Source organism: Chryseobacterium sp. DT-167, from assembly GCF_058310155.1.
This window is the reverse complement of record NZ_JBZEEQ010000005.1, coordinates 1-57,671: the sequence shown is the minus strand read 5'-3', so window position 1 is coordinate 57,671 and position 57,671 is coordinate 1. Positions and strand designations below refer to the sequence as shown.

Sequence of the window (57,671 nt, the reverse complement as noted above, 5' to 3'; positions counted from 1 at the left end):
GGTTCTTTCCAGCAAAGGATTTCCAAGGCGATATAAACCCTTCCGCCTGCAGAGAAAAATTTTTATTTAAAGCTTTCTCCACTCCGAGATTGATCATTCCTAAGGGCAGAAAAGGGGCGTTTACTTTTATCTCTGTCTGAGCATTTACTTTCAGGAAGAAAGAGGTGGCTATAAAAAGCGTCATTTTAGAAAACAACTTCATGGTATACTTCATATATTTCGGACGGTCTTATTTTCTTAAAACCGAAAAGGTCTTAAGCAAAATTCGTGCATCTTTTTTGAAAGAAAGCTTATGATAATAATCCAGATTCATTTTAACCTTTTCTGGAAAGAGAATTTCATCATTATATTGTAGAGCATTTTCCTGATTATTTAAAAGTTCTTCCTCATTTCGAAATTTAATTCCTGCTTCGCTTGTTAATCCCGGTTTTAAAAGTAAAACTAAACGATCTTCCCCTTTCAGTTGATCATAGTATCCCGGAATATCTGGTCTCGGTCCGACTAATGACATGTCGCCTTTCAAAACGTTAAAAAGCTGTGGAAGCTCATCTAACTTCGTTTTCCTGAGCCATTTTCCAATGTGAGACTTTGAGGCATTGACAGGGTGGTAAGTCCTCAATTTATAAATGGTAAAGGCTTTACCTTGTCTTCCGATTCGCTTTTGCCTGAAAATGCCCGGAAAACCTGTATCGAAGGATGTAATTATGATCGAAATAATAAAGAAGGGCAGTAAAACAATTATTGCTACGAAACTTATTCCGTAGTCCATCAAAGCTTTCCACCATGGGTATTTTTTCACTTGTCCTTTATTGATTTGCAAAGATAAGGAAAGAATACTGACTGTAAATTTGAAGTTTTAGTTTAAAACATTTCAGTTTAAAATTACAATTGCTTACTTAATGAAAAGCAAGCAGTTGTAATATATATTAAATTTTATTTAACCAAGTTTTCATTTTGAAAATACCTGATTGATTTTTATTTTAATTCTTGTCCTGTCATCATCTGAAAGATTAGATCCTGAAGGTAAACATAAGCCATCATCAAACAATTTTTCAGCGACATTTGTTCCGTAGTATGGAGCCTGTGAAAATACGGGCTGTAAATGCATCGGTTTCCATAAAGGACGTGATTCTATATTATCTTCAAGCAAAGCCAACCTTAATTCTTCACGGTTTCTACCTGCTTTATTTTCATCAATAACAATGGCAGACAACCAATGGTTAGAATAATAATCTTCATTTGGTTCAGAAAACACTTCAACTCCATCAATATCTTTAAATATTTCAACATAAAAATCGTGCATTTTTCTGCGTGCTTTTACCCGGTCATTTAAAACTTCCATCTGTCCACGACCAATTCCTGCAACGATGTTGCTCATCCTGTAGTTATAACCAATATGAGAATGCTGATAATGAGGAGCATTATCTCTTGCTTGTGTTGAAAGAAAAACTGCTTTATTTTTATCTTCCTGATTGTGACACACCAAAGCGCCGCCACCGGAAGTTGTTATAATTTTATTACCGTTGAATGACAGAATACCGAAACGCCCAAAAGTTCCGCAAGCTTTACCTTTGTAAGTAGAACCTAATGCTTCTGCTGCATCTTCAATTAAAGGAATTTCATGTTTTTCAGCAATTACTGTGATCTCATCCATTTTGGCGGGCATTCCATACAAATGAACAACAATAATTGCTTTTGGCTTTTTACCTTTCGAGATTCTATCTTCGATAGCTTCTTCCAAAGCAATCGGACACATATTCCAGGTTTCTTTTTCTGAGTCTATAAAAATGGGAGTTGCACCGCAGTAAGTAATTGGGTTTGCTGAAGCACAAAAACTGAATGAAGAGGTTATAACTTCATCAGTTGAAGATATACCCAACATTATCAAGGACAAATGAATTGCAGACGTAGCAGAGTTTAGAACACAAACCTGTAAATCATTCGATAAAAACCCTGAAAGTGATTTTTCAAATTCATCAACATTCTCTCCCTGAGATGTTACCCAATTCTTTTTTAAAGCGTCTTCAATGTAGTATAACTCATTCCCTGACATATGGGGAGGTGACAGCCAAATTTTTTTTTTCATCAGTAGTGCAAATTGAAAATCAAAAGTAGGAATAAATAGTTTTCACAACTGAAAAAATGACTATTTTTTTATTCTGTCACCCTGACCTTTACCTCCTACCGTTGAAAATATATAGCTGAAATAGTCTGATATTGTTAAACTTTTAAGCATTTCGGCATCTTTTTCTGCAAGTTTAACAGGAGTCGACATATCAATTTCGTTGATTTGAGCCAGACCAGTAATTCCGGGAACAGCATTGTATACTCCCCTCTTATCTCTTTCTTCTATTAATTCAGTCTGATTAAATAGATTAGGTCTTGGTCCCACCAAACTCATATCTCCCATTAAAACATTAATCAGCTGCGGTAGCTCATCCAGCTTAGATTTTCTCAGAAAACTTCCAAACTTTGTTATTGAAACATTTTGAGAAAGATGCGTTGCCACAGATTTTGTATTCACCGGCATTGTACGAAATTTTATCAGCTTAAATGGTTTTTTAAAACGTCCTACTCTTTCCTGAATAAATATTGGTGAGCCTGTATCAAATAATCCGATAACGTAAACTACCAAACCAATAGGCCACAAAAAAAGAAGCCCGAAAAATGAAAATAGGAAATCGAATATCCGGATCATAGCTTTAAATTTTAAATGAAGTATTGTTTGTTATTGTAATAGATTTAAATTATTTAGTTGCTTTAAAACTTTTAACTGTTTTAATAAGCCCCTCTTCAGCTGATAAAGGAAGATTTTCTATTCCTAATGCAGATTTTATTTTTTGATTGGAAACAACATAAGATTCAGTAAGTTTTCTTAATCTTTCAGAATTAAGAGGCAGCTTTAACTTATCTCCTAACCGGGCTGTTTTTTTTATCAAATCCCTCGAAATATTCCAAAGCTTAGCTTTTTTATCTAAAGCTCTATTGACTGTTTGAATTAATTCATTCGTTGAAAGAGCTCTATCATCTGCGAAATTATAAATTCCAGATTGCATATCTTCTTTTAAGAGCATTTGATGGATAAGATAATTTAAATTGTCAATTCCCAAAAAAGATCTTTGATTATGAAATGCTGCAAGCGGCCAAGGTAGACCTTTTTCTACTATTTTGTACAAAAGATTCAAATTTCCTTTATTACCAGGACCATGAATCATACAAGGGCGAATGATGTAAACTTTTTTTCCTTCAGGTAAATTTTGGCTCAAAATATATTCTTCAGCTTCAATTTTTGATTTCCCATAATGGGTTATCGGATTAGCTTCTTCATTTTCAGTTAGAATATCATTAACAGAATCTGCAGCGGCTTTAACTGAACTGAAATAAAAGAACGTTTTTATATCTGAATTTAAAAATTCATCAAAAAGTTCTTTAGTCAAATTCCGATTTATTTTATAATATTCATCCGGATTTGAGACATTTTTTGTATCGTGTGCTTTACCGGCAAGATGAATAATTGCATATGCAGATTTTTGAAAATCAGTTTTCCAATTTTTGTCTCTTAAAGAAACAGAATTGATTACATAATCTTTTTTCTGTAAGAAAACTGAAAGATTTTTTCCTACGAAACCTGATGCTCCTGTAATAATTATTTTCATGATTTATTATCCAAAATAGTAATTAATTTATCTAATAGCATATTTCTTTCAAACTCTTCATTAAAGTAAGATAATCCGTTTCCTCCCATTATCTTTCTATCTTCTTCTGAACTATTAAAAAGCTTTATTGCATTTTCAGCAAGGCGAATTTCATCCTCCGCAGGAGAAGCATATCCTGCTTTTGCGTTATCTATTATATCTGCGCCTTCGCCATCCAGAGAAGCTAATATAGGTTTTCCGCAAGCTAAGTAAGACTGTATTTTTGAAGGGATCGTCAGAGAAAATATTTTATCTTTTTTTAAAGTTGATATGAGTGCACTACTGCAAGCAAAAAATTTTGGCATATCGGTTCCGGGGTAAGAACCTAAGAAATGTATTTCGTTATTTAAATTATTTAGCTCAACATATTTTTCCAATTGTTCTCTTTGTCTCCCATCTCCCAAAAAAACCCATTTTATTTCATTATATCCTTTCTGTTTGACTATTATAGCGGCTTTGAGAATTGTAAAGAGACTTTGAGCTTCGCCTAAATTTCCTGCAAATGTAATACAGAATCCATCGGGCATTTTATCTAGAAATGATTTTTCCGGTGATAAAGGCTGATAAAAATTCTCTGTACTATTAGGATAGAAAATGATTTTTTCGGCATCTATATCCTGATTGATTATGTAGTTTTTAAAACCCTGAGACTGTACTAAAACTTTTTCCGCTTTTTTATAGATTAACTTGGTTATTTTATCAAAAAAATTTAAAATAAACTTATTTTGAATTCCTCCTGCAGCAGTAAGGCTTTCCGGCCATAAATCCTGAACCCAAAAATAATAAGGTATACAGAATTTTTTACCTGCAAATATTGCCGGTATCCCAACCGTAATAGGTGAAGGCTCATAAACCAAAATACAATCAAATAAATTTGACAGTGATCTGGATTTTAAACTCGCAAAAAAAGCAAATGAAAAATAATTCATCATCAATTTTAAACCTCCTTTTCCGCGGGGAAACAATTTACTTCTGTGTATATTTATTCCATTCCATACCTCATCATTATTCTTTGAAAATGAGTAGCCTTCAAAAAACTCACCTTTAGGATAATTTGGGATTCCAGTCAGCACTTCAATGTGATGTCCCTTTTCCTTAAGCCCTAAACACAAGTCATTAATTTTAAAATTTTCCGGCCAGAAATATTGAGAGATAATTAGTATTCTCATTTAATAATTATATAAACTTGAAAATTCTTTCATCCATTCAAACTGTTCTGTAAGCATGTCTCTATAGCCGGATACCTCATATGTTAGTTTATTTGATTTTTGAAGTGATTTATCAACAACTTTTCCGTCATAGGGATTGATTGTAATATTGTCTTTTTTCCAGATATCTTTAAATAAATTTGTTAAATCAAATTTGTTAATTGGTATGCCATTGGTTAAATGTACCAATCCTTCAACAGGATTGGTTATGACAAAATCTATGGCTTTCGCAAGCTCTAATGTAGTTACACCACTCCAAATTGCGGATGAATACCCATTGATCTGACCGTTTTGTGCCATAAACCAATTAAAGAGGCCAATACCATTCCGATTTAAGTCTGGCCCTATAATAGATGTTCGGATGGTTAAATCTTTAGAATTATTTAATTCACCTAATGCTTTCGATTGGGCATAAAAACCTTCGCCATCTTTAACATCATTCTCTGAATAATTTCCCTTCTTGCCATTGAAAACACAATCTGTACTAATGTGTATCACTTTAGAGTTTGAATTTTTTGTAATCTCTTCTAAAAAGTGAGGAAAATAGCTATTGAACCAAACTGCTTTAGAAGGATGATCTTCAGCATCCTTATTAAGAATACCAATACAATTTATTACATAATCAAATTGGCCGTCATGCAGGATTTTCTTTAATTTTTCTGTCTCAGAAACATCCAGATTAAATGTACGATCAGATTCTTCGATATTTCTGGCAATGCCAAACACTACATAGCTTTCTTGATTTTTTAAATATCTGAAAATGACATGTCCTGCCATTCCCTTTATGCCAATGACCAATATTTTCTTCATTATTTATCCCAAATTACTCTATTAACAATCGATGTATAGCTTTGAATTACTTTTATCACCCTGTCAGAAGTATTATGCACTTCATATTCGAATGGAAGCTTAACATTAGAATCAAACAGACCTTTTGCTATTTCAATAGAGTTCAGCATCTGATCTTTTGAGATGCCTCCTAAAACTATTGTACCCGCGTCAATTGCTTCTGGTCTTTCGGTACTTGTTCTGATGCTTACAGCAGGAAATGCTATCATTGCAGATTCTTCACTTATGGTACCGCTGTCTGACAAAACTATAAACGATTTGTTCTGAAGTTTTACATAATCAAAAAATCCTAATGGTGCTACATTTTGTACAAGATGATGAAATGTAATATTATTATTTTTAATTCTATTTTTGGTTCTTGGATGAGTAGAAAAAATAACAGGCATTTGATATTTCTCGGCTACTGCATTCAGAGATTCTACCAATATTTCAAAATTATTATTAAGATCAATATTTTCCTCTCTGTGTGCACTCACCACGATATATTTGTTTTCTTGAAGAGAGAGCCTTTCTACAACATCACTTTTTTCAATCTTAGAGCTGTATTTTTCTAAAACTTCTTTTAAGGGGGAACCGGTAACAAATACATGATCCTTTCGGAATCCTTCGCTTAATAAATATCTTCTGCTGTTTTCTGTATATGTAAGATTAATATCACTTATATGGTCAGAAATCTTTCTGTTAATTTCTTCCGGTACATTTTGATCAAAACATCTATTCCCAGCTTCCATGTGAAAAATAGGAATTTTCAGCCTTTTAGCAGCAATAGTACTTAATACGCTGTTTGTATCTCCCAATACTAACAATGCGTCAGGTTTTTCTTTAGATAAAATTTCATAAGACTTTGAAATCACATTGCCTATGGTTTCTCCAAGATGTTCCCCAGCTACATTTAAGAAATAATTTGGTTTACGAAGTTCCAGATCTTCGAAAAATATTTCATTTAACTCATAATCATAATTTTGACCTGTATGAATCAAAATATGATCAAAATACTGATCACACTTTTTTATACATTCTGCTAACCTGATTATTTCAGGTCTTGTTCCTAGTATAGTTGCAACTTTTATTTTTTTCATATTATTTCCACTTATTGGGATCGAATTTATAATTATCATTTATTTCGTCTTTCTGAAAATCAGAAAAAACAAGTAATTTTGAATTATCTTCAAGTGCCTGGATTGAAGATGCAAAACCCGGCTCAATGATAAGTGAGTCTAAAGATTCTGAATTTAAAAAATAAATCTCAGCAATCAAATTTTCTGAAGGAAATTCAAAATCATCTATTTTAATTAACTTAATCTGAAAAGATCCACTTATCGCAGTAAACCATCTTGATTCTACTTTGTGCCCTTGCCAAGCTCTCTCAATTTCAGTACTTTTATTTTCAATAACGTACATTCTTTTTACCGCAGACAGATCAAGATGATTACTGAAGAGCAGTTTACCTCTATCATCGCTGTGAGAATTACCTGTTATTTTTCTTATCATTATAAAATTAGTCTTTAAACAAATCTAATTTTTTTAGTAAAACTTTTATTCCTTCAACATCCTCTCGTTGTGTGTTATGAGAATTGTAGTCTTCGATTTCATGCAACACTTCATTACCTTCAGAAAAATATTTCGCATAGTTTAAATCACGATTATCTGCAGGAATACGATAAAAATCACCCATATCTTCAGCCTTAATCATTTCTTCTCTTGTACAAAGTGTCTCATACAATTTTTCGCCGTGGCGGGTGCCGATAATCTTGATAGAATTACTTTTGTTTTTCATCTCCAAAATCGCTTTTGCTAAATCACCAATAGTAGCAGCGGGAGCTTTATTAACAAATAAATCTCCGGGATTACCATGCTCAAATGCGAATAGTACTAGTTCTACTGCTTCTTCTAGCGACATCAAAAACCTTGTCATTGTAGGATCTGTAATCGTAAGTTCTTCCCCATTATTAATTTGATTTAAAAATAAAGGAATTACTGAACCTCTTGAAGCCATTACATTACCATAACGCGTAAGACATACTACAGTTTCGGTAAGATTTCTAGCCTCTGCCACAGCAACTTTTTCCATCATTGCTTTAGAAATTCCCATTGCATTGATAGGATAAGCTGCTTTATCGGTAGATAAACAAATTACTTTTTTTACTTTGTTTGCAGCAGCGGCACGTATCACATTTTGAGTTCCTTCTACATTCGTTTTTACCGCCTGCATAGGAAAAAACTCGCATGAAGGAACTTGTTTAAGAGCTGCTGCATGAAAAATATAATCAACGTTACGCATTGCATATTCAACACTGTTGTAATCCCTCACATCACCTATAAAGTATTTTATTTTATCATTCTTATAAAAGTTTCGCATATCGTCCTGTTTTTTTTCATCACGAGAAAAAATCCGGATTTCTTTGAAATGGTCTGTGTGTAAAAATCTGTTTAGTACTGCCGTTCCGAAAGAACCTGTACCGCCTGTAATCAGAAGTGTTTTATTTTGAATTTTCATATTATTTAAAAAAATGATATTATTTCTTGTATATTATTTGATACCTTGGTCGATGAGGTATCAGTATTTTCGCCCAAAGATAATGATAAAGAATCGCATATTGATTTTTCATCGAGAGGATTAAATGTTAAACTAGGTTTACAAACTGCATAAGTATATGGTAAGTCGGTGCCTATTACCTTACAACCATTTTCAATAGCTTCTACTATACCCAACCCAAAACTTTCTGCTAAAGAAGGATATATAAGGTACTCAGATTCTTTATAAATCTTAGCTAAACCCTCTCTTTCTACAAATCCAATATTATAAATTGGATAGTTTAATTGTACTTTTTCTTCTATTATGCTCAAAAGATCAGTAAATTCGTTGCTTACCGTCAATGTGAGTTTACCTATCTTATACCTGTCATAAAATGAGCAAAACGCATTGATTAATCTTAGATGATTTTTGTGAGGAGGGGCATTGCTTACATAGACATACGAATGTCTGCTCCTTTCTACATTTGAAGTTTCAAGAAACTGAGGATAAAAAGGAGAAATAATTATTTTATTAGGATCAGTGTTGAATTTTTTTGCAAAATTTGCTTTTATAAGATCTGTTTGCAACAACCAGTAATCAGTATTGGCAAGAAGATATTTAAAGATTTGTCTTTTTAAAAAAAATGATAATTTGAGCATCAAAGAAGCATCCTTAGGAAGATATATATATAATTGCTGATGAAAATATGTATACACTTTTGCCTTTAAACGGATATTTGGTGGTAGATTTCCGAAGCAGAGTACCTTATCAAATTTATCTTTATTTTTAAGATAAAACCTATGCCTATTTAAAAGTGAAGCGTGCATTAATAAAACTTCATTTTTAGAAGCCTGTAAATAGGGGATTTTTCCTGTAACTCTTTGATCCAATAAATAAAATACCTTTTTACCAGATTTTTCTAATTCCTGTATTAGATAGTCTAGCAGTATTTTACCCCCGCTGTTGTTTATATATAGAGCGTCTACAAGGAGTAATTTATCCATTTAAAATTTCTTTGTACAAGTTTAAATATTCTTGAGTTATTCTCTCAGGTAAAAATCTTTCAACATTTTCGTAACCTTTTTTGACCAGGTCAGATCTTTCTTCAAAATTATTCCTAATAAACAATATCTTTTTTATGATATCTTGTGTATCATATGGGTCTACGAAAAGCGCAGAATTACCAGCAACTGATTTCATCGGCTCCAAACTAGATGTTATTACAGCACAACCTGCCGCCTGCGCTTCTATTATAGGCATTCCAAATCCTTCATAGAGAGATGGAAAACATAGAACATCACTTGTTCTGTAAAGAATTTCCAATTCATTATCAGAAACAAAACTATGCAGAATAACTTTAGCTTTTATTCTTGTAATTTTCTCTTTTTGCAAATCACTTATTTCGCCTACTATATTAACGGAACAAATAATATTTTCTAATGCGTCTAGAATTCTATCAACATTCTTATTTTCTCTAGTTCCCACGACTAGTATTTTAAAATCTAAAGAAGAAGTCTGCAATACTGCTTCTCTTTTGAAAATAGAGAAAGTCAGAGGATTATGTATAACCCTTATTTTTCCTTTTGCAACCGGATAGAACTCAAGCAATTCATCTTTTGTTTTTTGAGAAATAACGGTAATATATTTAAGTTTTTTTAAAGGCAGATAGAGCCACAGTAAAAGATAAAGTTTTCTCTTTATCCCAGAACTGTAATTCACAAAACCAACATTGTCATGTATGGTTAAGACCGTTTTATCCGCATTTAAAAGTAAACATGCCCAATGAATATCTCCGGTAATATGATTGATATCTCCCTGATGCTTTTTAAAGTACCACATTGCTTTCAGCATTTGTGATAATGAAGCATACGGGTTTTCGAAAGTCTTTACATGAACTGATTTCTCAGATAATTTGACTTTTATTACAGAAAAAACTTTTTCTATACTTATGCGAGTGGGAACTAAATTTCGTTCAAAAAAATGGATATTCATTTAAAACATATTTCTCTGATAATCAGCATTAATAAAAATACCTTTATAAGGATCAAATAATTCTGGATAGGTAACTATTGCTTGATTAACGCTCAAAAAGCAATAAATAAGCAGAGCAACAGATATCCAGAATGATATTTTTCTGTCGTATGATAAATAAAATATGTAAGAAACCAATATAGGCTCTAGCATATTAAAATAAAGACTCCCTCTACTTATCATTACTGGTAGTGTTTGTGCAAATAGAAAATAAAAGCATAAACTGAATATATATCCATTAAATATAAAATTAAATTTCGGCGCTTCTTTTGAAATTTTGTCTTTGTAAATGAAAAACAATATAAAAATACCCAGACGTTTTATTAATCCTATGATTGAAATAGCTACATCATTTCCTTTAGCTTGCTCAATATAAGCGGTTGTCTTAGATGCTGTCAACTCATTAACACCACCAAAAAGTGAAAATATTGTATAAGGTAGAGTTGAAAATCCTATTGCAACACAAAAAAGAAGTGCGATGATAATTGAATTCTTAGTAAATGTTCGCTTAAAAAAAACAAAGATTATTATTAATAATGATGTGCTATGGAATGAAAATGCTAAAAGTACGCATATTGTGTAAGCCCACCATTTTTTTTCGTACAAATACGTTAAGCTTAAAACCCCTAAACCAGCAGCAATAAGCTGCCTGCTGGAACCCCATATTCCTAAAAATGAAACATAAAATAAAAGCAACGTGACTATAGAATAAGGAGAAAAATATTCATAGCCTTTTTTTAATAACAGGAAAAATATTACAGCATGCAAAAACAATAAAAAAGAATATTCTGGACTAATTAGTTTCGAAAAAGAAACTAAGAAATTGTAACCAGATTCAAATGTATAATCATCATTTTTAAAAGGTGTACTTATATTTTGAGAATAGAAATGCTCAAGATAGGGTATCCAATCTGTTCCTGTTTCCCAGCGCAATCCCATTTGAAGTATACAAACAAAAGTTACACCCCATATAAAAAATTTCTTTTTTGGAATTTTCCCTCTTAATCTTGGATACGAAGTTTCAAAAATCGAAGGTAAAAATAGTAACAGTATAGTGAAGTAATAAAAATACATTATAGTGTGTTTAGTACCTGCTGAATTCTATGTTCATACGTATGATTTTGATGAAAATGCTCATGCTGTTTGTCCGCAATGCTGTATCTTTCTTCTGGATGATGCAAATAATATTTAATTTTTTCCACTGCTTCTCCAATGGTTTTATAAGTAAACATCTCAACATCGACTGCAGAATATTCCTCTAATGTCGGTTTATAATCACAAATCTGAAAACCTCCGATCCCATAAATTTCAAAAAACTTTACGTTTGCTGATGTAATTTCGGCATAATGAAAATTATTAAAAATCACTTTCGATCCATACAAAACTTCAGCCTTTCTTTTACCTGTAATAAATTCGTTTCTGAAATTATCTTCAATTTCTTTTCGTGGAAAGCGTTTGTCTGGAACACCAAATAAGTTTACATCTAATCCGCTTTTGATTAATTCAGCGACCATCTTAGCACGATACGGATACATTGTGCCGAAGCCTACAACATCAATATTAATTTTGTTTTCCAAAGATTTCCGATCCATATCAGAAGGGGATATGTGCAGTCTTGCATTTAAGGCTTCTGGCAAATAAAAAGTATTAAGATCCATTTTATTTTTCATAAAATCTACCATAAAAGGATCTTTTGTAAAATAAGCATCATAAGGCGATGCAAAAATCTGCTGATGTTCAAAGGTTGTAATCGCATCAGGATTTATATGTATGATAGGAACATTTGGAAGTGCGCTTTTAATCTTTTTAATGCATTCTGGATGTATAAACCTATAAGTACCAATAACCAAATCTGGATTTTGCTCTATTATTTTATCGGCTATCCTTAGAAAAATTGATAAGTCATATTTCGGAAAAAATTTTTGTCCCCAATAGTTGAAACGATAAGGAATATTTACAACATCTTTAATATCAATATGGAAGATATTGTGCCCCAAAAAAGTTAACGAATCATTTAAATGATATTCTAAGCTGTCGAAATCTTTACTTCCTAATAATGCTACCTTCATATTATTTTATTGGTCTTAACTGACTTAATTTTTCGAAAATAAAAGGACTAAAATTGGCGATTTTTGCTAATATTTTCCTTTCTAATGGCTGTCTAATTTTAAAAGGATATAGATTGTAAATTCCCATTTGCCTTTTAAAATCCTTTAGAAGTTGAATATTATTCATGGAAATTAATAATCTGTAATTGTAGAGTAAAATTGCCCCAGTAAAAGTATCAATATAATTGTTCAGTTTAGCATCGCTATGTTTGAGTGTGAAATCGTTTAAAGATTTTACTACAATTAAACTATCCATGATCCTTTTTCTTGTATTTTTATCATCTCGCATAATTGAATTATCACGTATCAGATAATTATATACTTTCACTGCGGAGAATTTTATTCTTTGAGAATTATAAATCATCTGCGGAGAAAATACAATATCTTCAAAGTAGATACCTTCAACAAAATATAAGTTATTTTTCAATAATAAATCTTTTTTGATCAGAAATGCCCAAACCATACAAGAATTTTTAAAGTTCTCTGTAAGGAAAACTCTCCCACTCATAATTTCTTCACTTAGTTCTTTCTTTTCATCTTCTTTAGGAAGTGGAAGCACATTACCTTTCATATCAACAAGTTGATGGTCAAACCATAATGCGTCTAAATTATTATCAAGTGCTTGATCTAATAATTTTTTAATCACATTAGGAAACAGATAATCGTCGCTATCTACAAACATAATATACTTACCCTGCGCTTTTGATATACCAACATTACGAGAAGCGCTGAGACCACTATTTTGCTGTATAACGTATTGAATATTATATGAGGGATTATTTACCATCCATTTCTCAACCACAGCAGAGGAATTATCAGTGCTCCCGTCGTTTATCAAGATAATTTCGTACTCATTGACAGGAATATTTTGCGAAACAACACTAAAAAGACATTTCTCCACAAAATTCTCAACATTATATATAGGAATGATAAAACTTAATAGCATTTAAAAGCATTTTTTATATAATTAACATTTTCTTTGAAAGTGTAATTTTTACTCAGAAACAGAAAAGGTAAAATTAACACATCGACGATCATATACAGCAAATATTTTTGTTTAAAATTTTTTTTAACATAATATATTTCGCTTTTATGAATAATATTTCTCAATTTATCCGATGTTACCGTTTTAGGTTTAGTCTCACCTACAGTTAAAATATCAGAATGAATGATTTTAGTACCGTTATATATATAATTTTTATAACCATTTTCGAAAAGCTTCATTGACAAATCAGTTTCTTCAAAATACATAAAATAATAAGGATCAAAACCACCCGTTTTCAGAAACAAATCTTTTTCAATAAAAAAATCTGCACCCATTACATAATCTACTTCAAAGTACTCCTGATCAAATTTCCAATAATTTTCTTCTTTTTCTCTTGGAAAAACAACATTGAAAAACGGTAAAAATCTCAGTTTATTTTTAATTATATACTTAACCGTGGGAAATTTACATCCAGCACCATTTACTTTATGTTTTATATCTAATAATATACAGCCTATGCTCCCAATTTTTAGTTTCTGGAAATTGTCCTGATAAAAATTCAGAATCTTTTTGGTTGCATTTTCTATAAAAGTTATATCTGAATTTACAAAAAACAAAAACTTACCTTTTGCCTCTTTCACAGCTAGATTATTAGCGTTCCCAAAGCCTATATTTTCTGCCAACTTAATTACTTTGACATCCGGATAGTTGCTTTCAACATGCTCTACTGAATCATCTTTTGAAGCATTGTCTACCACAATAATTTCATAAGAAATACCCTTAGTAAAATGAATAATTGTTTGCAGACAATTGGCTAACAATGCTCTAGTATTATAATTGATTATGATGATTGAAACATCCATCTTAAAAAATATTTTTTATTTTATTTGAAATTTCATGGTCAAAAGATTTGTAGAAGAGTTCTAATGTTTCTGAAGACAACTGTTCCACATTTATTTTTGATAATAACAACTGCATTCTTTCTGAAATCAATTCCTCGTTTATTCTAAATTTTATGAACTTGGCAGGATTACCACCAACTATAGAAAAAGGTTTTACACTCTTAGTAACTACACTTCCTGCTGCTATTACACACCCTTTTCCTAACGTCACTCCAGACATAATAGTTGCATTACTTCCTATCCAAACCTCATCCTCTACAACCACAGGACCTTTCGTCTGAGCATCTTCAACTGCGTATTTCGTATAAAATTGTGCTTTTATTGGGTAAGTTGTAAATGTATTTATTTGATGATTTCCTCCAAGTATAAAAACTACATTACTTGCTATAGATACAAAATCACCAATTATTAATTTCTCTTCAGGATTTTCAAAAGATTCTACATTCAGTAATCCGTATGAATAATTCCCAACGCTTATTAGCGACGGATTTTTCACCTTTGGTGAAAGAGTAGTCATATTGTGGCTATTGTCTAATCGCCACTGTACTTCTTTCGAAGTATTATTGTAATGGGTAATTATTTTATACCTGTAAGAATTTATAATTTTTAAAAACTTTAACATATCAAAATTATTTAAGTAATGATTTCATATCGATGTTAGGTGTTTTTACAAGTGTTCCGATAACACGTTTTATAAGTTTTAATTTTCTCAAAAAACCTGGGATTTTAAAAAATAATCTTTTATATGTTTTTAACACAGCGATTAAAAGTTCAGGGTTTTCACCCGATGTATTATTTTCATGAATCCTATATCTTGAAACAACTTTATCATAAAATAACAATTGCCTTTTTGCAGCTGTACTTAAATAGAAGTATAGGTCTTCAGCTTTTAAATCCTCGGGATATTTTCCTACTAATTTAAAAATATTAGCATCCATCATTACTACAGCTCCGGAAATAGAAAATTTAAATATGATTTCATTCAAAAGATCTTCTTCATTGATATATTTTGTTTTATCGGCTTTATGAAGATCTGACAACATACTTGTATAAATTATCTCGCCATCATTATCAATAACTTCAGCATCACAAAGAAGTACCATTTTTTCGCTATTCCTTAAAATATTCACTCTTTCCGAAATCGTATTGTTTACTAACAAATCATCACTTGCTAAAACAATAATATAATCTCCTTTAGCATTTTCTACTAGCTCATTTAAGGTTTTACATAAACCTTTATTATTTCTATTTATAAAATTAACCTTTTGCTCAGGATTATTTTTAACCCAATAATTGATAATTTCCACAGATTCATCTCTAGAACCATCATCTATAATTACAATTTCTTTATTTGGGTAAGTATCGTTTATAACTGAATCTAATGTTTCTTTTATAAATTCTGAATGATTATAAGATGGTATTATAATACTAACTAATGGTTTCATTTTTAATGATTTAGTATTAAATTTATTATTTAACTATAAATTTAAAATATTCTTACTTATTTTTTAATTTTAAAATTAATTCTTTTATATTAATAATTTTATTTATAAAATAAAATGAAAAAATACTTGCGATAATAATCATCATGCTACCCAAAGTATAAGATAAAATAATATTATTAATTAATTTAACGATACACAAAGCTAAAATGGCAATACTAATTTGTATAATAAATATTTTATAAAAAGAAGTATCAAAAGAAAAACTATAAAATTTTTTTGACACATAAAACATTTGTAAAGAATGTATGATGTAACCTATTAAAAAACTAATACCTAGCCCTTCTATTCCCCAATAATAAAAACCTACACAGTTTAAACATGTTAAGTAAAAATTCGCTATCAGCTCGCACCAAAAGAATAATTTAGTAGAACCTTTGGCCAAAACAATGAATCCCATTAGCCAAGAAGCTGTCTTGAAGAAAATTCCGATTACAGCATACTGCATCATTGTATTGATCGTTAAAAATTCTTTACTATACAAAATTATAAGCGCAACATTTATAAAGACTATAAACACAGTAAGTATAGGTCCTAATATCAACAATGCTACATTTCCCTGCTGATTAACAACTGAAATGTATTTAGAGTTGTCATTTATTGCTCCTGATAATCTTGGATAATAATCTGTAGCCATTGCAGTAAAAATGATTCCTACATACGAATTTATAATGCCAAAACCTGCATTATAAAAACCTACATCTTCCAAGCCTCCCACTTGACTTATAAATATTCTCACCAAATATGCACAACCAGTTGTAATTAATCCGCCTAAACTTAAAAAGAAACCTAATTTTAGCATTGACTTACCTTTGTCAAAAGCTTCTCTATTGGTAATAGCAACCAGCTTGATATCAATTTTACGATAAAAAAACTGTGTTATTATCAAGGTAGCACATGACATTATGATAATTGCCGGAACAATCCCTTTTGCTCCATACAAAAAATACAATGGTAATGTAATAATTAATGAAACAACAGAGCTAATCATATTAGCATAGGCAAGCCATTTTAATTGTCGTGTTCCTTGTAAAACTGCGTCTTTACCTAATGTCAACTGACTTATAAACAATGTAACTGATAGAAAAATAAATGACCAAGTGTATTGATAATTACCAAAAGTTAATTTAGATAGTAGAGGAGACAAAATTAAAGTTAATATCATCCCCAATATCCCGGTGAACCACACAAGTCTATTAACAATACTGGCTATTTCAACTAATTTATTATCATCCTTATTTTCATTAGCTGAAGCAATATCTTTAATACTGCTTGTCCCCAATCCAAAATTAGTCATAGATGACAAAAGGCTTATCGTAGAGGTGAAAAGACCAAAAACACCCATTCCTAAAGGACCTAGAAGTACAGCTATAAATTTAGCTCGTATTATAGAAATTAGAATATTAAATACCTGAACTCCTCCGAAAATAGATGTCGCTTTAAATATTTGACGATAAGAAGAGTTTTCTTTGCTCATATTTGCTTAATAATTTTTGCGGGGATACCGCCAATAATAACATTTTCCGGAAACTCTCCTATTACTAATGCTCCTGCAGCAATTATAGTATTTTTGCCAATAATAGTATCTTTTAAAATAGTAACATTATTTCCTATCCACACATTTTCACCTATTATAACCTTACCTATTTTGCCAATAACTCTTCTGGAATCCGGACTAATACCGTGAGCTTCATAATCCATAATAGAAACATTCTGCCCTATCAAGGTATGAGATCCTATCACGATTCTATTTAATGAACTTATAAAAACATTATTATTTGTATTTACATTATCTCCTATGATAATTTGGGAATTTACCAATCTTGGCTGCAATTCTACACTACCTCCATAGTGAAAGCCTCCCAATTTAAACCCGAATGAACATTTTTCCCCAACTTTAATACTTCCTAATCCTCTTATAAATGTTATTTGGTCAAAATGAGGAGTCATTTTAAAATCAATTTTAACCTTCGATCTTAGATTATGCAGTTTATAATATCTATAAAATCTGTAATGATTAATAATACCTAAATATGTTTTTATAAGAAATTTTTTAAACATATTTATTTAATGTATTATATATTAATTCCACCTCATTATCACTCATAACAGGACTTATTGGCAAACTCAAAACTTCGTTGTGGATTTGTTCTGTAATTTTAAAACTAAGATTATAATATTTCTTATATGCCTCTTGCTTGTGTGGCGGTATTGGATAATGAATTAGTGTTTGAATACTATTTTCTGTAAGATAATTTTGCAATTTTTCTCTAGACTGAGTTCTGATCACAAATAGATGCCAAACATGCTCATTTTCATTTTCTGGAATTAATGGGAGTGTAATATTTTCATTGTTTATTTCAGAGATATACTTTCCCGCTATTTCTCGTCTTCTGGCATTCTCCTTATCAATATATTTTAGTTTTACGTCCAAAACAGAAGCTTGTATTTCATCTAATCGAGAGTTTAAACCTTGATAAACATTAACATATTTTTGATTTGAACCATAATTTGCTAATATTCTTATTGTTTTTGCAAGCTCTTCATCATTTGTAGTAACTGCACCAGCATCACCTAAAGCTCCTAAATTTTTACCCGGATAAAAACTAAATCCTGCTGCATCGCCTAAATTCCCTGTTTTCAACCCATTCCATTCAGCTCCTATTGACTGAGCATTATCTTCAATAATTTTTAAATCATGTGTTTCTGCAATCGTCTTTAATTTCTCGGAAAAAACAGTTCTTCCATATAAATGGACGATCATAATTCCTTTAGTTTTTTCTGTAATCTTTTCTTCTATTTTTGAGATATCAATATTAAAGTCATTAATATTAGGTTCTACAAAAACTGGAACTAATCCGTTATCGGAAATAGCCAAAATAGAAGCTATATATGTATTGGCAGGAACAATAATTTCGTCACCTTTCTTCATAATATCTAACTCAATGTATGCTCTAAGAATTAATCTTAATGCATCTAAACCATTAGCTACGCCGATCGCATATTTTGCACCGATATATTTTGATAGATTTTCTTCAAAAATTTTCACTTCATTCCCTAAAAGATACCACCCTGAACGAAAAGTATTCAGAATTCTCTCTTCTATTTCCTGCTGATATGCAAGATTAATTTTTTGTAAATCAAGAAATTTTATCATATTATTTCTTTGTAAGTAATTTTTCCATTCTCATCAATAAATCCTTTTTGTTTTGCCGGATTTCCGAACCAAACAGTATTGGGAGGAACATCTTTTGTAATAACGCTTCCTGCACCGATTAATGCATTTTCTCCAATTATATTTCCTGCAACTATTGTTGCATTGGCTCCAATTGAAGCGCCTTTTTTTACCAGTGTTTTTGCAAATGCCGCCGGATATACTTTGGACCTTGGAATTAAATCATTTGTAAAAGTAACGTTCGGACCTATGAAAACGTTATCTTCTAGAGTGATACCATCCCAAATTTGAACCCCTGGTTTTATGGTTACATTATCTCCAATAACTACGTCATTTTCTATAAACACATGACAATTAATATTACAGTTATCACCAATAACCGCATCTTTCAATATTATACAAAATTGCCATATCATAGTGCTGTTGCCAATCTGTTCAGATTGAACATCAGCTAAAGGGTGAATTTTAGCCATTTTTTATTATATTTAAATACTCATCGTAATTTCTTATATAATCGGTTTCGTTATAAGTATGTGATGCCAGAACCAAACAAATTGCTCCAGAAGAAAAATTAATTTCTGAAGCCCATACTCCAGGAGGAATATGCAATCCTATATTAGGTCTGTTGAGAAATACCTGTCTTTTATAGTTTCCATCATCTAAACTTACTTCAAAACTACCACTTGCAGCGATGAGAAATTGATGGCATTCTTTATGCGCATGAGCTCCACGGCTTTCTCCTCCTGCTATATCATATAGATAAAATACTCTTTTAACATTAAATGGAAAATTTGAATTGTTTTCAACAACGGTTAAATTTCCTTCATCAAAATTAATTTTTCCTAAATCAATTACTGAACATTCAAAGACTGAAACTTTATCCATTTTTTAGAATTTTAAATTGTTCATAATCTCTGATATAGTCTGAATCATCATATGATCTGTCAGATACAATTAAAGCAAGTGAATTAGTAGAGAAATTCTCTAAACTTCTCCAATACATCTTTGGAATATACAATCCATCATATGAACGATTTAAAGAAAATCTTTGTTCTTTTACACCATCATTCAAAATTACATCAAAACTTCCGGAGAGTGCGATAATAAACTCCTGTTGTTCTTTAAAAGCATGACTTCCTCTTACTTCACCTCCCGGAACATCATAAATCCAGTAAGTTCTTGCAATTTCGAAGGGCAACTGATTTGGATATTCAAAAAAAGACAAGTTTCCACGTTTGTCTAAAATCTTTGGCAGATTGATTATTTGTGGTTCGGTCATATTTTTAACTCAATAATTAATTATCTTAATGTCGACTGATATTTTTCCAGTTGATTATATATTTTTTTTACATCCTGAGATTTTTCTTTTTGAAGAATAAGAATGGCATCGGAAGTATATATTAAAATACAATCTTTCATTCCTACAAAAGCTGTAAAAATATCCGTTCCGATGATCATGTTACCGTTTTCATCAACAAAATGTCCGTTTGATCTGAGATAATCATACAATGATTCAAAAGATCCCAAGTCATTCCATCTGAAATGGGCAGGTATCACTTTTATTTTTTTTGACCGTTCCATTACCGCATAATCTATGCTAATTGAAGGAACTCTCAATGATGAATCAGCATCTATTACATTATTGCTAGAAAGTTTCCAAGTTTCCAGACATCTGTCATAAACTTCAGGTTGATGATTTTTTAGCTCATCAAGTAAAACTCCTGCTTTAAAACAAAACATTCCAGAATTCCACAAAAAAGTTCCACGATCTAAAAATTCCTGTGCTGTTTCTGTATTCGGCTTTTCTCTAAACGACAAAACATCTTTTCCTTCATATTCAATATATCCATAGCCTGTTTCAGGTTTTGTAGGTACCACTCCAAAGGTGACCAAAAAATCTTTTTTAGCTAACTCAACAGCTTCTTTTATAGCTTTATCATAATTTCCCTGATTCTGTATGAGGTGATCTGAAGGGGTAATAATTAAAATATCTTCTGAATCAACCGCTAAAGCAGCAAATGCGATTGCTGCTGCAGTGTTTCGTGCCTGCGTTTCAGTAATAAATTTTTGTGGTAAATCTAGATCTCGTAAGAGCTTTTTACTAAGCTCAATATGCTCAGTATTTCCTACAACCATTATTTCGTTTACTTCTGAAGCATTACGCTCCGCTGTTAGCTCAAATAATGATTTACCTGAAAACAATTTGAGAAACTGTTTCGGATGTTGTTTCCGAGACAAAGGCCACAATCTGCTACCTATACCCCCTGATAAAATAACGTTATAAATTTTCATACGCGATTATAATCATCTTCAATTCTCACAATATCGTCTTCACCAAAATAAGTGCCGTATTGAACTTCAATGAATACAACAGGATCATTGGTCTTGTTTTCCATTCTGTGGTGTGCTCCCAAAGGAATCTGCGCTACCTCACCGGCTTTATATTCTTTAATAATGTTTCCTATTGTTATTGTTCCTACACCTGAAACTAATGTCCAAACTTCTGCTCGATGCTGATGGTATTGTAATGACAATCTCTGTCCCGGATAAACTAGAATCCTTTTTACTTTATGAGATTCAGCATCCTCTAACACCCAATATTCACCCCATGGTCTAACATCATGCTCTAACATAATTTTTATATTTTTTGGTTCGCAAAGATACTTACATTTTTGACAGGATTGATATTAAAAAAAATTCCTTAAAGTCTCTTATCAACCAAATTTCTTGATAAAACGCCTTTCACATCATAGATTACACCGTTCTTTTTTAAATAAGTAGTAAGGTCTAAATTTAAAAATTCCTTGTGTGATACCGTAAGAATAATCGCATCATATTTTTGATGCGCTTCGCTACCATCTGCAATGACATCAGCAAATTCAGAATAACTCTTAATATCAAATTCTTTCCTGACTTCAAGAGGATTAGCCAATGGGTCATACGTTGTCACATCACATCCATAATCTTCTAAATTTTGAACTACCTCTATTGCCTTTGAATTTCTAATATCAGGACAATTTTCTTTGAAAGTAATACCCAAATTCAAAATCTTTGCCCCCTTTACTTTAATGTCATTATTAATCATTAATTTAACAACCTGAGAAGCTACAAACGCTCCCATAGAGTCATTCAATCGTCTTGCAGCTAAAATAAGTTCTGAATAGTATCCGATCTCTTGAGCTTTCTGAGCCAAATAAAATGGATCTACACCAATACAGTGACCACCCACCAAACCTGGCTTAAAATTTAAAAAGTTCCACTTTGTGCCGGCAGCTTCTAATACATCATGGGTATCAATACCCATTAATGAAAATATCTTTGCCAACTCGTTCATAAATGCAATATTAAGATCTCGCTGAGAGTTCTCAATAACTTTTGAAGCTTCTGCAACTTTAATGGTTGGAGCCAGATGCGTTCCGGCAGCTATAACAGATTTATACAAATCATTTACAGCTTTTCCTATTTCAGGAGTAGATCCTGAAGTTACTTTTAATATCTTTTCTACAGTATGTTCTTTATCACCAGGATTGATACGTTCAGGAGAGTATCCTACAAAAAAATCTACATTAAATTTTAATCCTGATATTTTTTCCAAAACAGGAACACATTCTTCCTCAGTTACACCAGGATAAACTGTAGATTCATAAATAACAATATCATTCTTCTTCAGAACTCTGCCTACGGTTTCACTAGATAGGTATAAAGGGGTTAGATCAGGGCGTTTATGCTTGTCTATGGGTGTAGGAACAGTTACTATATAAACATTGGCATTTCGAATATTTTCAATATCAGTAGTGCAGAATAACTTCGTGGCACTTTCAGCTTCAGTTGCTGTATTATTAAAAACGTTATCAAATGGATTATAGTTAACTATCACTGATCGTAATAATTCTTCAGAAATTTCACAGGTGAAATCTTTGTAACTATTGAGTTCGTCAATACGTTTTTGACTAATATCAAAACCAACCACGGGATACTTAGTTGCAAAAAGTCTGGCAAGAGGTAAACCTACATAGCCCAAACCAATTACAGCAATTTTATATTGTATGTTCATTTTATTTCACAACCTATTCATTTCCGAAATTTTGACTATTTATTTTCTAAATATTCTTTGTAAAAGTGATTGATTTTGATCTGCGGTATATCCGTATCCGTATTTGTATCCATAGCCATAGCCACTGTTCATCTTGCTTACATCATTAAGAACCATACCTACATTTTTAATTTTTTTATCTTTTATCTGTTTGTTGATAAATTGCAAAAGTTCTTTTTCTGTATATCCAGATCTAGTAACATATACAGTTGCATCAGCTACATCTGCAATTAAGAATGAATCTGTTACCAACATCAAGGGTGCTGTATCCAAAATAATATAGTCGTAAACTGCTTTTAAGTCTTTTATTAACTCTTGATACCTTCCATTTGAAAGCAACTCAGTTGGGTTAGGTGTAATAGTACCAGAATAAATAACGTCACAATAAGGATTAAATGTAGTCTGATGAATAATTTCAGAGGCTTTCATCTCATCATCATACATAAATTCTGATAAACCTACCAATCCTCTTCTGCTTTCATTGTATCTTTGAAGTTGCGGATTACGAATATCCGAACCAATAATAACCACTTTTTTACGCGGTGTTGCCAGTGTCAATGCTAAATTTACAGATGTAAAAGTTTTACCTTCACCTTTTACTGTGGATGTTACAAAAATTACATGACCCTTTTTATTTTTAGGAAGCATGAAATTAATATTGGTGATTAAAATTCTAAATGCTTCAGCTAATGGTGAAAGATCATTTAATTGCACAATTTCAGGATCTCCCTTTTCTAAAGATGGTAGCTCACCTATCACAGTTGCGCCTTCAACTAATTTCTCTAAATCTTGTTTGGATTTTATTTTATTATTAAACAATTCAATTAAATAGATTATAGCAAAAGGAATTAATAATCCTACTACCAAGGCTCCCAAGTATATAATTTGAGTTTTTGGGGAAACAATACTTATAGTGAGAGCGTCATCAACAACTCTCGCCTTTGGAGCAGCAATAGCCAATGAAATGGCGGCCTCTTCCCTTTTCTGCAATAGCAGAAGATATAATTGCTCTTTAATATTCTGCTGTCTTTCTATGCTTCTAAAGAGTTTCTCTTGTATAGGAATCTTCGCAATTCGACCTGACAATCTATTTTGTTCCGACTGAATATTATTGATCGAAATCTGAAGGGCTGATCTGCTTTTTTGCAAACTCTGCAGCACCGAACTTTTTATACTGCTGATCTGTTTTGTTAAATCCTGCACCAAAGGATTTGAGTTTGTTGCATTTTGTAACAACCGCGCTCTCTCTAAAACAAGCTGATTGTACATCGCAATATTTGTATTAGAGTCTGAATCTGTAAGACCAACATTTAATGGCAAAACATCATAATTCCCTTGTCTACTATTAATATTACCTATTAAACCATTAATCAATTCAAGCTGTGATTCTGTTGCAATTTGTTGTTGACGTATTGTTGCAGAAGTTTCTAAAGATAATCCAGCCTCAGTCTCAATATCTGCAATATTATTCTGTACTTTAAAATCTTGTTTTTGAGATTCAACCTGTCCTAATTCTTTACCTATCAGATTAATTCTCTCGTCAATAAACGATGCTGTTTTTTGCGCCTCGGAATTTTTATCTATTATAGCTTCTCTATTGTAATTTACAGCTAACCTATCTAAGATGTGTTCTGCTTTTTCCGGCGATTTATGATTCAAACTTAATTTGATAACCGTAGAATTTTTCTCCACCAAACTTACTTTAAGATTAGCAAGTAATGATCTTGCCCTGTCCATAGAAGACATAAATTGAAGTCGGTAAGTTGATGATTTACCAGAATTTTTAAAACTTGGATTTCTCTGAAACATTACTATGCCAAATGGCATTGAGAATGATTTGTTGAATACCGTTTTGATGGGTCTATCAAAACTTTCAGATTCTAAAGTAATTTGATTTCCTTCTACTGTTGCAGAAACCTGTTTTACAGGATAGTTACCTTTAGGTCTTTCACTTATTACTCGTACAATAAATGGAGCTGTTTCTTTATAAAGTTCAGTGTCTTTAAGCTTACCTTTGGACAAAATATCTGTCTCTAAGCCAAGCTCTTTTACAACAGAAATCATTAATTTTTTCGACTTAAAGATTTCAATTTCATTATCTACTGAGTTGGTTCCCATTCCTGCTACACCACCAATTTCGGAAATCACTGACATATCGGGTTGACCCGAAGTTGATTTCTTCACTTCTTTAATCAATAATGTAGATTCTGTATTAAAGACAGGAACAGTATATCTCAGAAAAAACCAAGACGCTACTAAAGCTAAAAATGCTCCTAAAACAAAAAAATACCACCTGTGGAGATAAGGTTTTATAATTTCTCTTATATTGAGAGATTCTTCTTGAGTCTCATCTCGTTTCTGATTATAATCCACTATAAAATTGATTATGTAAAATTAATTTCTTGTTAATGCCAGAACACCTAATGCTATGGAAGCAATTATTGACGCTACAGAAATATAAAGGCCTGTATTTGGATCTACCCTTACAGACTTCTCTTTCACTGTATTTGGTTGCACATAAATCATATCATTCTGCTTTAAATAATAATATGGAGAATTAATAAATTGGGCACTTGTAATATCTATTCTTTGTTGAGTAAATTTTCCATCTACATTTCTAACAATTAAAATATTATTTCGCACACCAAAAGCCGTTAGATCTCCAGCTAAACCCAATGTCTGTAACAACGTCGTATTTCCATCAGGGATCACATAGGTTCCCGGTCTAGCCACCTCACCCAATACTGACACCTTAAAGTTGATTAATTTTACATCTATAACAGGGCTTTTTACATAAGTAGAAATTAAGTCAGCTAACTTCGCTTTAAAGGTTTCTACAGTTTCATCTTTGGTATTCACTATACCAATCTGGGGGAAGTCAATATTTCCATCAGTATCTATTGTATATATTGGTCCTGAAGCTGGAATTGGCTGAAATTGAGCATTCCCACTTGGTACAGAATATTGTACTGCTGTTGCTGAAGAAGAATAATTTTGATTAAAAGGTTTTACCACATCAAGATCTTTAGCAGATACTGTGATCACCAATTGATCGCCTGTTTGCAAAGTGCTTCTGCTATTTTTAATTGAGTTATCAAGAGCAATGTTCTCGATATCTTTCATGTAATTAATTTCCTGTCTTGGAGTACAAGAAAAGACTGCTAAACTTAAAGCACCGTATATGTAGTATTTTTTTAAAATCATTTTTAATATATTTTTCACAAAAATAGGATTATTATTTTAAACAAAATTTGTTTTTATTTCGTTATGTATTTTCTGTTATTCTTTATTTACAATGGCATAGATTTGTTTGCCACTGTCAGTTTTCACATCCAAACTTTCGTATTCAGAGTTATTACTTATAAATTCAGGGACGATTTTCTTAAGTAATGTTACCACCTGTATCTTATCCCTTTTTACCGCAGACTTGATAATCTGTTTGAATAATACCTCTATCTCTTCAAAATTAACAGTAGGATCTTTGGAAATCATAATTTTCTCATGATGTGTAGGAATTGTAGTAGCATCATTACTTAAAAGTTCCTCATACAATTTCTCGCCCGGTCGTAATCCTATAAACTTTATTTTAATTTCTTCATCAGGAGTAAAACCAGACAATTTAATCATTCGTTTTGCCAAATCTAAGATTTTAACTGGTTCCCCCATATCAAAAACATAAATTTCTCCCCCCGCTCCCATTGTTCCAGCCTGTAGTACCAATTCACAAGCTTCCGGAATTGTCATAAAATATCTGATGATGTCAGGATGCGTTATCGTAACCGGACCACCTTTTTCAATCTGCTTTTTAAAGTGCGGAATTACAGAACCATTTGAACCTAATACATTACCAAAACGGGTAGTGATAAATTTTGTAGTATTCCCTTCAGAATATTGTAATGACTGAACAAAAAGCTCGGCAGTTCTCTTTGAAGCTCCCATTACATTGGTAGGATTCACCGCTTTATCGGTAGAAACCATCACAAATCGGTTGACTCTGTATTTTTTGGAAAGCAATGCTACATTTCGGGTTCCCAATACATTTACAAAAATTGCTTCATGCGGATTTTCTTCTATCAAAGGAACGTGTTTGTAAGCAGCTGCATGATAAACCATAGAGAATTGATATGTTTCAAATAATTTCTCTAATCTGTAATTATTGGAGATATCAGCCAATACAAACTTAAAAATCTGCTCGGGAAATTTCTCACATAATTCTAATTCTAATTCATACAAGGGTGATTCTGCCTGATCAAGCACTACAATCAGTGAAGGCTTAAACTGAGAAACCTGTCTTACGATTTCGCTTCCGATCGAACCAGCTCCACCTGTCACTAAAACATTTTTTTCGGCATGCCTTACAATAACATCCTTATTTTCAATTTTAATAGGTCTCCTGTTTAATAAATCTTCTATCTGAAGCTGACGTATTCCTCCTACTAAATCCGAATCTCTCATTTTGCTCACCGTAGGAGCTTTTAAAACCTTCAAGCCATGGTCTAATGCTAAAGTCATCCATTCTTCAAGTTCATGCTTTGACATGATCTCTTTAATAATCAGAACCGCATCAAATTCTTTTATTAATTCCTTATTTTTGAAAAAACGCTCGCTGTTGTAAATTTTATGTCCCAACAGTAAAGCTTTGTGAGAATCTGAACGCTTGGTAAGAAAACCTTCCAGACGATAAGGATAGTTTGGATTATGTAAAATAGCTCTGGCTAAAGAAACAGAAGCATCTCCCACTCCTACAACAGCAATTCTTATTTTCGAAGGTGAGCCTTTGATATCAATCAGGACATTAAAAAACTGCTTTGTGACCATTCTGAAAAAAAACATAAGGGAAATTGACACAAAAAAGTAAAGGAATAAATTGGGATACAGATACAGAGGTTTTCCCAACCAAAACTCCGTTCCATAATTCAGTAATAAAAGTGTCAAAAGTGTACATCCTGAGGACAACAATATTTTGAAAAAATCAAAAAAAGTAGAATGCCTGATAATCCCCGCATAGGTTTTAAAGACAAACATAAAAAGGAGGTTCACAGATATTAATAAAATTCTTTCTTCCGTCAAGTATTCCGGAAAATTAACTTTTACCCTTAGTTTTTCGAGAAGAAGATAAGATAGTAAAATAGAAAAAAGGATGATAAAAAAATCAATAAGAATAACGATCCATCGGGGTATATATCGCAGCTCCGTAAGTTTCAAAATATTATCCCCATTGTATAAGGTAGTAAAAGCATCATGTAGCTTTTTCATTCAGCTTTTTTGGTATTTTATTATATTCTGCAAAGATAATCATATTTTTTGATTAAAAAACACTTATTGTCTACATTTCATTATTCATAGTAAACGAAATTCATAAATAACTGTATTATAATGCCATAGAAATATTTAATAAATATGCGTTACTTTATTAATAACATTCTTGTTTTCTTTGTACAAATAAATAACAATATTTTATGAAAAATTAGAAAGAGAGATTAAATAATTAAGAATTTTCTCCTCTATTCCACAAAAAAACCTCCGAGCAATTCGGAGGTTTTAAGATGTATGGTCAAATTAAAGATTATTCTGTTATCCTTTTTTTTCCATAGGTAAATGCTATTGCTAACCCTACTAATAAAAGAACCGGAACGTACTGATCAATTGGCGCAGGATTCGGATCTCCCGGACCTGCAGGAGCGTCTCCTTCTGCCATTGTTTCTGCTGACGGTTCATCATAGACAAACGGATTGTCTGACTGCTCTGCAAATGCAAGACCTGAAAGAACCAGCGAACACATTATTATTATTTTTTTCATGATTTCAAATCTATTAATTAACTACTTTTTTAGAATATTCTTTTCCTGCTGACTTCGCCTTGATGATATACCATCCTTTCAAACCTAGCTTGATACGCACCAATTTGGATTTACTGTCAAAATTCTGCACTTTTCTGCCCGCAGCATCGAATACTTCAATATTTTCAATATTTTTATTATTTCTTACAAAGAAATCCTCGCCGTCTCTGTAAATTTCAAAAGCATCTTTTTCTAACTCAGCTGTTGCCAACACATTTAGCTTATAAACAATTTCGAATCTATCCGTGAATTCTCCTGCATTAGCTGTAAATGAATACGCATGTGTTTGAAGATTTGTATATGTTCCTGTAGATTTGTCATGCAGATAAATTGCCTGTCCGTTTGTAAACACCCCTTCTTTATGAGATAAAGAAACTGTGAAATTTCCATTTTCAAAATGTTTAGCACCCAATGGAACTACATCATTGATACTAAATGGAGCTCTTCCCTGGATAATTACTTTCTCAGCACCCGCCAATGAGTAGAATGCATCTGAACCTACACCCATAGCTTTTGAATCATAAATATCGTAAGCATTTGATGCATTTTGACCATACGTAACAGCTTGTGTAACTGTATTTCCGTAAGAAGTTGTCAGTTTAATCCAGAATTTACCTGCATTTGCATCTACATTCTTGTTTAATGTAACACCAGCAGCAGAAGCACGCATTGCATTTGTAAATGAAATCTGACCTGCATCAAGCGCTCTTACAATAAAGCCCTGACCAATTTTTGCTATACTTCCTAATCCATTAAGAGTGGCTGAGTTATAAGATTGTGTGCCTGGAGCTTCAGTCCACGTTCCTGATGCAGCATTGATGGTTGCGTATCCAACATTGGTTGCTGTACTTCCGGTTTGTGTTGTCACGTTTCCTGTTGTATTATCCCAGAACCATAGTGTAGATTCTATTCCTACAGTATTTGCATTATAGAAAGCTGTAAGATCTAAATTTGACGGATAGGGATTTCCTATTAAATTAAAGTTATTTAAACCTCCTGGAGTTCCTGCTAATGAAACATTTACGATTCCATTGTTTGGTGCTTTATTTGTACCTCCAAAAAGCACACCTGCGTTTGCCTGAGGAACTTTTACCGAATATCCTTTTCCTGAATTAGCGACAAAGTTGCTATCTGTATTTGTTACAAGATCATAAAAATTTGATGTTGTGTTATATGTCATGACATACGTTGGAGCCAATGTTGAAGAACCTGAAGAATAAGCCGTAAAGATGTTTTGATCTACAACCGGTGATGACCAGAATACATATTTATTTATAGCACTTGCACTGTTTCTATTTGTAACGAAAGAAGATCCAGTTCCCGCTGTGTAAGTACTACCAACTATCTGAATGAAGTTCCCTCCGTCATTTACGATAATATTACCGTTGTTGGTTGTGTTTCCTGTAGTGAAAGTTTCTCCGGAGTTTACCGTAAGTGTATTGTTTGCATTTACTGTGATTGACTGTGCAGTAAATCCTGTTCCTGCATAAGGACCGTTTATTACAACCGGCTGCGTAGCAACGGGAGTGCCATCTGACCATACTGAACCGTTCCATGTATTTGCAGAATAAGAAGTAATATAAATATCATCAATATTCAATCTACCTCCGGATGTATTTTTCTCAATTCTCAGTCTTACATTTCCACCTAAATTAACAGTAATTTCTTCTGTTGTCAAAGCAGTAGAGGTGGTGTTTATTGTAGAACTTGTAAAAGCCGTCCATGTAGTTCCACCATCTGTTGACGCTTTTAAAACCCAAGAACTATTGGTGTCTGTGCCATATTTTGCATGACTTACCGTTACTTTACCCACTCCAGAGGTAATATCAAAATTGGTTTGTAAGAAACCTGTATTCTGAATTCTTACGGATTGAGAACCATTTTTTCTATCACTTGCAGAAGTACCCAATAATGCATTATCTAAGTTCCACGAACCCGCCGTAGACGTTACATTTCCTGCTGCATAGCCAGTTTTTGTCCCTAATTCGAAGTCTTCCCACGGTGTAACCGGCACAGCCGTTACCGTTACTGTAAAAATTGCACTGTATGCATTGTAATTTGAATCTCCTATATTTTCTGCCGTAATTGTCGCAGAACCTATCCCTGGGAAACTTAGCGTATTTCCAGAAACAGAAGCAACCGAAGCATCACTGCTTGAATAATTAATTAAGATACCTTGCGCCGTAGTGGCAGGAAGCGTTGTATTCGGATCATTCACAACAGCCGTAACATTATTTAAAACAACAGTCTGATTACCTTTTGCAATCGTCAGCGTAATCGTTGCCGCCGCTGAAGTACCGGCAGTGTTTGTAGCCGTCACATCAGCAGTAAAGGTTCCTGCAACTGTTGGTGTACCGGTAATCGCCCCTGTTGTTGTATTTAAATTCAGACCTGCAGGCAAAGTTGTTCCATTTGCCAAAGCATAAGAAACAGGTGCCTGAGTAGCTTGTATGTTTTCTGAAAAAGCTACTCCTACATTTCCTGTAAAGGAAGACGCCGTTACTACTGGAATTGCCACAACATTTCCATCTACCGCAACAGTTGCAGCAGCGGCAACACCACCACCTGAAATTGTAATATTTCCGGAATAAGCCCCTAAAGCCAATCCTGATTTTAATCTTGCGTATACATTTTGTGATGTAAATGTACCGGCTGAATAAGAAATAGTCTTTGTGTCTGCAAAATCATTTCCGCCAGTAAGCGAAACTTCATAATTCGCAGGTGCAGTAACAGTAACCGCTGTATTATCTAAATTACTCCCTGAAACTGAAACCGATTGACTTGCGGAAGGACCATTACCTTCTACATACGAGAAATTAGCAAATGCTCCTGTTGAAGAAAAACTCGGGGTCGCTGCTGATTCATAAGTAATTACAATAGAAGTAATATAGCCCGCATTCGCACCTTTTTTTAAAGCAAAAAAAGTATAGTTATTTGCTGATAAATCTGCAGATGTCCAAGTTGTACCTGTAACCGATCCTGCAGATGTGCCATCCGTTACCGTGTAATTACCTGTAGTAGCGTTTACAAGTCTTGATGTACCTCCAGATAAAGTAAAAGCTGTCGAGGAATTTTGAACTACTTGAATCGTTTTAATTCTACCAGGAATTGCTGTTGTATTATATATTACTCCATTATTTGCCTGAGCTTGTATCGCTCCTGCATTTGGACTTACAGCACTTGTTATAGCTTTACCACCAAAACTTACGCCGGTTTGCGTCCAAGTTCTCTCAGCTCCGCTGGCATAAGCGTTAGTACCAAGATTTGTTGATCCTCCTGCTGAAGTCAAATTTATTGTAATAGTCTGCCCCCATCCCCAGACTGATAATAGCACCATCAAAAATGCCATAGACATCTTCAATAATTTTTGTAGTTTTAAATTCATATAATTTTATTTTCTGAGGACAAAACTATAAATTTTCCGCAAAAAACACCTGAACTTAAAATTACATAAATGTTAATTATCAATCACTTGCAAAATATTCTCATATTCAAAGCCTCTGCTTAAAAGATATTTAATAGTTTTTGATTTTTTTTGATACACCTGCAAACCTTTCTGTTTTGAAAAATGATTTTCGTACAGTTTTTTGATTATCTTTAAATAATCATCATCATCAATTTCATCAAAACTCTTAGTAATCAATTTCTCAGTAATCCCTTTTTGCTTGAGGTGCATTTTAATTTTGTTTTTTCCCCATTGTTTTATGTTAAATTTTCCGCGAATATAGCTTCTTGTGAACCTTTCTTCGTTCAAATAATTTTCTTTCATTAAATACAAAAGAATTTCTTCCTTCGCTTCAGGAATTAAAACAAATTCTCTCATTTTCTGTTCTACTTCTGCATGACATCGATCCTGATACACACAATAGTTAACGAGTTTTTGTTTGATTTCGTCAAAAGTAAAAAGTTTTTTTTCTGGCTGCATTTTTAATGAGTAATGAGTAATGAGTAATGAGTAATTAAAATTACAATTTATCAAAAAGAGGCACAAAATATTTTGCACCTCTTTTTTTATGTTGATGAAATGAAAAATTTCATCTCATTATTATTTATACAAAGCAAATTAGTAATTGAATAAAGCTTTTCCCTCCATCAATCCGTTTACTTTCTTTCTAACTTCAGCTATTGTTTCTTCGTTTTTGATATTGTCAACCACTTCAGAAATTAAGCCTGCAATTGTTTCCATATCGTTTTCTTTAAGACCTCTCGTGGTAATTGCTGCAGTTCCCAATCTGATTCCGGAAGTTGTGAACGGAGATTTATCATCAAAAGGAACCATATTTTTATTACAGGTAATATCAGCTTTTACCAAAGCTTTTTCGGTTTCTTTTCCGTTTACACCTTTATTTCTAAGGTCAACCAACATCAGGTGATTGTCTGTTCCTCCACTTACGATATCAAATCCGTTGCTGATCATTGCTTTTGATAACGCCTGTGCATTTGATTTCACCTGTTTTGCATAGGTTAAAAACTGATCATCAATTGCCTCTGCGAATGCTACTGCTTTTGCGCCGATCACATGCTCTAATGGACCTCCCTGAATTCCAGGGAAAACAGCTCCGTCAAGAACCTGACTCATCTGCTTGATTTCTCCTTTCGGAGTTTTGTGACCGTATGTATTTTCAAAATCTTTACCCATCATGATCATTCCTCCTCGCGGACCTCTCAAAGTCTTGTGAGTTGTTGTCGTTACAACATGACAATGCTCAAATGGATTATTTAAAAGTCCTTTAGCCACCAAACCTGCAGGATGTGCAATATCTGCCCAAAGTGTAGCTCCTATTTCGTCTGCAACCTCTCTGAATTTTGCATAATCTAAATCTCTTGAGTAAGCTGAGAAACCGGCAATTAACATTTTCGGTTTTTCTCTCAATGCCACTTCTCTCATCTGATCATAATCGATCAAACCTGTTTCCTGCTGCACTCCGTAAGAAACTACATCATACTGAATCCCTGAGAAATTCACCGCAGAGCCATGCGTAAGGTGACCTCCCATCGAAAGATCCATTCCCATGATTTTATCGCCCGGTTTTAAAACCGCTAAATAAATCGCAGCATTTGCCTGAGAACCTGAATGAGGCTGAACATTTACATAATCAACACCGAAAAGCTGCTTTGCTCTTTCAATCGCCAAAGTTTCGACCTCATCCACCACTTCACAACCTCCGTAATATCTTTTCCCGGGATATCCTTCTGCATATTTGTTTGTAAGCACACTTCCCATTGCCTTCATTACATTTTCAGAAACAAAGTTTTCTGATGCAATGAGCTCTAATCCGTGGGATTGTCTTTCTCTTTCTTTTTCGATAAGGTCAAAAATAATGTCCATTTACTTGTAGATTTTTAGATTTTGAATGCCAAAATTACGGAATTTCAGAGAATTATTTGTTATCAATCAGTCCATTAATTTACAATTGATTAATCATTCAGCATTTTTATAGAAATTTGTTTAAACTTTCTTTTATCAAAGCTTGATAAAGGAAATTTCATAAAATTCGTTAAGATTAATTTTTATAGAATTTAGGGAATAAATTTTGATTAATTTTAATAAAGTTTGTTAATAAAAAATATATATTTGAACAAATCTTAAAAAGGAAAAAATAGTCTGAATTATGGGAAAGAAAAAATACAAAAAACAATTGCTTACTTCTTTAAAATCTCTTGGTAAATCTGAATATTTAATCCTTAAAAGCATGACTAATCTTATGATAGAGAGGGAATTGAAGAAAAACAATATCACGTTCAAAGATGGTGACACATTCAGTTTCAAGGATAATATTTTTGATTACAGCGAAGATAAAAACGTAAGAAAATTAGCCAAACTTCGCCGACAAATGTTGAAAACAATGAATAAACTGGTGGTAAAAAATAAATTTAGAGATAAAGAAATTAAATTTCTGAGCTAATTCAAAGCTTAAAATCTTGAAATCTGCCAAACAGAAAATTTCTTTAAAATCAAGTGTAAGAAAACAACAAAGTCCCGAATGTTCCGGGACTTTAGTATTTATATAAAGACAAACTATTTCTTAGCTTTTTCTTTTAGTTCTTCCTTATCTTTATCAGACGGATTCCAGACTTTAACTTCTGCATTTTTGTCAATTCCTGAAAGAATCTGTACGTTGATACCATCACTTGCACCCAATTTTACATACACTTTCTTAAATTTTCCGTCCGGCTGTTTTACCTCAACAAAAGCTTTGTCTTTTCCGTTTCTTTTTTCATACTGAACCAAAGATTCATCCAGCAACAAAGCGTTTTTCTGAGAACTCATGACAATTTCTCCGTTGGCTGAAAATCCTGCTCTGATGTATTCGTTATTCGGATTATGAACGTCACCTTCAACGGGGAATTTGATTGTTCCGTTGTTGTCTTTTCCTTTTGGAGCGATCATTGTCAGTTTCCCGGGAAACGATTTATTCTGTAAAGCACCGATGACGATGTTCATATCCATTCCCTGCTTCAGTTTTCCGGCTTGTGCTTCGTCAATTTCACCCTGAAAAATCAGTGAATTCAAATCTGCAATCGAACAAATAGTCGTCCCTGCGTTGAATGAGTTGGCTTCAATGACCTGACTTCCTACTTTTACCGGAACTTCAAGAACAGTTCCGGCTGCCTTTGAACGAATCTGAGTGGTTGCCAAACCTTGTAATTCCGGTGTTGCTCCCGTTTTTACGATCTGTAATCTTTTTTGTGCAGTCTGAAGCTGTTGGTTTGCATTTTTCAGACCTTGTTGCTGAGAATATAATTGCTGCTGAGAGTTTAAATATTCCTGCTTTGAAATCACGCCCTGACTGAATAGTTTCTGTTGCATCGCAAACTGCTTCTGCATATTGTCAACATTCATTTTGGCATTGCTGATCTGAAGCTGAGAATTCAAAACTTCCTGCTGAGCGTTGTTTACTTCAGCAATATTAGGGATGATTTTAACCGTTGCAATCAATTGTCCTGCTTCTACACGGTCTCCTTCATCAACCAGGATTTTATCAATAATTCCTGCAATATTCGGTTTGATTTCAATTTCTTCTTTCGGAATGATTTTTCCTGTTGCCATCACTTTATCATCCATATTCTGCACGGTAGGTTTTCTGGTAAGAAACGCTTCACTTTCTTTAGAATTTGATTTCACAAGATAACTGATTCCTGCAAATAATGCCCATGCCAATAAAAGTCCCAAGACGATATAGATAGCTTTTTTCCAGGTGAACTTCTTTTTCATATGTATAGTTTATTTTTTATTTAAATTTATTATTTAAGAATTAAAAAATTGAGAGATTGTATGATTCAAAAGACTCTCGCAATTCATTATTTTATATCATTTATTCGCTTCTTAATGCTTCAATAGGTCTTATTTTTACTGCTCTCTGAGCCGGAATCATCCCGATAATTAAACCTAAAATCACCATCACCGACATTGCGGCAAATACATTGGTATAATTGACCGTCGGATTATAAAACGGAAACTCATCCTGATTTTGAGTCAGTGAATTAAATATCATTAAGACAAAAATCCCAAGAATAAAGCCCAATATGCCCGAGCTGAGTGTGATGACCACACTTTCGAGTAAAATCTGATTTCTCACTTCTGCGGGTTTTGCGCCTAAAGCTCTCCGAATACCGATTTCTTTGGTTCTTTCTTTTACGGTAATCAATAAAATATTTGATATAGCAATTACCCCTGCCAAAATCGTCAGAGTTCCTACGATGATGGTTAAAAGCTGCATCCCGGTTAAAAATCCGGTAAGTTTTTTAAATTCTTTCCCTAAATTAAAACTTCCAAAAGCGTTTGTATCTTCAGGCGAAACCTGATTTTTGGCTTTCAGTTCTGTTTTTACTCTTTCCTCGACACTATTTACATCAACATTGGGTTTGCTTACGATTGCAAACATATCAATCTGTTCCCCTGCATTATACATTTTCGTATAAGTAGAAAGCGGAATAAAAACAGTACGGTCATTTTCAAAACCACCGCCTTTTCTCACTCTGAAAACTCCGATTACATTAAAGAAAAGCCCCTTTACATTAATTGATTTTCCCAGCGGATTTTCTTTCTTTTTTGAGTCGAAAAAGTTGTTGTAAACTTCTTCACCAATTACTGCTACACTTTTGTTTCCGGAAACATCCGCATCATTAATATATCTTCCGAAAATCAACTTCTTTTCTGAAATTTTATTTCCGATCGGATAATCTCCCGTTAAAGAATAGGTGGCGTTTTTGCCATTTCTTGACATCGATTCGCCTGGCGTTCCTGTGAAACTTCCTCTTGAGTTCTGTGGCGAAATATAATCGATGTCTGATATTTTTCTTTTTAAAACCTCAACATCAGATAATTTCAGATTCACATCTCTTCCTTTTGGAAAACCTTCATACGGAATCGAAGTATTCTGTGCCCAAAGAAAAATAGAATTGGTCGCAAAACCTGAAAATAATTTATCAAAACCATTCTCCATTCCTTTTGCTGAGCCCAGCAAAACCACGTACAGAAACATTCCCCAACCCACACCGATCATGGTAAGAAATGTGCGGAGTTTATTATTTTTTAACGAATAATAAATCTCCTGCCAAGTATCTTTTTTAAATAAAATATTCATTTTTATCAGTTATGAGTTATAAGTTGAATTTCATTTTCAATTATCTCATTAATATTTCAATTAAACTATTCTGTTCTTAAAGCTTCGATAGGTTTAATCTTTGAGGCTCTGTATGCTGGAACGAATCCGGCGATCAAACCTGAAAAAACCAATGCAACAAATGCTGCGAAAATAGTTCCCCATCCGACACTCGGGTCTTTAATAAAATATTCTTCCAGACTGTTCCCTATTAAATGCAATGCCAAAACTCCCAATCCTACCCCAACAAATCCCGAAACTACGGTAATCACCACACTCTCCTGAACAATCAAGGCAACAATACTTCGTGGTTTTGCTCCAATAGCTTTTCTTACACCGATTTCTTTGGTTCTTTCCTTCACGATATACACCATAATGTTGCTGATCCCGATAATTCCTGCGAGCAATGTTCCCAATCCGATGAAGGTTACAATTCCTGTAAGAACTGCCATAAACATGAAGGTTTCGTTCATATTCTGGGCATTATTCCACACCCGGACCGCATTTTCATCATCAGGAGAGACACTTTTCCGGGCTTTCAGCCTTTCTTTAAGCTGATCACCATATTTTATAGCCTGTTCGGGCGTCATATTTTCGTCATAAGCGATATAAACTCCACTTACCGTATCCGATCCTTTTTTCATCTGTTGCAGCGTCGTAATCGGAACTGTAATATGTCTTTCGTCCCAGTCGCCGCCGTCGTCTGAGAAAACACCGACCACTTTAAACATCGTTCCGTTAATATCGAGATCTTTCCCGACGGGACTTCCGTTTTTTATCAGATCACGCTGCACCATTCTTCCGACTACGGCAACATTCTGCTTTCTCTGCAAATCTCCGGGTGTAAGGTAACGCCCTTCGAGCATTTTTCTGTTTTCGATAAATTTTTCTTCAGGATCTGCACCGTTGATCTGGTAATTTCCGCTTTCTTTACCGTATTTCACCATGAGATTGGCGGTATATCTTGGTGTAGAATACCCTACTTTTTCTTTATCACTGTCGATCAAGAAATCATAATCGTCATTATTCATCGTCACCGTTCTATTCGACTGCAAACCTTTATAAGCAACAGTTGTATTTCCGGTAAAAATGGAGATCAGATTTTGAGCATCTCTCGCAAAACCTTGTGTAAAAGCATTTTTCAGCCCTGTTCCAATTCCGAAAAGAACGATAAATATAAACAGACCCAATGCCACCGTAAAGCCCGAAAGCACCGTCCGCAATACGTTACTGCGAATAGAGCTGAATATTTCTTCCCAACGATCTAGGTCAAACATAATTTTTTGGTTTGATGCGGGAAGATGGATGATGGAAGTTTCCAATCTTACCGCAGATTTTTTAATTTATTTAAATTTTCAAAGTAAAGAATGAACTATTTTCACTTTGAAAAGTCAGCTTTAACTATAATTTAATTGGAACCACTTAATAAAACTTCAAGCATCCAATACCTAACATCCGGTCTATTACAAAACAATCTGATTGATAAACTCGTCACTCTCAATAATTCCGTCTTTCAGGATTACATTTCTTTTGGTCTGTGCCGCAACATCAGGTTCGTGAGTAACGACAATGATTGTCTTCCCTTCATTATTGATATCCTGAAGTAATTTCATAATATCGTGGGTTGTTTTAGAATCTAATGCTCCGGTCGGCTCATCTGCCAAAACTACTTTTGGATTGGTAATCAATGCTCTGGCAATCGCGACCCTCTGTTTTTGTCCACCCGACATTTCATTCGGAAGATGGGTTGCCCATTGCGCCAAACCTACTTTTTCCAGATACTCCATTGCTTTGAGATTGCGCTCTTTTCTGGGTACATTCTGATAATACAAAGGAAGCGCAACATTGTCTAAAGCTGTTTTATAACCAATCAAATTAAAAGACTGGAAGACAAAACCAAGAAATTTTGAACGGTATTCGGCTGCTTTTACTTCATTCAGATGCTCAATGGGAATTCCGTCGAGCTCATAAACACCGGTATCTTTTTCGTCCAGAATCCCGATAATATTCAGTAAAGTCGATTTCCCGGAACCTGAACTTCCCATAATAGAGACAAACTCTCCTTCATTGATATTAAGATTAATACCTTTGAGTACGTGCAGTTTACTCTTTCCCGTATCGTATGATTTATGTAAATTCTGAATTACTAACATTGAGTGATTACTGTTTTTGTTTCCAATAAGTAGAATATATTTTCGTTTTGTTACAAGAATAAAAATTTCTTTAAATAATTTACTGTTTAATATATAAATCATTAATATTCAAAAAATTACAGAACATTGTTTAATATCAAACAGTGTAAAACATTTATTTTTAATACTTAACCAGCTCTAAATCAATATCAGAGGGAGTTTCATGTAAATGTGGAAAACTTTTAAGGTTAAAACTCAACCATTTAGTCTTTACCCCTTTTAAAATAGGTCTGCGTTGTCTAACTTTGTGCTTCGCACGGTACGAGAGATGAGGTGCTTTTATGTTGATCAGTTAAAAAATACAACTTTCAACAAATCAGAAACTTACCAGTCTCCTGCATTTTATATACAGTGATCTATTTTATAATTTTTTAAAGACATTAGAATTTAATATGGGAATTTTTGATAAAAGAGTAAGCTACAAACCGTTTGAGTATCCTGAAGTTCTTCAGTTTACAGAAGCCATCAACAAATCATTTTGGGTACACTCAGAAGTTGATTTCACAGCAGATGTTCAGGACTTTCAGTCGCAACTTGAACCTCATGAAAAAAATGCCGTAAAAAATGCGCTTTTAGCGATTGCGCAGATCGAAGTATCAGTAAAAACTTTTTGGGGGAATTTGTACAGTCATATGCCAAAGCCTGAACTGAACGGTCTCGGAGCTACCTTTGCAGAATGCGAATTCCGTCATTCGGAAGCCTATTCCCGTTTGCTGGAAGTTTTGGGTTATAATGAGGCTTTTACACACGTTGTAGAAGTTCCTGCCCTTAAAAAGAGAATTGATTTTTTATCAAATGTTCTGAAACACGCCAATTCTACCACTCCGAAAGAGTATGTGTCTTCTCTTTTATTATTCAGTATTCTGATTGAGAACGTATCGCTTTTCTCACAATTTGCGATCATTCTTTCTTTCACGAGATTCAAAGGATACATGAAAAATGTTTCCAATATCATTGCATGGACTTCTATTGATGAGCAGATTCACGCCAATGCAGGAATTTACTTAATCAATAAAATCCGTGAAGAACAGCCTGAACTACTAACAGATTCTGATATTGAGGATATTTACACTTTGGTTGACCAATCAATCGAATTAGAAGGTGAAATCATCGACTGGATCTTTGAATTGGGAGAATTCAGCTTTTTCACCAAAGAAGATTTGCTAAACTTTATGAAATACCGTGTTGATGACAGTCTGAAGAAAATCAACATGGAAACCCGTTACAACATCACTCCAGGGCAGTACAGCCCGATGAAATGGTTTGAAGAAGAAGTTTTCGCCAATTCTATGGATGATTTCTTTGCCAAAAGACCGGTAGATTATACGAAACACGATAAGAGTATTACGGCGAATGATCTTTTCTAAATTTTAATAATTTGGGCGCCAATTTCCGCCTTCCGTTCCCGCTTTTTGTTTTGTTGGCTGAGCGAAGCCGAAGCTAACAAAACAAAAGAGCTTCACTCAAGTCGGGGCGCGAGCGAAGCGAGCGGCAAAACAGTTAGTATTAGAAATATGTCATTCAGAACACAGTGAAAACCTTAATTGTTCTAATGGTGAGGTTTTAAATATTAAGATGGAGTTAAAAAGATTAAGATTATTAAGAGAATGTTCCGTTCCTGACAATAAGAAAGACAAAATATGATCAATGTAATCGTAACTTATACCGTAAATCCTGAATTTGTTTCAGAAAACAAAAAAAATATTCGGAAGTTTTTGAATGATTTTAAAACTTTAGATCAGACAAAATTTGAGTATAAAGTTTTTGTAAAAGAAGACGGGGTTACGTTTGTGCATTTTTCAAATTATGAAAACGAAGAAGTACAGAATGAAGTTTTAAATATTACGTCTTTCAAAGAATTTCAGAAATTTAGAGATGAAAGCGGGCTTCATGATTCTCATAAAGTAGAATTTTTAAAATCTGTTTAAATAGAAATTGACTTTAGAAAATTATCTATCTTTTTTTGAGCAAAGAGCCTTGTCAAGGTTTGAAACCTTGACAAGGCTGATTCAAAAACGAGAAAACAGATTTAAAAACGTTGCTACGTTTCTCGCAATAACGAGATTCAGAAGTAAAGAAAACAAACCATCGTCTTAGCCCTGATTGAGCGGTATGTTTGAGCTCTTTTTCTTTGCAAAAGAAAAAAGCGAGTAGCGAAAGCAGGTACACAAATGAAAAAAAACAAAATTTTCTGCTCCTAAAAAAAATTAATAATACAATGCACAGGTTGCATTTTACAATATAAGAAATGGAAGAACAAAACAACAATATCTGGTGGCTCAACGAAGAATCTGAGCAAATGCTGAACAGAGGTTACCTTCTGAAAGGGGAAACTGTAGACGGTGCGATTGAAAGAATCACGACTGCAGCAGCAAAAAAATTGTACAAACCTGAACTACAACCGGCTTTCAAGGAGATGATCATGAAAGGATGGATCAGTTTTTCTTCTCCGGTTTGGGCGAATATGGGAACGCAGAGAGGTCTTCCAATCTCTTGTTTCAACGTTCATATTCCGGATAGTATTGAAGGAATTACCCACAAAATGGGTGAAGTGATCATGCAGACAAAAATCGGTGGCGGAACTTCAGGATATTTCGGGGAACTGCGTAACAGAGGAACAGCAGTGACCGACAACGGAAAATCTTCGGGAGCGGTTTCGTTCATGAAGCTGTTTGATACAGCGATGGATGTTGTTTCCCAAGGCGGTGTAAGAAGAGGCGCATTTGCAGCTTACTTAGATATTGACCACGGAGATATTGAAGAGTTTTTATCAATTAAAGACATCGGAAGTCCGATTCAGAACCTATTTACCGGAATCTGTGTACCAGATTACTGGATGCAGGACATGATTGACGGTGATATGGATAAACGTAAAATCTGGGCAAGAGTTCTGGAAAGCCGTCAGCAAAAAGGTCTTCCATACATTTTCTTTACCGATAACGTGAACAGAAACAAACCACAGGTTTATAAAGATCTTGGATTGACGGTGAATGCAAGTAATCTTTGTTCGGAAATCATGCTTCCATCTACCAGAGAGGAATCTTTTATCTGTTGCCTTTCGTCTATGAATTTAGAATTATATGATGAGTGGAAAGATACGGATGCTGTGAAATTAGCAATCTATTTCCTTGATGCTGTTTTATCTGAATTTATCGAAAAAACAGAAGGAAACTATTACCTTCAAGGTGCAAGAAACTTTGCAATGCGTCACAGAGCACTTGGTTTAGGCGTTTTGGGTTACCATTCTTACTTACAGAAAAATATGATTCCTTTTGAGAGTTTTGAGGCTACGCAATTCAACGCGAGAGCTTTCAGACATATCAAAGAACAAGCGGATCAGGCTTCAAAAGAGTTAGCGAACATCTATGGAGAACCAGAATTGTTAAAAGGTTATGGTTTGAGAAATACCACAACAATGGCAATTGCTCCTACCACTTCAAGTTCGGCAATTTTGGGACAGACTTCTCCGGGAATTGAACCTTTTGCTTCCAATTACTACAAAGCTGGTTTGGCAAAAGGAAATTTCATGCGTAAGAATAAATATCTTGCAAAATTGTTAGAAGAAAAAGGTCTTGACAATGAAGATACATGGAGAACAATTATGCTGAATCACGGCTCAGTTCAGCACCTGAATGAACTGACGGATGAAGAAAAAGCAGTGTTCAAAACATTCAAAGAAATTTCTCCGATGGAGATTATTTCTCAGGCTGCACAAAGACAGCAATACATTGATCAGGCACAATCTCTGAATTTACAGATTCCGTCTACGATGCCAGTAAAAGACGTAAATTATCTTTACATAGAAGCCTGGAAGAAAGGAGTAAAAACTTTGTACTATCAAAGAAGTTCGTCTGTTTCTAAGGAAATGATGGTGAATTTTGTAAGCTGTTCGGCTTGTGAAGCTTAGAAAGTTTAAAGAGCTGAGTTTTTAAACTAAAATTAAATAGAAAACCGCAGAAAAATTTCTGCGGTTTTTATTTTGCATAAAATGTAAAACAAACTTTACATATTGTAAAATATTTATTACATTTGAATAATTAAAAATTACAAACATGAATACATTACAACTTTTCCCAAATCATTTTAAAAATATCGGTTGGTTTATTTTTATTCCGTCATTAATTTTAGGAATATTATCATTAACTGACATTTTAAATTTTCCTGACATCACTTTGCCAGTTTTTTATAACTCAGGATTTCCTTTGAGTAACGAAGAATCAGGATTTTTAAAAAATACGGAAACAGATTTCTTCTCAAATCTTTTTGGAATTTTAATTATTATTGGTGGAATACTGGTAGGCTTTTCAAAAGAGAAAATCGAGGATGAATACATATCAAGTTTAAGGCTAAAATCTGTTTTTTGGAGTCTTATTGTGACCTATTTTATCGTTATGCTTTTATTTTTAACCATCTTTGGAAGCCTTTTCTTTACAGCAATGATTCTGATTATGTTTTTACCTTTGGTTCTTTATGTTTTCAGATTTAACTATTTATTACTTAAAAAATGAAAAATAAAATTAAACTCGAAAGAGCCATAAAAAACATCACACAGGAAGATCTCGCAAAAAAAATCGGAGTTTCCCGACAGACCATCAATGCCATGGAAGCCGGAAAATATGTTCCGTCAACGGTTTTAGCCTTGAAAATTGCAAGGTATTTCGAAAAAAAAGTGGAAGATATTTTTGAGTTGGAGGAGGAAGATTAATTGTAAATTGTGTTGCCTATTCTAATTAAAATCAATGAAAAAACTAATCACAACTTTCCTAATTTTGGCTGTAAATATTTTTTATTCCCAATCTAAAATTTATGCATTTGTGGGTAAGAAAATTTCGGTCGAAAGAGTAACACCTGATGACAGTTTTTATTTAAAATATAAAAATGTTTATAAGGTGGAACAGGTTTTTGATGAAGAAATTAAGGCAGATACCCTTGTTTTTAATTCATTTACCCACATGAATCAAATCAGATACTCTGTTTATGATTATGCAATCATTTATCTTGTGAAAAATAAAAACGGTGAGTTCGTTCACAGAAGAACCTATTACAAGCCAATAATTTTAAAGAAAAATGGAGAATGGTATGGTTTTGACATTTCAGACAAGAACATTAAAGGATATGAAAGCATAAATAACGAACGCCTCAATATTAGGAAAAATCTAGCGATTGGAAAGACTACCATCAATGAGAAAATAAAAAATAAATGGCTTGTTAATGCTTTTTATCCTGAAACATTCTTTACTCGAATGGGTAAAAACAAAGTTGAGACTAAATATCTCAAAACGGCACAAAAACTTTTTAAATCTAATTAGATTTACTATTTTTAATATCCCAAAACTTAATCAACAGTTATGAAATTCGGACAAGTAGAAGATCCTTCGAAAATAGATTTTACATTGCCAAAAGATCATTCGAGAACCAAAGAAATTTTAAAGAAAAATAAAAAAGGGCTTGAAAATATCGCTATCGGATGTGCAAAATGGAATAAAACAGATTTGAAAGGTTTTTATCCTAAAGGAACAAAAGACGAACTGACGTATTATGCCACACAATTCAACTCAATCGAGCTGAACGCAACGTTTTATGGAATGCCGACTTCCGAACAGGTGTTAACATGGAAAGAAAAAACCCCGGCAGATTTTAAGTTTTTCCCTAAGATTACAAATACAGTTTCTCATTTCAGAAGACTTTTAAATATTGACGATGTTGTGACTCAGTTTGCAACGGCAGTTTTAAATTTTGATGAAAAATTGGGCATGGTTTTCTTACAGCTTCATGATAATTTCAAGCCAAAAGATTACGAAAGATTAGAACAATTTGTCAATAAATGGCCTAAAGAAGTTCCTTTAGCGATCGAACTCAGAAATACAGAGTGGTTTACTGATGAAGAGATTTTCGATAAAACATGCACGCTTTTTGAGGAAAATAATATTACCAATATTATCGTTGATACAGCAGGAAGAAGAGATATGCTTCACATGAGGCTGACTACCCCGAATGCCTTTATCAGATATGTCGGAGCCAATGCGGAAAGTGATTACGAAAGATTAGATGATTGGTTGAAACATTTAACAGAATGGAAAAAAGAGGGTTTACAAAACTTGTATTTCTTTGTACATCAAAATCTTGAAAAAGCATCGCCCTTACTTTCAGCATATTTTATTGAGAATATGAATAAAGAATGGAAAACTGATATTATTGTTCCGAAAATGGGACAGGAAAATATGCCAAGCTTATTTTAATTTGAATGCTAAAATATCAACTGGCTTACTAAAGAAGCGCTCTACGGAGTGTAACACCCATTCATCTACAAAATATTCTTCATTATTTACTTCCTTATCTGAACTTATGATTTCAGAAATGATTACTTCTTTCTTACCATCAGAGAAACATTCAAAAATATCAGAAGAAAACAGAGTGTTACCCAGATTCCTGTCTGCATGTTTTCAAAATTGTAGGCTTCTACATACCTTTTTGCCTGCTCAGAAAGCTTTTCACTCTGAATAATATAGTTTTGAGCCTCAACAATCTGATCCATATTTTTATTGGGAACAGCGTGCTGCGAAAAGTACACTAAATTTTTTTTACCAAGATAACCGGCAATCCAGTACTGATCAGATTTGGTCAATTTCAAATGCTCGATTCTGTAATATTCGGGACGGACTTTTCCTATATGCTTGGTCTCAAATGTTCCGCTTTTATCGAGATTATTAACATTAATCACATAAAAATCAAGCGGCTGCGGAAGTTTATTAATTACCTGCAATGAGACGGAATTACTCACAATGCCAATCGAACTTTTTTTGATAAACCAATACGTAAAAAGTGAAATGGAAAACACCAAAGTAAAGATCCGAAAAATCTTTGCCCATTTAGCAAACTGTCCGGACTTCACTTTAAATAAGAAAAGCGAAAGAATCAGTGAAAAAAAAATGATAGAAATGATAAATCCCATGGTGCAAAGATAATCATTAGAGATGTTTTGAGGGAATGTTAATCAACATTCCATTCTTTATAAAACTGGTCGAGGAAATTCAGCATAAAATCATGTCTTTCTTCGGCTATTTTTTTACCTTCTGAGGTATTCATTAAATCTTTTAACAGTAAAAGTTTCTCGTAAAAATGGTTAATAGTCGTTCCGTTTGATTTTTTGTATTCCTCTTTTGACATATTCAACTGAGGTCTGAGATCAGGATGATACATGAGATTATTTTTAAATCCTCCAAAATTGAATGTTCTTCCGATTCCGATAGCACCGATAGCATCAATGCGATCTGCATCCTGTACAATTTTAAGTTCAATAGGCAAATCTTTTGGAGCTTCTCCTCTATTTTTAAATGAAATATTCTGAATTACAAACAAAACCTGCTGAATAATTTCTTTGTTTACATTTTGGCTTTCAAGAAACTCTCGTGAAATCTTTAGAGCTAAAGTTTCGTCTCCATCATGAAATTTAGGATCGGCAATATCATGAAGTAAGGCAGAAAGCTCTACAACTTCAAGATTGCAGTTTTCTGTTTTTGCTATTTTTTTTGAAAGTTTCCAGACTCTTTCAATGTGAAACCAATCGTGTCCTGCTTCTGCGCCTTCGAGTTTTTCTTTTACGAATTGTACTGTGTTTTGTATGATGCTACTCATTGTTAGTTTTAATTTTTTTTGCAATTAATTCTTTTTAAACCACCCCGTCAAAAAATTCTTTGAATTTTCGCCAGCCTCGAGAGAAAGTGAATTTTTTGCTTCGATTTACTGCTGAATTTCTTTTAAAATAATTTCCCAAAGATTTTTATTATAACTTCTGAAAAAATTGATATGCCCTATCTCACCTTTTTCAGATTCTGAAGTTTTGATCAGTCTGTATGTAGGTTTCAGATTCGGATAAGTGTCATTTAATAATGATTTCACTCCTTTATCCGTTAACCATACATCATCTTCAGCCTGAATGACGAAAACTTTTTGTTTTAAATCTTTCGAAAAATCATCTGCCTTAAGCAATAATTTATTGGTAGATTTTGGGTTCAAAATTAAGATTCTCCAGTCATAAGCGCAATTTTTTGGCAGACTTTCTCCAAGACCGAACCAATGTGCCGGAAAATAGCCGAATAATTCTGTAAATATGGGCTGAACAATTCCAAAACCTAATAAGGCTTCAATTTTTGTACGCCATTTTAAATGTCCGATAAAAGCATTTTGAGTTCCAACGAAGAAAAATTCATCGAATATTGCAGAGTCTTTATTCAATCCCAAAATCAAAGCTCCAACAGAATGCCCGAGACAAAATTTCTGATGGTCAGGGAAATTCTTTATTATAAATTGAGTTAAAGCTTTATAATCCTGACTTCCCCAAATTCTCATGGAAGCTTTGAAATTTCTCATTTTTTGAGGTTTTGAAAGACCAATTCCGCGGTAATCGTAAGTGATAACGGTAAAACCCTTTGAAGCGAAAAACTGTGCAAATGAAAAGTAAATCTGTTGCTTTACGCCGGTTGCAGAATTAATCAATAAAACTTTACAGTTGCTTTTTTCTGGTTTAAAAAGATGTGCTACAATCTGAATTTCATCATCGGTTTGGAGAATCAGTTTTTCCATAGGATTAAAATAAAATATCCACTGTAAAAGTGGATATTTTTATGATGAAATTTTATCTATTGCTAAGATTTCGATATGCGGCAAATAATTTACTTTAACAATTCTGAAAGATTGGGAAGAGCAGTCTGCGCACCTTTTCCTAATGAAACTTTTGACGAAACTTCATTTCCGAACTTGACACAGTCTTCAATGGAATTCTGATGACAGAGTGCGATTGCAAAACCGGAAGTAAATGCATCACCCATTCCCATTTTGTAGACCATACTTTCGTTTTCGTTTCTGAAATATTTCATTTCTATACCGTCAAAATAAATCGTGGAGTTGGTTTCGTCTCTGATAAACACTTTGTTAAAATATTTCTTCAGAACTTCCTCTTTTTGGTCTTCGCCGAAAATGATCTCTAATTCACTGCTTTTGGCAACGATAAAATCAGCATTTTCAATAACTTCATGATTCAACGGAAGTCCCGGAGAAGCATATAAACCAACCATTTTGCCATAGCTTTTTGCTTTTTTAACAGTGTACTCTACAACATTCATCGGAATTTCCAACTGAAGAAGAATCATATCAGATGCCTGAATGTATCGGTCTGCCTCTTCCACATTTTGAGTCGTAAGATATTTATTAGCTGCAGGTACCACTACAATTGCAACATCACCATCCGAGCTGGTAACATATGCCGTTCCGGTAGAATCCTGATCAGTTTCAGTAACAAAACCTACATTTACGTTTTCTTCAACGAGGTTTCTCATGATCTGCTGTCCCAGAGGATCTACTCCCACACAGCCTATAAAATAAACACTTGCGCCCAACCTCGCGGTTCCTACTGCCTGATTTGCACCTTTACCACCAAAATAATTGTCACAGTGACTTGCCATGACCGTTTCATTGGAAGAAGGTATTCTTTCAGTATATAAAACCAAGTCTAATGAGCAACTGCCAACAACGACTATTTTGGGTTGTGCCGAAGTAAAATTCATATTTATATTTTAGTGTAAAACAAAAATAAACAACTTAACCTTATAAAAATTAAATATTTTTAATTCACTAAAATCTCTATAAATTCAGTAACGATTTTTACAGGTTGACCAGCTTTATCATAAGCTACATAACTAGCATAGAAACCTTCTCCGTAGCCCGTTTCGAAACCAAAAATAGTTCCGGGAAGTTCTTCTGAAGGTTTTAGAAATGCATATTGATCGATGGCACCATTTTCGTCAAAAAAATGCTCATGGAAAAACTCTTCATAAATTCCCATAAAATCATCTCCTTTTCTACGATATAATTTTTGCTCCAGATCGTTAAGACTTTTCTGCGTTTCAACATCCATAAAACAGCCCATTCCGCTTTCAACGGGATAGCCAAAAACTTCACCTTCAGCCAGATCTTTGATATTCTGACTTTCGGTTGTTGCTAATTCCCACGATACAATTTCAGTTTCGCTAAAAACAATTTCGGCATACGCAACGCAATTGCTTTCTCTTTCTTTATGAAGTAAAACAGCAAAATCTCCTTTCGGAAAAACATCGGTAAAAGGCTGCATATCATTCGTAATCAAAGGATCGCACGCAACCAGTTTTCCGGTCGCAAGATATATTTTCCCCACATCAAAACTTTCGAGAAGCGGGCTTTCCACGAAGTTTTTTGAGAATAGTTTTTGTATGTTTTCTATGTGTGTCATTATTTTGATAGGTGTTTGATGATGGAAGTTAGATTTTTGATGCAGCCTTACGTACATCCAGCCTCCTGCATCCTACAGTGTTTTTAATTTCTCTTCCAAAATCGCAATTTTATCCTGCGCATCTTTTTGTTTCTTGCGTTCAACTTCTACCACTTCAGGCTTTGCATTGGCAACAAATTTTTCATTAGAAAGCTTTTTATCAACAGAAATTAAAAAACCTTTCAGATATTTTACTTCTTCTTCCGTTTTCTTTTTTTCTTCTTCTAAATCTAATTTTTCACTCAAAGGAATTGAAACTTCAGTTGATCCTACCAGGAAAGTAAAGCTTGGTTTATCCGTTTTTTCACCAAAGTGAATTTCAGAAATACTTGCTAACTTTTTAACAACCGCTTCGTTTTCAAAATTGGCAGCGTTCGTATAAATATCAACTGCTTCTCTAGGTGAAATTCCTTTTGTCTGACGGTAATTTCTCACTCCTGAAATAATTTCTTCAGCAGTTTCAAACTTTTCTATGATGCCTTGATTAAATTCTTCAGCTTTCTTCTGTTGAGCAATGACCAAAGCTTCTTCAGGTTTTCTTTCCGAGATCAACTGCCATAATTCTTCTGACAAGAATGGCATAAACGGATGCAGAAGTTTCATTAGTTCTTCAAAGAAAACAATCGTCTGATTGTACACTTCTTTAGAAATTCCTTCTCCATAATTTGGTTTAATAGCTTCTAAATACCATCCGCAGAAATCATCTTTCACCAATTTTTGAATCAAATGCAGGGCATCAGAAATTCTGAATTTGTCAAATTGATCATTAATTTCAGCAATTGATTTATTTAATTGATTTTCAAACCATTCAATTGCCTGAATATCTGAAGCAATCAATGGTTTATCTTCTTTAGTCCAGTTTTGAGTCAGACGGAAAGCATTCCAGATTTTTGTCATAAAATTTCTTCCCTGTACCATCAAATCTTCATCAAACAACAAGTCATTTCCGGCAGCTGAACTCAATAAACTTCCTACACGTACTCCATCTGCACCATATTGAGAAATCAGATCTAAAGGATCGGGTGAATTCCCCAATTGTTTAGACATTTTTCTTCTCTGCTTGTCTCTTACAATCCCTGTAAAATAAACATTTTTGAAAGGAACTTCTCCTTTAAATTCTAATCCGGCCATAATCATTCTGGCAACCCAGAAGAAAATAATATCCGGACCTGTCACCAAATCTGAAGTCGGGTAATAATAATTGATATCTTTATTATCCGGATCAAGCAAACCGTCAAAAACCGACATTGGCCATAACCAAGATGAGAACCAGGTATCAAGAGCATCTTCGTCTTGCTTTAAGTTGTCGGTTGTCAGTTGTTGGTTGTTGTTTTTTTGCTTCGCAAGTTCTAATGCTTCTTCGATGTTTTCTGCAACTACAAAGTCATTTTCTCCGTCACCATAATAGAACGCAGGAATTTGCTGTCCCCACCAAAGCTGACGGGAAATATTCCAGTCGCGGATGTTGTCCATCCAGTGTTTGTAGGTATTTTTAAACTTTTCAGGATAGAATTTTACTTCGTCGTTCATCACAACATCCAATGCAGGTTTTGCGATTTCAGACATTTTCAAAAACCACTGAACAGAAACTTTAGGCTCAATAACTGCTCCCGTTCTTTCAGAAGTTCCTACTTTATTTACGTAATCTTCTGCTTTCAACAAAAGATCTTTTTCTTCTAATTCTTTTGCAATCTGTTTTCTTACATCAAACCTGTTTTTTCCGGCATATTGTAGACCATGATCGTTCAGATTTCCGTCATCATCCAAAGAGTCAATCATCGGTAACTGATGTTTTTGCCCGATTTCGTAATCATTAATATCGTGAGCCGGAGTAATTTTCAAAGCACCTGTTCCGAATTCGATATCGACATATTCGTCTTCAATAATCGGAATCACTCTGTTAACAATCGGTACAATAACGTTTTTACCTTTCAAATGAGCATATCTCTCATCATTTGGATTGATACAAACCGCAGTATCACCAAAAATAGTTTCAGGACGTGTAGTCGCCACGGAAAGAAACTCTTCTGTTCCTTCTATCTTATATTTCAAATAATATAATTTACCGTTTTGTTCTTTAAAAATTACTTCTTCGTCAGAAATATTGGTTTTTGCTTCCGGATCCCAGTTGACCATTCTGTATCCTCTATAGATAAGTCCTTTATTGTATAAATCAACAAAACTTTTGATGACCTGTTGAGACATTTTATCTTCTAAAGTAAAACGCGTTCTGTCCCAATCGCAAGAGCAACCCAGTTTTTTCAGTTGTTCAAGAATAGTTCCGCCGTATTTATCAGTCCAATCCCAAGCATGTTTCAAGAATTCCTCACGGGTGATATCAGATTTATTGATTCCCTCAGACTTCAGTTTAGCAACAACTTTCGCTTCAGTAGCAATCGAAGCGTGATCTGTTCCCGGAACCCAGCAAGCATTAAAGCCCTGCATTCTTGCACGGCGTACCAAAACATCCTGAATGGTATTATTCAACATATGTCCCATGTGTAAGATCCCCGTAACGTTTGGCGGCGGAATTACGACCGTGTAAGGCGGCTTCTCATTAGGTTCTGAGTGGAAATATTTGTTTTCCAGCCAGTAGTTGTACCATTTCTGTTCTGTATCCTGTGGGTTATATTTTTCTGAAATCTGCATAAATTCTGGTTTCTTTAACTTATAATCTGCAAAAATAGTTTAAAGTAAAAAAATGTAAGCATTAATTAAAATAATTTTTAACTTTGTTTCTCAAAATTTATCTAACAAACATATTAACATTCAAGAATATGAAAACATTATTTGCAGGAATTGCATTATTCGGAACGATTGCTTTAGCATCTGCACAGACCATTACATTCGACAAAACTACTTTTGATTATGGTGCAATTAAGCCAAATTCAGATGGACACAGATTTTTTAATGTAACCAATACAGGTGACAAGCCGTTGATCATTTCAAATGTAAAAGCATCTTGCGGATGTACAACTCCTGAATTTAGCCAAGACCCAATTGCACCGGGAAAATCTGCTAAAATCAAAGTTGGATATGCTACTGCTAATCCTGGTCCTTTCAACAAAATGATTGAAGTATTTTCTAATGACCCTGTAAACAGCAGAAGCGTAATCTACATCAAAGGTGACGTAAATGCAAATGCGCCTGAACCGAAACCTTTAACTCCTGAAGAAGTAAAAGCACAGGCAAAAGCTGACAAAAAAGCGGCAAAAGCTGCGAAAAAAGTAGCTGCAAAAAATTAATATTATCTTAAAATAATAATAAAACCGTCTCACAGAGGCGGTTTTTTGCTATATTTATGTCATGTCTCAATATTTAAATAAAATCTAAAATCAAATTAACTAATCATATATGGCAAATAATTTCTCAGACGATTTTCTGGTGAAAGGAAAATTTTCAATAAAGAAAACTTCAACGGAATATGTAGGTAAGCTTACCAAAGAAGAGGGAACTCAAATCTTGATTCAGGAAAAAGAAAAACTTCGTGAACTTCAGGAGAAACTTTACGCAGATGGCAGCAAATCTCTTCTGGTTGTGCTTCAGGCAATGGATGCTGCAGGAAAAGACAGCCTCATTGAGCACGTTTTTGGAGGAGTAAATCCACAAGGATGCAATGTGACCAGCTTTAAAACTCCGAGCTCCAAAGAATATTCGCATGATTTTTTGTGGAGACATTATTTAGCGTTGCCTCAAAAAGGCATGATCGGAATTTTCAACCGCTCACATTATGAAAGTGTTTTGGTTTGTAAAGTACACCCCGAATATAATTTAAGCGAAAAAACATGGAAATCTGTACAAGATTTTGATGATAAATTCTGGGGAAACCGTTACGAAAGTGTAAGAAATTTTGAAAAACATCTTGCCCAAAATGGAACAACTATCGTTAAAATTTTCCTCCATGTTTCTAAGGATGAACAAAAGAAAAGATTAATTGATAGAATTGACGAACAAGAGAAAAACTGGAAATTTTCTTCAGCAGATCTTCCCGAAAGAGCATTGTTTGATGAATATATGAACTGCTACGAAACTGCCATCAACGAAACTTCAAAAGATGAAGCGCCTTGGTATGTCATTCCGGCAGATAACAAATGGTTTGCAAGATTGGCTGCGATACAGATCATCATCGATACTTTAGAAAAAATGGATTTGCAATTTCCAAAACTTTCCGTAGAAGAAAAAGAAGGTTTGAAAGATGCTAAAAAACAACTGGAAAGCGAGTAGAATATTAAATTAGAGTTGAAAAACATCTAAAAATAATTGCCACGGATGCAATAAAAATCTCTAAAAAGGTTTGTGCATTCCTGGCATTCTAATAAAAATCACGAGAAAATCTATAAGCCGGATTTTGTACTTTATAAAAAGCGCCTGTTATTTATCTACGCTTTACATTGCTGCAAAGCTTGAGCTGATTACCCCTCGGCTTTCAGGACGAGCCGCCCCTATTTTCATTGCTGAAAAGAACCGATATACTTATCATTGCACCGCAAAGAGTTTACCTGGTTTCACTACAGCCGAACTGTACCTGCTTTCTGTTGCACTTGTCCTATCCTCACGGATGACGGATGTTATCCGCTTTGCTGCTCTATGGTGTCCGGACTTTCCTACCCTTACCGAAGTAAGAATCAACAAGCCGACTTTCTCGTGGCAGCAAAGATACGTGTTAATTTGAAAATTTGGTAATGAGATAATTTGAAAATTTCTAACAGCATGATAATTCTTCATATTGTTTAAAGAAAGTCTTTTATTCATTCATTTTCAAATTATTAAATTTTCAAATTTTCAAATTATATCATATCTTCGTGCCAATTATATATTATTTTGATTTCTAAAGAGAAAGAATTTGCCCAGCTTATAAAAGATAATCAAGGTTTGATTATCAAAGTTTCGCGGCTATATACCAATTCTCTCGAAGATGAAGAAGATCTTTTCCAGGAGATTGTCTTGCAATTGTGGAGAAGCTACGACTCATTTAAAGGAAATTCAAAAATATCGACCTGGATGTATCGTGTAGCTCTGAATACCGCAATCACGCTTTTCAGAAAGAAAAGCAAAAGCTTACCAACTAACGAACTGGATATCAATCACAGAGATTTTATTGAAGATGATGATGATAAGCAACAGCAGATTTCGTTGCTGTATACCGTAATTAAAACTCTTCCGAATGTTGAAAGAGCCATCGTAATGATGTATCTGGATGATCTTCCGTATAAAGACATTGCAGAAAACCTAGGGATTACCGAAGTGAATGCACGGGTGAAGATGAACAGATTAAAGAAAGTCCTTAAAGAAAAAATGGAAAAAAATGCCTGAATTTGATTTAGATAGCTTTAAGAAAACCTGGCAGGAACAGCCCGTTCAGCCAAAATATGATAACAATGAGATTCTTCAGATGTTAAATAAAAAATCACGTAATTACGTGAAATATATTTTTTGGATAAGCGTTATCGAATTTATAGTTTTTACAGCTTTCGGATTATTTTATATTTTTCAGAACAAAGCATCTAATACTTTTCTGACTTCGCTGCAAAAATTAGGAGTTGAAAAAAATGAACAATTAGAAGATATCCTTGATAATATTTATTTAATTATAAAAATACTGACTTTGTTTATAACAGGCTATTTTGTTATAAAATTTTATCAGAACTATCGTAAAATAAAGGTTGAAGAAGATTTAAAAGAGTTTATCTCCCGAATTATTCGTTTTAAAAAAACTGTCAATGCGTTTATTTTGACTAATATTCTAATCGTAATTATCGTTACATCTGCTCTTACAATTTTTGGAATTTATGCTATTCAAAACCAAAATACCGAGCTTGCAAATTCTTCCGTAGTAGCTTTTACCATAAGTTTTATCATCAGTACTGTTCTTTGTGTTATTCTCATTTGGGCATATTACAGACTTGTCTACGGAATTCTTATCAAAAGACTCGATAAAAATCTCCATCAACTTAAAGAAATAGATTCTCAGGAAAAATAATGCTGTAAAGTTTATTGCATAAAAAAAGCATTTCAGAATTCTGAAATGCTTTTTGCTTTTATAATTCTTTCCTTAATCTTGCAACAGGAATGTTTAGTTGTTCTCTATACTTGGCGATTGTTCGTCTTGCGATGTTATAGCCCTGTTCCTTTAGGATAACGACTAAAGCATCATCCGTAAGTGGTTTTCTTTTATTTTCTTTGCTGATGACTTCCTGCAGATGCATTTTAATTTCTTTGGTAGAAACTTCTTCCCCGTCATCATTGGTCAAACTGTCAGAAAACAAATCTTTGAGATAAAGAATTCCGTTCGGTGTATCTGCATATTTGCTTTTTACTACTCTTGAAATGGTAGAAATATCAAACCCTGTAATATCAGCAATATCTTTAAGAATCATAGGTCTCAGAGATTTTTCATCACCCGTAATAAAATAATTATGCTGGAACTTTACAATTGCATTAATGGTTTGTAATAAAGTATTCTGACGTTGATTAATAGCATCAATATACCACTTTGCAGCATCCAATTTTTGTTTAATAAATAACGCAGCCTGTTTGTGTTCAGAAGAATTTTTATCGTGAGAATAGGTGGTCAAAATATCTTTATATTCCTCAGAAACCCTTAAAGTCGGCGCATTTTTACTGTTCAGCATCGGAATCACCACTCCATCTTTCACCTGAATAACAAAATCCGGAATAATCTCCTGATTGATCGTGATGGTTTGAGTATCAAAATTGCCTCCTACTTTCGGAGAAAGCTTAGCGATTTCTTCTAATGCATCTTTTAAATCTTCCTCCTCAATATCATATTTCTGAATAATTTTATTGTAGTGTTTATTCGTTAAAGCATCAAATTGGAATCTCAAAATATTCGCAGCCAAAGAAACAGCTTTATTTGAACTAACTTTCTTTTCAATCTGTAACAATAAACATTCCTGCAAACCTCTTGCTCCAACACCGGAAGGATCAAGTTTTTGTATATAATTTTCTAAAATATCTTCAACCTTATCTATTGAAGTATAAATACCCTGAGAAAATGCCAAATCATCTACTATAGATTTTACTTCACGTCTTAAATAACCGTCAGTATCCAAATTACCAATAATATATTCAGCAATTTTCAAATCTTCCTGACTAATGTTAATCAGGTTAATCTGTTCCATCAGATAATCATATAAAGACTGACCTTCAGTTAAAAGACTTTCGTTGTCAAAATCTTCATCATCTGCAGAATAATTACTTGATGCTGTTTTATAATTAGGCTCATCATCATAAATATAATCATTAACATCAAAATCAGTTTCAATGCTTTCAGTACCTTCCGTTTCATAAGAATCTTCCAATGAGGAATATTCTTCCTCTTTTGGTTCTTCTTTTACTACTTCCAGAGCAGGGTTTTCCTCCAATTCTCTTTCCAATTCCTCCTCAAACTCTAAGGTATGAAGTTGTATGAGCTTCATCAGTTGGATTTGCTGAGGAGCAAGCTTTTGTCCTAATTTAAGCTGTAAATGTTGTTTTAGCATATCGACTGTGATTAAATATATGGTATTCTACGAATTTATGAAATATTTTTCGATAAAAATAACTTTTAGCACGATTTTTGATACACGTTTTATACTATAAAAAAAATCTCAAACTTATTGTATGGGATTTTTTTAGTTTTTACAGGTAATCTTCACTTCACTTTTA

The 57,671-nt window shown here is 33.5% G+C and carries 57 protein-coding genes and 1 other RNA gene (1 of these 58 running past the window's edge); 12 read left to right on the top strand and 46 right to left on the bottom strand.

Going from position 1 to position 57,671, the window contains the following annotated elements:
• The 34 genes from AC4FQ5_RS08410 to glyA all read right to left on the bottom strand — a co-directional run.
• Window positions 1-184, bottom strand: partial view of a DUF3575 domain-containing protein gene (locus AC4FQ5_RS08410; protein WP_491142408.1) — the 5' end (the start) only. Its footprint begins 422 nt before the window's first position; 184 of the gene's 606 nt are visible here — the first part of the coding sequence; the start codon lies at window positions 182-184; its stop codon lies off the left edge, out of view.
• A gap of 45 nt (window positions 185-229) precedes the next feature.
• On the bottom strand, window positions 230-799 hold the full coding sequence (locus tag AC4FQ5_RS08405) for a sugar transferase (RefSeq protein ID WP_491142406.1): 570 nt from the start codon (window positions 797-799) through the stop codon (window positions 230-232).
• 150 nt (window positions 800-949) lie between these two features.
• Window positions 950-2,086, bottom strand: coding sequence for an aminotransferase class I/II-fold pyridoxal phosphate-dependent enzyme (locus AC4FQ5_RS08400; RefSeq protein ID WP_491142405.1), 1,137 nt, complete (start codon window positions 2,084-2,086; stop codon window positions 950-952).
• A gap of 60 nt (window positions 2,087-2,146) precedes the next feature.
• On the bottom strand, window positions 2,147-2,698 hold the full coding sequence (locus tag AC4FQ5_RS08395) for a sugar transferase (protein ID WP_491142403.1): 552 nt from the start codon (window positions 2,696-2,698) through the stop codon (window positions 2,147-2,149).
• Window positions 2,699-2,747: 49 nt separating this feature from the next.
• Window positions 2,748-3,656 (bottom strand): NAD-dependent epimerase/dehydratase family protein, encoded by a 909-nt coding sequence (locus AC4FQ5_RS08390; protein ID WP_491142401.1) that lies wholly within the window; start codon window positions 3,654-3,656, stop codon window positions 2,748-2,750.
• The gene (locus tag AC4FQ5_RS08385; RefSeq protein ID WP_491142399.1) at window positions 3,653-4,864 is read right to left on the bottom strand and encodes a glycosyltransferase family 4 protein; all 1,212 of its coding nucleotides are present in this window, start codon (window positions 4,862-4,864) and stop codon (window positions 3,653-3,655) included. The genes AC4FQ5_RS08390 and AC4FQ5_RS08385 overlap by 4 nt, the downstream gene beginning before the upstream one ends.
• Window positions 4,865-5,713 (bottom strand): dTDP-4-dehydrorhamnose reductase family protein, encoded by an 849-nt coding sequence (locus AC4FQ5_RS08380; RefSeq protein WP_491142397.1) that lies wholly within the window; start codon window positions 5,711-5,713, stop codon window positions 4,865-4,867.
• Complete coding sequence (gene wecB / locus AC4FQ5_RS08375) at window positions 5,713-6,831, bottom strand: non-hydrolyzing UDP-N-acetylglucosamine 2-epimerase (protein WP_491142395.1); 1,119 nt, start codon at window positions 6,829-6,831, stop codon at window positions 5,713-5,715. The genes AC4FQ5_RS08380 and wecB overlap by 1 nt, the downstream gene beginning before the upstream one ends.
• 1 nt (window position 6,832) lies before the next feature.
• Window positions 6,833-7,243, bottom strand: a complete 411-nt coding sequence (locus AC4FQ5_RS08370) for a WxcM-like domain-containing protein (RefSeq protein WP_491142393.1) — start codon at window positions 7,241-7,243, stop codon at window positions 6,833-6,835.
• Between the two features lie 7 nt (window positions 7,244-7,250).
• Entirely contained in the window at window positions 7,251-8,249 is a 999-nt protein-coding gene (locus AC4FQ5_RS08365; protein ID WP_491142391.1) for a polysaccharide biosynthesis protein, read from the bottom strand.
• 5 nt (window positions 8,250-8,254) lie between these two features.
• On the bottom strand, window positions 8,255-9,271 hold the full coding sequence (locus AC4FQ5_RS08360) for a glycosyltransferase (protein WP_491142389.1): 1,017 nt from the start codon (window positions 9,269-9,271) through the stop codon (window positions 8,255-8,257).
• Entirely contained in the window at window positions 9,264-10,259 is a 996-nt protein-coding gene (locus AC4FQ5_RS08355; RefSeq protein WP_491142387.1) for a glycosyltransferase, read from the bottom strand. Before AC4FQ5_RS08355 ends, AC4FQ5_RS08360 begins: the two co-directional genes overlap by 8 nt.
• The gene (locus tag AC4FQ5_RS08350) at window positions 10,260-11,372 is read right to left on the bottom strand and encodes an EpsG family protein (protein ID WP_491142385.1); all 1,113 of its coding nucleotides are present in this window, start codon (window positions 11,370-11,372) and stop codon (window positions 10,260-10,262) included.
• Entirely contained in the window at window positions 11,372-12,367 is a 996-nt protein-coding gene (locus AC4FQ5_RS08345) for a CgeB family protein (RefSeq protein ID WP_491142383.1), read from the bottom strand. The genes AC4FQ5_RS08350 and AC4FQ5_RS08345 overlap by 1 nt, the downstream gene beginning before the upstream one ends.
• A gap of 1 nt (window position 12,368) precedes the next feature.
• The gene (locus AC4FQ5_RS08340) at window positions 12,369-13,352 is read right to left on the bottom strand and encodes a glycosyltransferase (protein WP_491142381.1); all 984 of its coding nucleotides are present in this window, start codon (window positions 13,350-13,352) and stop codon (window positions 12,369-12,371) included.
• Window positions 13,343-14,254 (bottom strand): glycosyltransferase family 2 protein, encoded by a 912-nt coding sequence (locus tag AC4FQ5_RS08335; RefSeq protein WP_491142379.1) that lies wholly within the window; start codon window positions 14,252-14,254, stop codon window positions 13,343-13,345. Before AC4FQ5_RS08335 ends, AC4FQ5_RS08340 begins: the two co-directional genes overlap by 10 nt.
• 1 nt (window position 14,255) lies before the next feature.
• Window positions 14,256-14,915: a CatB-related O-acetyltransferase gene (locus AC4FQ5_RS08330; protein WP_491142378.1), complete on the bottom strand. Its 660-nt coding sequence runs from the start codon at window positions 14,913-14,915 to the stop codon at window positions 14,256-14,258.
• A 7-nt stretch (window positions 14,916-14,922) separates the two neighbouring features.
• The gene (locus tag AC4FQ5_RS08325) at window positions 14,923-15,738 is read right to left on the bottom strand and encodes a glycosyltransferase (protein WP_491142376.1); all 816 of its coding nucleotides are present in this window, start codon (window positions 15,736-15,738) and stop codon (window positions 14,923-14,925) included.
• 52 nt (window positions 15,739-15,790) lie between these two features.
• On the bottom strand, window positions 15,791-17,272 hold the full coding sequence (locus AC4FQ5_RS08320; protein ID WP_491142373.1) for an O-antigen translocase: 1,482 nt from the start codon (window positions 17,270-17,272) through the stop codon (window positions 15,791-15,793).
• Window positions 17,269-17,745, bottom strand: a complete 477-nt coding sequence (locus AC4FQ5_RS08315; protein ID WP_491142371.1) for an acyltransferase — start codon at window positions 17,743-17,745, stop codon at window positions 17,269-17,271. The genes AC4FQ5_RS08320 and AC4FQ5_RS08315 overlap by 4 nt, the downstream gene beginning before the upstream one ends.
• A gap of 103 nt (window positions 17,746-17,848) precedes the next feature.
• Complete coding sequence (locus tag AC4FQ5_RS08310; protein ID WP_491142369.1) at window positions 17,849-18,952, bottom strand: DegT/DnrJ/EryC1/StrS family aminotransferase; 1,104 nt, start codon at window positions 18,950-18,952, stop codon at window positions 17,849-17,851.
• Window positions 18,949-19,443, bottom strand: coding sequence for an acyltransferase (locus tag AC4FQ5_RS08305; protein ID WP_491142368.1), 495 nt, complete (start codon window positions 19,441-19,443; stop codon window positions 18,949-18,951). Before AC4FQ5_RS08305 ends, AC4FQ5_RS08310 begins: the two co-directional genes overlap by 4 nt.
• Window positions 19,436-19,855, bottom strand: coding sequence for a sugar 3,4-ketoisomerase (locus tag AC4FQ5_RS08300; RefSeq protein ID WP_491142366.1), 420 nt, complete (start codon window positions 19,853-19,855; stop codon window positions 19,436-19,438). The genes AC4FQ5_RS08305 and AC4FQ5_RS08300 overlap by 8 nt, the downstream gene beginning before the upstream one ends.
• A complete protein-coding gene (locus AC4FQ5_RS08295) occupies window positions 19,848-20,249 on the bottom strand; it encodes a sugar 3,4-ketoisomerase (RefSeq protein WP_491142364.1) in 402 nt (133 codons plus the stop codon). Before AC4FQ5_RS08295 ends, AC4FQ5_RS08300 begins: the two co-directional genes overlap by 8 nt.
• A 20-nt stretch (window positions 20,250-20,269) precedes the next feature.
• Entirely contained in the window at window positions 20,270-21,262 is a 993-nt protein-coding gene (locus AC4FQ5_RS08290) for a mannose-1-phosphate guanylyltransferase (RefSeq protein ID WP_491142362.1), read from the bottom strand.
• A complete protein-coding gene (locus AC4FQ5_RS08285) occupies window positions 21,259-21,603 on the bottom strand; it encodes a phosphomannose isomerase type II C-terminal cupin domain (protein WP_491142360.1) in 345 nt (114 codons plus the stop codon). Before AC4FQ5_RS08285 ends, AC4FQ5_RS08290 begins: the two co-directional genes overlap by 4 nt.
• A 68-nt stretch (window positions 21,604-21,671) precedes the next feature.
• Window positions 21,672-23,024 carry a nucleotide sugar dehydrogenase gene (locus AC4FQ5_RS08280; RefSeq protein ID WP_491142358.1) on the bottom strand — a complete coding sequence of 451 codons (1,353 nt, stop codon included), beginning with the start codon at window positions 23,022-23,024 and terminating at the stop codon, window positions 21,672-21,674.
• Between the two features lie 39 nt (window positions 23,025-23,063).
• Window positions 23,064-25,436, bottom strand: a complete 2,373-nt coding sequence (locus tag AC4FQ5_RS08275; protein WP_491142356.1) for a GumC family protein — start codon at window positions 25,434-25,436, stop codon at window positions 23,064-23,066.
• 21 nt (window positions 25,437-25,457) lie between these two features.
• Window positions 25,458-26,285: a polysaccharide biosynthesis/export family protein gene (locus AC4FQ5_RS08270; RefSeq protein WP_491142354.1), complete on the bottom strand. Its 828-nt coding sequence runs from the start codon at window positions 26,283-26,285 to the stop codon at window positions 25,458-25,460.
• A 57-nt stretch (window positions 26,286-26,342) separates the two neighbouring features.
• The gene (locus AC4FQ5_RS08265; protein WP_491142353.1) at window positions 26,343-28,319 is read right to left on the bottom strand and encodes a polysaccharide biosynthesis protein; all 1,977 of its coding nucleotides are present in this window, start codon (window positions 28,317-28,319) and stop codon (window positions 26,343-26,345) included.
• A gap of 310 nt (window positions 28,320-28,629) precedes the next feature.
• A complete protein-coding gene (locus tag AC4FQ5_RS08260; protein ID WP_491142351.1) occupies window positions 28,630-28,863 on the bottom strand; it encodes a hypothetical protein in 234 nt (77 codons plus the stop codon).
• A gap of 13 nt (window positions 28,864-28,876) precedes the next feature.
• Window positions 28,877-32,287, bottom strand: coding sequence for a DUF8693 domain-containing protein (locus AC4FQ5_RS08255; protein WP_491142349.1), 3,411 nt, complete (start codon window positions 32,285-32,287; stop codon window positions 28,877-28,879).
• Window positions 32,288-32,359: 72 nt separating this feature from the next.
• Window positions 32,360-32,827: a regulatory protein RecX gene (locus AC4FQ5_RS08250; RefSeq protein WP_491142347.1), complete on the bottom strand. Its 468-nt coding sequence runs from the start codon at window positions 32,825-32,827 to the stop codon at window positions 32,360-32,362.
• Window positions 32,828-32,965: 138 nt separating this feature from the next.
• Window positions 32,966-34,231, bottom strand: a complete 1,266-nt coding sequence (gene glyA, locus AC4FQ5_RS08245) for a serine hydroxymethyltransferase (RefSeq protein WP_491142346.1) — start codon at window positions 34,229-34,231, stop codon at window positions 32,966-32,968.
• A 283-nt stretch (window positions 34,232-34,514) separates the two neighbouring features.
• Between glyA and AC4FQ5_RS08240 the strand changes: the two genes are divergently transcribed.
• On the top strand, window positions 34,515-34,808 hold the full coding sequence (locus AC4FQ5_RS08240) for a hypothetical protein (RefSeq protein ID WP_491142344.1): 294 nt from the start codon (window positions 34,515-34,517) through the stop codon (window positions 34,806-34,808).
• Between the two features lie 113 nt (window positions 34,809-34,921).
• Here the strand turns inward: AC4FQ5_RS08240 and AC4FQ5_RS08235 are convergent, their stop codons facing one another.
• From AC4FQ5_RS08235 to AC4FQ5_RS08220, 4 genes are all read right to left on the bottom strand, one after another.
• Window positions 34,922-36,118: an efflux RND transporter periplasmic adaptor subunit gene (locus tag AC4FQ5_RS08235; protein ID WP_491142342.1), complete on the bottom strand. Its 1,197-nt coding sequence runs from the start codon at window positions 36,116-36,118 to the stop codon at window positions 34,922-34,924.
• A gap of 100 nt (window positions 36,119-36,218) precedes the next feature.
• Window positions 36,219-37,490: an ABC transporter permease gene (locus tag AC4FQ5_RS08230; protein WP_491142340.1), complete on the bottom strand. Its 1,272-nt coding sequence runs from the start codon at window positions 37,488-37,490 to the stop codon at window positions 36,219-36,221.
• A gap of 65 nt (window positions 37,491-37,555) precedes the next feature.
• A complete protein-coding gene (locus AC4FQ5_RS08225) occupies window positions 37,556-38,785 on the bottom strand; it encodes an ABC transporter permease (RefSeq protein WP_491142338.1) in 1,230 nt (409 codons plus the stop codon).
• Between the two features lie 186 nt (window positions 38,786-38,971).
• Window positions 38,972-39,661 (bottom strand): ABC transporter ATP-binding protein, encoded by a 690-nt coding sequence (locus AC4FQ5_RS08220; protein ID WP_491142337.1) that lies wholly within the window; start codon window positions 39,659-39,661, stop codon window positions 38,972-38,974.
• 431 nt (window positions 39,662-40,092) lie between these two features.
• Here AC4FQ5_RS08220 and AC4FQ5_RS08215 point away from each other — a divergent pair, with 431 nt between their 5' ends.
• The 7 genes from AC4FQ5_RS08215 (at window position 40,093) to AC4FQ5_RS08185 (ending at window position 45,939) form a co-directional block, all read left to right on the top strand.
• Window positions 40,093-41,067, top strand: coding sequence for a ribonucleotide-diphosphate reductase subunit beta (locus tag AC4FQ5_RS08215; RefSeq protein WP_491142335.1), 975 nt, complete (start codon window positions 40,093-40,095; stop codon window positions 41,065-41,067).
• Between the two features lie 273 nt (window positions 41,068-41,340).
• A complete protein-coding gene (locus AC4FQ5_RS08210) occupies window positions 41,341-41,628 on the top strand; it encodes a hypothetical protein (protein WP_491142334.1) in 288 nt (95 codons plus the stop codon).
• Window positions 41,629-41,948: 320 nt separating this feature from the next.
• Entirely contained in the window at window positions 41,949-43,607 is a 1,659-nt protein-coding gene (locus AC4FQ5_RS08205) for a ribonucleoside-diphosphate reductase subunit alpha (protein ID WP_491142332.1), read from the top strand.
• A gap of 145 nt (window positions 43,608-43,752) precedes the next feature.
• Window positions 43,753-44,208: a hypothetical protein gene (locus tag AC4FQ5_RS08200; protein ID WP_491142330.1), complete on the top strand. Its 456-nt coding sequence runs from the start codon at window positions 43,753-43,755 to the stop codon at window positions 44,206-44,208.
• Entirely contained in the window at window positions 44,205-44,405 is a 201-nt protein-coding gene (locus tag AC4FQ5_RS08195) for a helix-turn-helix transcriptional regulator (RefSeq protein WP_491142328.1), read from the top strand. Before AC4FQ5_RS08200 ends, AC4FQ5_RS08195 begins: the two co-directional genes overlap by 4 nt.
• Window positions 44,406-44,439: 34 nt before the next feature.
• On the top strand, window positions 44,440-45,009 hold the full coding sequence (locus AC4FQ5_RS08190) for a hypothetical protein (protein ID WP_491142326.1): 570 nt from the start codon (window positions 44,440-44,442) through the stop codon (window positions 45,007-45,009).
• A 39-nt stretch (window positions 45,010-45,048) separates the two neighbouring features.
• Complete coding sequence (locus AC4FQ5_RS08185) at window positions 45,049-45,939, top strand: DUF72 domain-containing protein (protein WP_491142324.1); 891 nt, start codon at window positions 45,049-45,051, stop codon at window positions 45,937-45,939.
• Window positions 45,940-46,061: 122 nt separating this feature from the next.
• Here the strand turns inward: AC4FQ5_RS08185 and AC4FQ5_RS08180 are convergent, their stop codons facing one another.
• The 6 genes from AC4FQ5_RS08180 to AC4FQ5_RS08155 form a co-directional block, all read right to left on the bottom strand.
• Window positions 46,062-46,481, bottom strand: coding sequence for a hypothetical protein (locus AC4FQ5_RS08180; protein ID WP_491142322.1), 420 nt, complete (start codon window positions 46,479-46,481; stop codon window positions 46,062-46,064).
• A 209-nt stretch (window positions 46,482-46,690) separates the two neighbouring features.
• Entirely contained in the window at window positions 46,691-47,335 is a 645-nt protein-coding gene (locus AC4FQ5_RS08175) for an HD domain-containing protein (RefSeq protein WP_491142320.1), read from the bottom strand.
• A 105-nt stretch (window positions 47,336-47,440) separates the two neighbouring features.
• A complete protein-coding gene (locus tag AC4FQ5_RS08170; RefSeq protein ID WP_491142319.1) occupies window positions 47,441-48,283 on the bottom strand; it encodes an alpha/beta hydrolase family protein in 843 nt (280 codons plus the stop codon).
• An 89-nt stretch (window positions 48,284-48,372) separates the two neighbouring features.
• Window positions 48,373-49,263: a ribokinase gene (locus AC4FQ5_RS08165; RefSeq protein WP_491142317.1), complete on the bottom strand. Its 891-nt coding sequence runs from the start codon at window positions 49,261-49,263 to the stop codon at window positions 48,373-48,375.
• Between the two features lie 59 nt (window positions 49,264-49,322).
• On the bottom strand, window positions 49,323-49,964 hold the full coding sequence (locus tag AC4FQ5_RS08160; RefSeq protein WP_491142315.1) for a DUF4241 domain-containing protein: 642 nt from the start codon (window positions 49,962-49,964) through the stop codon (window positions 49,323-49,325).
• Between the two features lie 72 nt (window positions 49,965-50,036).
• On the bottom strand, window positions 50,037-52,652 hold the full coding sequence (locus tag AC4FQ5_RS08155) for a valine--tRNA ligase (protein ID WP_491142313.1): 2,616 nt from the start codon (window positions 52,650-52,652) through the stop codon (window positions 50,037-50,039).
• A gap of 128 nt (window positions 52,653-52,780) precedes the next feature.
• Here AC4FQ5_RS08155 and AC4FQ5_RS08150 point away from each other — a divergent pair, with 128 nt between their 5' ends.
• Together AC4FQ5_RS08150 and AC4FQ5_RS08145 are read left to right on the top strand one after the other, a co-directional pair.
• Window positions 52,781-53,248, top strand: coding sequence for a DUF1573 domain-containing protein (locus tag AC4FQ5_RS08150; protein ID WP_491142311.1), 468 nt, complete (start codon window positions 52,781-52,783; stop codon window positions 53,246-53,248).
• Between the two features lie 109 nt (window positions 53,249-53,357).
• Window positions 53,358-54,227: a polyphosphate kinase 2 family protein gene (locus AC4FQ5_RS08145; protein WP_491142310.1), complete on the top strand. Its 870-nt coding sequence runs from the start codon at window positions 53,358-53,360 to the stop codon at window positions 54,225-54,227.
• A gap of 97 nt (window positions 54,228-54,324) precedes the next feature.
• Here the strand turns inward: AC4FQ5_RS08145 and rnpB are convergent.
• An RNA gene (rnpB, locus tag AC4FQ5_RS08140) (RNase P RNA component class A) lies at window positions 54,325-54,648 on the bottom strand.
• Window positions 54,649-54,824: 176 nt separating this feature from the next.
• Between rnpB and AC4FQ5_RS08135 the strand changes: the two genes are divergently transcribed.
• A complete protein-coding gene (locus AC4FQ5_RS08135; RefSeq protein WP_047442405.1) occupies window positions 54,825-55,316 on the top strand; it encodes an RNA polymerase sigma factor in 492 nt (163 codons plus the stop codon).
• Window positions 55,309-55,983 carry a DUF8845 family protein gene (locus AC4FQ5_RS08130; protein WP_491142307.1) on the top strand — a complete coding sequence of 225 codons (675 nt, stop codon included), beginning with the start codon at window positions 55,309-55,311 and terminating at the stop codon, window positions 55,981-55,983. The genes AC4FQ5_RS08135 and AC4FQ5_RS08130 overlap by 8 nt, the downstream gene beginning before the upstream one ends.
• Before the next feature lie 58 nt (window positions 55,984-56,041).
• On the opposite strand, the gene rpoN is transcribed toward AC4FQ5_RS08130, so the two are convergent.
• A complete protein-coding gene (rpoN, locus tag AC4FQ5_RS08125) occupies window positions 56,042-57,505 on the bottom strand; it encodes an RNA polymerase factor sigma-54 (protein WP_491142305.1) in 1,464 nt (487 codons plus the stop codon).
• Between the last annotated feature and the right edge of the window lie 166 nt (window positions 57,506-57,671).

What these genes read in the sequence shown, in the direction of transcription:
- AC4FQ5_RS08400 (WP_491142405.1), bottom strand. Translation starts at nt 2,086, where the DNA reads ATGAAAAAAAAAATTTGGCTGTCACCTCCCCATATGTCAGGGAATGAG.
- AC4FQ5_RS08395 (WP_491142403.1), bottom strand. Translation starts at nt 2,698, where the DNA reads ATGATCCGGATATTCGATTTCCTATTTTCATTTTTCGGGCTTCTTTTT.
- AC4FQ5_RS08390 (WP_491142401.1), bottom strand. Translation starts at nt 3,656, where the DNA reads ATGAAAATAATTATTACAGGAGCATCAGGTTTCGTAGGAAAAAATCTT.
- AC4FQ5_RS08385 (WP_491142399.1), bottom strand. Translation starts at nt 4,864, where the DNA reads ATGAGAATACTAATTATCTCTCAATATTTCTGGCCGGAAAATTTTAAA.
- AC4FQ5_RS08380 (WP_491142397.1), bottom strand. Translation starts at nt 5,713, where the DNA reads ATGAAGAAAATATTGGTCATTGGCATAAAGGGAATGGCAGGACATGTC.
- wecB (WP_491142395.1), bottom strand. Translation starts at nt 6,831, where the DNA reads ATGAAAAAAATAAAAGTTGCAACTATACTAGGAACAAGACCTGAAATA.
- AC4FQ5_RS08370 (WP_491142393.1), bottom strand. Translation starts at nt 7,243, where the DNA reads ATGATAAGAAAAATAACAGGTAATTCTCACAGCGATGATAGAGGTAAA.
- AC4FQ5_RS08365 (WP_491142391.1), bottom strand. Translation starts at nt 8,249, where the DNA reads ATGAAAATTCAAAATAAAACACTTCTGATTACAGGCGGTACAGGTTCT.
- AC4FQ5_RS08360 (WP_491142389.1), bottom strand. Translation starts at nt 9,271, where the DNA reads ATGGATAAATTACTCCTTGTAGACGCTCTATATATAAACAACAGCGGG.
- AC4FQ5_RS08355 (WP_491142387.1), bottom strand. Translation starts at nt 10,259, where the DNA reads ATGAATATCCATTTTTTTGAACGAAATTTAGTTCCCACTCGCATAAGT.
- AC4FQ5_RS08350 (WP_491142385.1), bottom strand. Translation starts at nt 11,372, where the DNA reads ATGTATTTTTATTACTTCACTATACTGTTACTATTTTTACCTTCGATT.
- AC4FQ5_RS08345 (WP_491142383.1), bottom strand. Translation starts at nt 12,367, where the DNA reads ATGAAGGTAGCATTATTAGGAAGTAAAGATTTCGACAGCTTAGAATAT.
- AC4FQ5_RS08340 (WP_491142381.1), bottom strand. Translation starts at nt 13,352, where the DNA reads ATGCTATTAAGTTTTATCATTCCTATATATAATGTTGAGAATTTTGTG.
- AC4FQ5_RS08335 (WP_491142379.1), bottom strand. Translation starts at nt 14,254, where the DNA reads ATGGATGTTTCAATCATCATAATCAATTATAATACTAGAGCATTGTTA.
- AC4FQ5_RS08330 (WP_491142378.1), bottom strand. Translation starts at nt 14,915, where the DNA reads ATGTTAAAGTTTTTAAAAATTATAAATTCTTACAGGTATAAAATAATT.
- AC4FQ5_RS08325 (WP_491142376.1), bottom strand. Translation starts at nt 15,738, where the DNA reads ATGAAACCATTAGTTAGTATTATAATACCATCTTATAATCATTCAGAA.
- AC4FQ5_RS08320 (WP_491142373.1), bottom strand. Translation starts at nt 17,272, where the DNA reads ATGAGCAAAGAAAACTCTTCTTATCGTCAAATATTTAAAGCGACATCT.
- AC4FQ5_RS08315 (WP_491142371.1), bottom strand. Translation starts at nt 17,745, where the DNA reads ATGACTCCTCATTTTGACCAAATAACATTTATAAGAGGATTAGGAAGT.
- AC4FQ5_RS08310 (WP_491142369.1), bottom strand. Translation starts at nt 18,952, where the DNA reads ATGATAAAATTTCTTGATTTACAAAAAATTAATCTTGCATATCAGCAG.
- AC4FQ5_RS08305 (WP_491142368.1), bottom strand. Translation starts at nt 19,443, where the DNA reads ATGGCTAAAATTCACCCTTTAGCTGATGTTCAATCTGAACAGATTGGC.
- AC4FQ5_RS08300 (WP_491142366.1), bottom strand. Translation starts at nt 19,855, where the DNA reads ATGGATAAAGTTTCAGTCTTTGAATGTTCAGTAATTGATTTAGGAAAA.
- AC4FQ5_RS08295 (WP_491142364.1), bottom strand. Translation starts at nt 20,249, where the DNA reads ATGACCGAACCACAAATAATCAATCTGCCAAAGATTTTAGACAAACGT.
- AC4FQ5_RS08290 (WP_491142362.1), bottom strand. Translation starts at nt 21,262, where the DNA reads ATGAAAATTTATAACGTTATTTTATCAGGGGGTATAGGTAGCAGATTG.
- AC4FQ5_RS08285 (WP_491142360.1), bottom strand. Translation starts at nt 21,603, where the DNA reads ATGTTAGAGCATGATGTTAGACCATGGGGTGAATATTGGGTGTTAGAG.
- AC4FQ5_RS08280 (WP_491142358.1), bottom strand. Translation starts at nt 23,024, where the DNA reads ATGAACATACAATATAAAATTGCTGTAATTGGTTTGGGCTATGTAGGT.
- AC4FQ5_RS08265 (WP_491142353.1), bottom strand. Translation starts at nt 28,319, where the DNA reads ATGAAAAAGCTACATGATGCTTTTACTACCTTATACAATGGGGATAAT.
- AC4FQ5_RS08260 (WP_491142351.1), bottom strand. Translation starts at nt 28,863, where the DNA reads ATGAAAAAAATAATAATAATGTGTTCGCTGGTTCTTTCAGGTCTTGCA.
- AC4FQ5_RS08255 (WP_491142349.1), bottom strand. Translation starts at nt 32,287, where the DNA reads ATGAATTTAAAACTACAAAAATTATTGAAGATGTCTATGGCATTTTTG.
- AC4FQ5_RS08250 (WP_491142347.1), bottom strand. Translation starts at nt 32,827, where the DNA reads ATGCAGCCAGAAAAAAAACTTTTTACTTTTGACGAAATCAAACAAAAA.
- glyA (WP_491142346.1), bottom strand. Translation starts at nt 34,231, where the DNA reads ATGGACATTATTTTTGACCTTATCGAAAAAGAAAGAGAAAGACAATCC.
- AC4FQ5_RS08240 (WP_491142344.1), top strand. Translation starts at nt 34,515, where the DNA reads ATGGGAAAGAAAAAATACAAAAAACAATTGCTTACTTCTTTAAAATCT.
- AC4FQ5_RS08235 (WP_491142342.1), bottom strand. Translation starts at nt 36,118, where the DNA reads ATGAAAAAGAAGTTCACCTGGAAAAAAGCTATCTATATCGTCTTGGGA.
- AC4FQ5_RS08230 (WP_491142340.1), bottom strand. Translation starts at nt 37,490, where the DNA reads ATGAATATTTTATTTAAAAAAGATACTTGGCAGGAGATTTATTATTCG.
- AC4FQ5_RS08225 (WP_491142338.1), bottom strand. Translation starts at nt 38,785, where the DNA reads ATGTTTGACCTAGATCGTTGGGAAGAAATATTCAGCTCTATTCGCAGT.
- AC4FQ5_RS08220 (WP_491142337.1), bottom strand. Translation starts at nt 39,661, where the DNA reads ATGTTAGTAATTCAGAATTTACATAAATCATACGATACGGGAAAGAGT.
- AC4FQ5_RS08215 (WP_491142335.1), top strand. Translation starts at nt 40,093, where the DNA reads ATGGGAATTTTTGATAAAAGAGTAAGCTACAAACCGTTTGAGTATCCT.
- AC4FQ5_RS08210 (WP_491142334.1), top strand. Translation starts at nt 41,341, where the DNA reads ATGATCAATGTAATCGTAACTTATACCGTAAATCCTGAATTTGTTTCA.
- AC4FQ5_RS08205 (WP_491142332.1), top strand. Translation starts at nt 41,949, where the DNA reads ATGGAAGAACAAAACAACAATATCTGGTGGCTCAACGAAGAATCTGAG.
- AC4FQ5_RS08200 (WP_491142330.1), top strand. Translation starts at nt 43,753, where the DNA reads ATGAATACATTACAACTTTTCCCAAATCATTTTAAAAATATCGGTTGG.
- AC4FQ5_RS08195 (WP_491142328.1), top strand. Translation starts at nt 44,205, where the DNA reads ATGAAAAATAAAATTAAACTCGAAAGAGCCATAAAAAACATCACACAG.
- AC4FQ5_RS08190 (WP_491142326.1), top strand. Translation starts at nt 44,440, where the DNA reads ATGAAAAAACTAATCACAACTTTCCTAATTTTGGCTGTAAATATTTTT.
- AC4FQ5_RS08185 (WP_491142324.1), top strand. Translation starts at nt 45,049, where the DNA reads ATGAAATTCGGACAAGTAGAAGATCCTTCGAAAATAGATTTTACATTG.
- AC4FQ5_RS08175 (WP_491142320.1), bottom strand. Translation starts at nt 47,335, where the DNA reads ATGAGTAGCATCATACAAAACACAGTACAATTCGTAAAAGAAAAACTC.
- AC4FQ5_RS08170 (WP_491142319.1), bottom strand. Translation starts at nt 48,283, where the DNA reads ATGGAAAAACTGATTCTCCAAACCGATGATGAAATTCAGATTGTAGCA.
- AC4FQ5_RS08165 (WP_491142317.1), bottom strand. Translation starts at nt 49,263, where the DNA reads ATGAATTTTACTTCGGCACAACCCAAAATAGTCGTTGTTGGCAGTTGC.
- AC4FQ5_RS08160 (WP_491142315.1), bottom strand. Translation starts at nt 49,964, where the DNA reads ATGACACACATAGAAAACATACAAAAACTATTCTCAAAAAACTTCGTG.
- AC4FQ5_RS08155 (WP_491142313.1), bottom strand. Translation starts at nt 52,652, where the DNA reads ATGCAGATTTCAGAAAAATATAACCCACAGGATACAGAACAGAAATGG.
- AC4FQ5_RS08150 (WP_491142311.1), top strand. Translation starts at nt 52,781, where the DNA reads ATGAAAACATTATTTGCAGGAATTGCATTATTCGGAACGATTGCTTTA.
- AC4FQ5_RS08145 (WP_491142310.1), top strand. Translation starts at nt 53,358, where the DNA reads ATGGCAAATAATTTCTCAGACGATTTTCTGGTGAAAGGAAAATTTTCA.
- AC4FQ5_RS08130 (WP_491142307.1), top strand. Translation starts at nt 55,309, where the DNA reads ATGCCTGAATTTGATTTAGATAGCTTTAAGAAAACCTGGCAGGAACAG.
- rpoN (WP_491142305.1), bottom strand. Translation starts at nt 57,505, where the DNA reads ATGCTAAAACAACATTTACAGCTTAAATTAGGACAAAAGCTTGCTCCT.